Source organism: Mesorhizobium sp. ES1-3 (assembly GCF_020164795.1).
Classification (GTDB): domain Bacteria; phylum Pseudomonadota; class Alphaproteobacteria; order Rhizobiales; family Rhizobiaceae; genus Mesorhizobium.
In genome coordinates this window covers 1-56,871 of the sequence record NZ_JAIUGW010000031.1, presented here as the reverse complement: position 1 = coordinate 56,871, position 56,871 = coordinate 1, and the positions used below count along the sequence as shown (strand labels likewise).

General features: G+C 63.1%; 52 protein-coding genes, 3 pseudogenes and 1 riboswitch (1 of these 56 only partly in view). Of the genes and pseudogenes, 33 read left to right on the top strand and 22 right to left on the bottom strand.

The window, feature by feature from the left end:
- Positions 1–1,079: the 5' portion of an MFS transporter gene (locus LB536_RS28215; protein WP_224598313.1), read on the bottom strand. The gene continues 142 nt to the left of window position 1, outside the view; 1,079 of the gene's 1,221 nt are visible here — the first part of the coding sequence; its start codon is at positions 1,077–1,079; its stop codon lies beyond the left edge, outside the window.
- A gap of 119 nt (positions 1,080–1,198) precedes the next feature.
- Here LB536_RS28215 and LB536_RS28210 point away from each other — a divergent pair, with 119 nt between their 5' ends.
- Together LB536_RS28210 and LB536_RS28205 are read left to right on the top strand one after the other, a co-directional pair.
- Positions 1,199–1,807: a TetR/AcrR family transcriptional regulator gene (locus LB536_RS28210; RefSeq protein WP_224598310.1), complete on the top strand. Its 609-nt coding sequence runs from the start codon at positions 1,199–1,201 to the stop codon at positions 1,805–1,807.
- Positions 1,808–1,896: 89 nt separating this feature from the next.
- Positions 1,897–2,880, top strand: a complete 984-nt coding sequence (locus LB536_RS28205) for a hypothetical protein (RefSeq protein ID WP_224598307.1) — start codon at positions 1,897–1,899, stop codon at positions 2,878–2,880.
- Between the two features lie 167 nt (positions 2,881–3,047).
- Here LB536_RS28205 and bluB read toward each other — a convergent pair.
- A pseudogene (gene bluB / locus LB536_RS28200) lies at positions 3,048–3,554 on the bottom strand (5,6-dimethylbenzimidazole synthase); the annotation flags it as partial.
- A gap of 171 nt (positions 3,555–3,725) precedes the next feature.
- Positions 3,726–3,905, bottom strand: a riboswitch (cobalamin riboswitch).
- Positions 3,906–4,027: 122 nt separating this feature from the next.
- Here bluB and LB536_RS28195 point away from each other — a divergent pair.
- The 6 genes from LB536_RS28195 (at position 4,028) to LB536_RS28170 (ending at position 8,979) form a co-directional block, all read left to right on the top strand.
- On the top strand, positions 4,028–4,954 hold the full coding sequence (locus tag LB536_RS28195; protein ID WP_224598305.1) for a histone deacetylase family protein: 927 nt from the start codon (positions 4,028–4,030) through the stop codon (positions 4,952–4,954).
- 3 nt (positions 4,955–4,957) lie between these two features.
- A complete protein-coding gene (locus tag LB536_RS28190; RefSeq protein WP_140760076.1) occupies positions 4,958–5,209 on the top strand; it encodes an exodeoxyribonuclease VII small subunit in 252 nt (83 codons plus the stop codon).
- A 92-nt stretch (positions 5,210–5,301) separates the two neighbouring features.
- Entirely contained in the window at positions 5,302–5,568 is a 267-nt protein-coding gene (locus LB536_RS28185; RefSeq protein WP_140760044.1) for a DUF2277 domain-containing protein, read from the top strand.
- Between the two features lie 40 nt (positions 5,569–5,608).
- A complete protein-coding gene (locus LB536_RS28180) occupies positions 5,609–6,529 on the top strand; it encodes a pirin family protein (protein ID WP_224598303.1) in 921 nt (306 codons plus the stop codon).
- Positions 6,530–6,599: 70 nt separating this feature from the next.
- Positions 6,600–8,537, top strand: a complete 1,938-nt coding sequence (gene dxs, locus LB536_RS28175) for a 1-deoxy-D-xylulose-5-phosphate synthase (RefSeq protein ID WP_224598301.1) — start codon at positions 6,600–6,602, stop codon at positions 8,535–8,537.
- Positions 8,538–8,685: 148 nt separating this feature from the next.
- Positions 8,686–8,979 carry a hypothetical protein gene (locus tag LB536_RS28170; protein ID WP_224598299.1) on the top strand — a complete coding sequence of 98 codons (294 nt, stop codon included), beginning with the start codon at positions 8,686–8,688 and terminating at the stop codon, positions 8,977–8,979.
- An 84-nt stretch (positions 8,980–9,063) separates the two neighbouring features.
- Here the strand turns inward: LB536_RS28170 and LB536_RS28165 are convergent, their stop codons facing one another.
- Complete coding sequence (locus LB536_RS28165) at positions 9,064–9,465, bottom strand: GFA family protein (protein WP_224598297.1); 402 nt, start codon at positions 9,463–9,465, stop codon at positions 9,064–9,066.
- A gap of 173 nt (positions 9,466–9,638) precedes the next feature.
- Between LB536_RS28165 and LB536_RS28160 the strand changes: the two genes are divergently transcribed.
- The 3 genes from LB536_RS28160 (at position 9,639) to LB536_RS28150 (ending at position 14,310) form a co-directional block, all read left to right on the top strand.
- Positions 9,639–10,403 (top strand): TlyA family RNA methyltransferase, encoded by a 765-nt coding sequence (locus tag LB536_RS28160; protein ID WP_224598295.1) that lies wholly within the window; start codon positions 9,639–9,641, stop codon positions 10,401–10,403.
- On the top strand, positions 10,400–11,641 hold the full coding sequence (locus tag LB536_RS28155) for a class I SAM-dependent RNA methyltransferase (RefSeq protein ID WP_224598293.1): 1,242 nt from the start codon (positions 10,400–10,402) through the stop codon (positions 11,639–11,641). Before LB536_RS28160 ends, LB536_RS28155 begins: the two co-directional genes overlap by 4 nt.
- Positions 11,642–11,799: 158 nt before the next feature.
- Positions 11,800–14,310, top strand: coding sequence for a caspase family protein (locus tag LB536_RS28150; protein ID WP_224598291.1), 2,511 nt, complete (start codon positions 11,800–11,802; stop codon positions 14,308–14,310).
- Positions 14,311–14,552: 242 nt separating this feature from the next.
- On the opposite strand, the gene LB536_RS28145 is transcribed toward LB536_RS28150, so the two are convergent.
- The 3 genes from LB536_RS28145 to LB536_RS28135 form a co-directional block, all read right to left on the bottom strand.
- Complete coding sequence (locus LB536_RS28145) at positions 14,553–15,098, bottom strand: transglutaminase-like cysteine peptidase (RefSeq protein ID WP_411966601.1); 546 nt, start codon at positions 15,096–15,098, stop codon at positions 14,553–14,555.
- 461 nt (positions 15,099–15,559) lie between these two features.
- Complete coding sequence (gene tldD / locus LB536_RS28140) at positions 15,560–16,972, bottom strand: metalloprotease TldD (RefSeq protein ID WP_224598287.1); 1,413 nt, start codon at positions 16,970–16,972, stop codon at positions 15,560–15,562.
- A 175-nt stretch (positions 16,973–17,147) separates the two neighbouring features.
- Complete coding sequence (locus LB536_RS28135) at positions 17,148–17,708, bottom strand: invasion associated locus B family protein (RefSeq protein ID WP_140761112.1); 561 nt, start codon at positions 17,706–17,708, stop codon at positions 17,148–17,150.
- A 365-nt stretch (positions 17,709–18,073) separates the two neighbouring features.
- Between LB536_RS28135 and coxB the strand changes: the two genes are divergently transcribed.
- The 15 genes and pseudogenes from coxB (at position 18,074) to LB536_RS28060 (ending at position 28,730) form a co-directional block, all read left to right on the top strand.
- Positions 18,074–18,973, top strand: coding sequence for a cytochrome c oxidase subunit II (gene coxB, locus LB536_RS28130; RefSeq protein ID WP_140761110.1), 900 nt, complete (start codon positions 18,074–18,076; stop codon positions 18,971–18,973).
- Between the two features lie 38 nt (positions 18,974–19,011).
- Complete coding sequence (ctaD, locus tag LB536_RS28125; RefSeq protein WP_140761108.1) at positions 19,012–20,664, top strand: cytochrome c oxidase subunit I; 1,653 nt, start codon at positions 19,012–19,014, stop codon at positions 20,662–20,664.
- Positions 20,665–20,739: 75 nt separating this feature from the next.
- Positions 20,740–21,684 (top strand): heme o synthase, encoded by a 945-nt coding sequence (locus LB536_RS28120; RefSeq protein ID WP_140811667.1) that lies wholly within the window; start codon positions 20,740–20,742, stop codon positions 21,682–21,684.
- Complete coding sequence (locus LB536_RS28115; protein ID WP_181178701.1) at positions 21,681–21,848, top strand: hypothetical protein; 168 nt, start codon at positions 21,681–21,683, stop codon at positions 21,846–21,848. Before LB536_RS28120 ends, LB536_RS28115 begins: the two co-directional genes overlap by 4 nt.
- Complete coding sequence (locus LB536_RS28110) at positions 21,848–22,480, top strand: cytochrome c oxidase assembly protein (protein ID WP_224598284.1); 633 nt, start codon at positions 21,848–21,850, stop codon at positions 22,478–22,480. The genes LB536_RS28115 and LB536_RS28110 overlap by 1 nt, the downstream gene beginning before the upstream one ends.
- A gap of 1 nt (position 22,481) precedes the next feature.
- A complete protein-coding gene (locus LB536_RS28105; RefSeq protein ID WP_140761102.1) occupies positions 22,482–23,363 on the top strand; it encodes a cytochrome c oxidase subunit 3 in 882 nt (293 codons plus the stop codon).
- 168 nt (positions 23,364–23,531) lie between these two features.
- Positions 23,532–23,681, top strand: a pseudogene (locus tag LB536_RS28100) (hypothetical protein); the annotation flags it as partial.
- An 18-nt stretch (positions 23,682–23,699) separates the two neighbouring features.
- Positions 23,700–24,086, top strand: coding sequence for a DUF983 domain-containing protein (locus LB536_RS28095; RefSeq protein ID WP_140761098.1), 387 nt, complete (start codon positions 23,700–23,702; stop codon positions 24,084–24,086).
- Positions 24,083–24,838, top strand: coding sequence for an SURF1 family protein (locus LB536_RS28090; protein WP_224598281.1), 756 nt, complete (start codon positions 24,083–24,085; stop codon positions 24,836–24,838). Before LB536_RS28095 ends, LB536_RS28090 begins: the two co-directional genes overlap by 4 nt.
- Before the next feature lie 70 nt (positions 24,839–24,908).
- Positions 24,909–25,919 (top strand): 4-hydroxy-3-methylbut-2-enyl diphosphate reductase, encoded by a 1,011-nt coding sequence (ispH, locus tag LB536_RS28085; protein ID WP_140761096.1) that lies wholly within the window; start codon positions 24,909–24,911, stop codon positions 25,917–25,919.
- Positions 25,920–25,925: 6 nt separating this feature from the next.
- Complete coding sequence (locus LB536_RS28080; RefSeq protein ID WP_224598278.1) at positions 25,926–26,903, top strand: homoserine kinase; 978 nt, start codon at positions 25,926–25,928, stop codon at positions 26,901–26,903.
- Positions 26,900–27,433, top strand: a complete 534-nt coding sequence (rnhA, locus tag LB536_RS28075; protein ID WP_140811665.1) for a ribonuclease HI — start codon at positions 26,900–26,902, stop codon at positions 27,431–27,433. Before LB536_RS28080 ends, rnhA begins: the two co-directional genes overlap by 4 nt.
- A 38-nt stretch (positions 27,434–27,471) precedes the next feature.
- Entirely contained in the window at positions 27,472–28,050 is a 579-nt protein-coding gene (locus LB536_RS28070; protein ID WP_140761090.1) for a histidine phosphatase family protein, read from the top strand.
- 54 nt (positions 28,051–28,104) lie between these two features.
- A complete protein-coding gene (locus LB536_RS28065) occupies positions 28,105–28,449 on the top strand; it encodes a type II toxin-antitoxin system ParD family antitoxin (protein WP_411966599.1) in 345 nt (114 codons plus the stop codon).
- A gap of 29 nt (positions 28,450–28,478) precedes the next feature.
- Complete coding sequence (locus tag LB536_RS28060; RefSeq protein WP_263489394.1) at positions 28,479–28,730, top strand: type II toxin-antitoxin system RelE/ParE family toxin; 252 nt, start codon at positions 28,479–28,481, stop codon at positions 28,728–28,730.
- A 107-nt stretch (positions 28,731–28,837) separates the two neighbouring features.
- Here LB536_RS28060 and LB536_RS28055 read toward each other — a convergent pair whose 3' ends face one another.
- The 3 genes from LB536_RS28055 to LB536_RS28045 form a co-directional block, all read right to left on the bottom strand.
- A complete protein-coding gene (locus LB536_RS28055) occupies positions 28,838–29,314 on the bottom strand; it encodes a DUF2938 domain-containing protein (protein WP_224598275.1) in 477 nt (158 codons plus the stop codon).
- A gap of 92 nt (positions 29,315–29,406) precedes the next feature.
- A complete protein-coding gene (locus tag LB536_RS28050; protein ID WP_224598272.1) occupies positions 29,407–29,889 on the bottom strand; it encodes a peroxiredoxin in 483 nt (160 codons plus the stop codon).
- Positions 29,890–29,987: 98 nt separating this feature from the next.
- Positions 29,988–30,794 (bottom strand): protein-disulfide reductase DsbD domain-containing protein, encoded by an 807-nt coding sequence (locus LB536_RS28045; RefSeq protein WP_224598269.1) that lies wholly within the window; start codon positions 30,792–30,794, stop codon positions 29,988–29,990.
- Positions 30,795–30,966: 172 nt separating this feature from the next.
- On the opposite strand from LB536_RS28045, the gene LB536_RS28040 reads away from it, so the two are divergent.
- Complete coding sequence (locus LB536_RS28040) at positions 30,967–31,575, top strand: YqgE/AlgH family protein (RefSeq protein ID WP_140761079.1); 609 nt, start codon at positions 30,967–30,969, stop codon at positions 31,573–31,575.
- Positions 31,576–31,583: 8 nt separating this feature from the next.
- Here the strand turns inward: LB536_RS28040 and LB536_RS28035 are convergent, their stop codons facing one another.
- Genes LB536_RS28035 through thrC form a run of 4 tightly spaced genes read right to left on the bottom strand, consistent with a single transcriptional unit; the run spans position 31,584 to position 37,785 of the window.
- Positions 31,584–34,472 (bottom strand): EAL domain-containing protein, encoded by a 2,889-nt coding sequence (locus LB536_RS28035; RefSeq protein ID WP_224598265.1) that lies wholly within the window; start codon positions 34,470–34,472, stop codon positions 31,584–31,586.
- 2 nt (positions 34,473–34,474) lie between these two features.
- Entirely contained in the window at positions 34,475–35,071 is a 597-nt protein-coding gene (locus tag LB536_RS28030) for a GNAT family N-acetyltransferase (protein WP_224598262.1), read from the bottom strand.
- 12 nt (positions 35,072–35,083) lie between these two features.
- Entirely contained in the window at positions 35,084–36,376 is a 1,293-nt protein-coding gene (locus LB536_RS28025) for a M16 family metallopeptidase (protein WP_224598260.1), read from the bottom strand.
- Between the two features lie 14 nt (positions 36,377–36,390).
- Positions 36,391–37,785, bottom strand: a complete 1,395-nt coding sequence (gene thrC, locus LB536_RS28020) for a threonine synthase (protein ID WP_224598259.1) — start codon at positions 37,783–37,785, stop codon at positions 36,391–36,393.
- Between the two features lie 130 nt (positions 37,786–37,915).
- Between thrC and LB536_RS28015 the strand changes: the two genes are divergently transcribed.
- Positions 37,916–38,641 (top strand): hypothetical protein, encoded by a 726-nt coding sequence (locus LB536_RS28015; RefSeq protein WP_224598258.1) that lies wholly within the window; start codon positions 37,916–37,918, stop codon positions 38,639–38,641.
- Between the two features lie 104 nt (positions 38,642–38,745).
- Here LB536_RS28015 and LB536_RS28010 read toward each other — a convergent pair whose 3' ends face one another.
- Entirely contained in the window at positions 38,746–40,308 is a 1,563-nt protein-coding gene (locus LB536_RS28010) for a winged helix-turn-helix domain-containing tetratricopeptide repeat protein (RefSeq protein WP_224598257.1), read from the bottom strand.
- A gap of 109 nt (positions 40,309–40,417) precedes the next feature.
- Between LB536_RS28010 and LB536_RS28005 the strand changes: the two genes are divergently transcribed.
- Positions 40,418–40,879, top strand: coding sequence for a cupin domain-containing protein (locus tag LB536_RS28005; protein ID WP_027142377.1), 462 nt, complete (start codon positions 40,418–40,420; stop codon positions 40,877–40,879).
- A 263-nt stretch (positions 40,880–41,142) separates the two neighbouring features.
- On the opposite strand, the gene LB536_RS28000 is transcribed toward LB536_RS28005, so the two are convergent.
- Complete coding sequence (locus LB536_RS28000) at positions 41,143–41,832, bottom strand: HAD family hydrolase (protein WP_140761118.1); 690 nt, start codon at positions 41,830–41,832, stop codon at positions 41,143–41,145.
- Positions 41,833–42,008: 176 nt separating this feature from the next.
- Here LB536_RS28000 and LB536_RS27995 point away from each other — a divergent pair, with 176 nt between their 5' ends.
- On the top strand, positions 42,009–43,142 hold the full coding sequence (locus tag LB536_RS27995; protein WP_224598256.1) for a site-specific DNA-methyltransferase: 1,134 nt from the start codon (positions 42,009–42,011) through the stop codon (positions 43,140–43,142).
- A 65-nt stretch (positions 43,143–43,207) separates the two neighbouring features.
- Here the strand turns inward: LB536_RS27995 and LB536_RS27990 are convergent, their stop codons facing one another.
- Both LB536_RS27990 and mutY read right to left on the bottom strand, forming a co-directional pair.
- On the bottom strand, positions 43,208–43,819 hold the full coding sequence (locus LB536_RS27990) for an HAD family hydrolase (RefSeq protein ID WP_224598255.1): 612 nt from the start codon (positions 43,817–43,819) through the stop codon (positions 43,208–43,210).
- Entirely contained in the window at positions 43,812–44,951 is a 1,140-nt protein-coding gene (gene mutY, locus LB536_RS27985; protein ID WP_224598254.1) for an A/G-specific adenine glycosylase, read from the bottom strand. The genes LB536_RS27990 and mutY overlap by 8 nt, the downstream gene beginning before the upstream one ends.
- Before the next feature lie 53 nt (positions 44,952–45,004).
- Here mutY and LB536_RS27980 point away from each other — a divergent pair, with 53 nt between their 5' ends.
- The 3 genes from LB536_RS27980 to smc all read left to right on the top strand — a co-directional run bounded on the left by LB536_RS27980 (position 45,005) and on the right by smc (position 49,994).
- Positions 45,005–45,505, top strand: coding sequence for a DUF721 domain-containing protein (locus tag LB536_RS27980; protein ID WP_140811657.1), 501 nt, complete (start codon positions 45,005–45,007; stop codon positions 45,503–45,505).
- 163 nt (positions 45,506–45,668) lie between these two features.
- Positions 45,669–46,412 carry a DsbA family protein gene (locus LB536_RS27975; protein ID WP_140811656.1) on the top strand — a complete coding sequence of 248 codons (744 nt, stop codon included), beginning with the start codon at positions 45,669–45,671 and terminating at the stop codon, positions 46,410–46,412.
- Positions 46,413–46,535: 123 nt separating this feature from the next.
- Positions 46,536–49,994 (top strand): chromosome segregation protein SMC, encoded by a 3,459-nt coding sequence (gene smc, locus LB536_RS27970; RefSeq protein WP_224598253.1) that lies wholly within the window; start codon positions 46,536–46,538, stop codon positions 49,992–49,994.
- A gap of 151 nt (positions 49,995–50,145) precedes the next feature.
- Here smc and LB536_RS27965 read toward each other — a convergent pair whose 3' ends face one another.
- The 5 genes and pseudogenes from LB536_RS27965 to LB536_RS27945 form a co-directional block, all read right to left on the bottom strand.
- Positions 50,146–50,997, bottom strand: a complete 852-nt coding sequence (locus LB536_RS27965) for a GGDEF domain-containing protein (RefSeq protein WP_224598252.1) — start codon at positions 50,995–50,997, stop codon at positions 50,146–50,148.
- 52 nt (positions 50,998–51,049) lie between these two features.
- Complete coding sequence (locus LB536_RS27960) at positions 51,050–51,712, bottom strand: thermonuclease family protein (RefSeq protein ID WP_224598250.1); 663 nt, start codon at positions 51,710–51,712, stop codon at positions 51,050–51,052.
- Positions 51,713–52,813: 1,101 nt separating this feature from the next.
- Positions 52,814–52,957, bottom strand: a pseudogene (locus LB536_RS31385) (ABC transporter substrate-binding protein); the annotation flags it as partial.
- 29 nt (positions 52,958–52,986) lie between these two features.
- Positions 52,987–53,355: a hypothetical protein gene (locus LB536_RS27950; RefSeq protein ID WP_224598247.1), complete on the bottom strand. Its 369-nt coding sequence runs from the start codon at positions 53,353–53,355 to the stop codon at positions 52,987–52,989.
- 73 nt (positions 53,356–53,428) lie between these two features.
- On the bottom strand, positions 53,429–56,871 hold a 3,443-nt coding region (locus LB536_RS27945), incomplete at its 5' end, for a beta strand repeat-containing protein (protein WP_224598244.1).

The following is a 56,871-nucleotide window of genomic DNA, read 5'->3' as shown; positions in this document are numbered from 1 at the left end:
TCCACCACCGCGCCGGCGGCGAAAGAGCCCATCGCCATGCCGATGCCGATGCCGGTCATCACCCAGGTTATGCCTTCGGTCAGCATCGTTTCAGGGACATGCCGTTCGATCAGGCCGAAGGCTGTGATGAAGGTCGGCGAGATCGCCACGCCGCTGATGAAGACAGTAAGCGCGAGCACGGGCACGGTGCCGGCGGTAAGCGGCAGCAGCGTGCCGAGCGTGACCAACGCGACCGCGATGGCGAGCTGGCGCTGCAGCGGTGCTTTCAGGTTCAGCGCGCCGACGATGATGCCGAGCACGAAGGACCCCAGCGCATAGACGCCGATGACGAGACTTGCGGCGCCCGGCTGGCCGAATTCCTTGGTGATCGCCACCGTGCTCACCTCCGTCGTCGCGAAAGTCGCGCCGATGAAGATCATGGCGAAGGTGATGATTTGAACCGGCCCCAGGCGGATTGCCGAGCCCGTTGAGCCATGGTCCACCGGCCGCACTTGCGGTTCGGTCGAACGCTGCAGGATGAAAGCTGTCGAGCCCACGGCAAGGAGCAGAGTGCTGACGAGCACGCCCGCTTCCGGGAACAGCGCGGCACTGAGGCCCACCGACAGCGATGCGCCGGCGATATAGACCAGTTCATCCGCCGCCGACTCGAAGGCGAAGGCGGTATTCATCTCGGGCCGGCCCCGGAAAATCTCGGTCCAGCGCGCCCGCACCATGGCCGGCATGCTTGGCATTGCCGCGGCCAGCAGTGCCGACACGAACAGCGTCCATACCGGCCAGTCCTGATTGGCCGATGCGATCAGGGCCGCGAATGCGAGCACGGAGATGATGGTGGTGGGTACGACAACCCGCGTCTGGCCGAGGCGGTCGACCAACCTCGATATTTGCGGCGCCAGGAAAGCATTGGCCAAGGCGAATGTCGCGGAAACCGCACCCGCCAGCCAGTATTCGCCACGCGTCTGCGACAACATCGCGACGATGCCGATCGGCGCCATGGCGATCGGCAGGCGCGCCATGAAGCCGGCGGCGGCAAAGCCCTTGGCTCCGGGAGCGCGAAAAATTTCCGAATAGGGGTTTTGCATGATCCTGTTCCTCGACAAGGGGCGATTCGACGATTACATACGACACGTATGAGTGTTAAATAGACCATACGCCCCGTATGTCAATTGGCATACGGGACGTATGTAGATAAGGCCAGGACATGCATCGACCACGCAAGGAGATGATCGCGGAGACACGCGCCAAGCTGATCGCCGCGGCACGCCAAGCCTTTGGCACCATCGGGTACGCCGAAGCGTCGATGGACGATTTCACCGCGTCGGCCGGACTGACGCGCGGCGCCCTCTATCATCACTTCGGCGACAAGAAGGGACTGCTCGAGGCGGTTATCGCGCAAATCGATGCTGAGATGGCGGCGCGGGTGAACGAGGTCGCGTCGAGGGCGCCGACCCGCTGGCAGCATTTCGTCGACGAATGCACCACCTATATCGAGATGGCGCTCGAGCCGGAAATCCAGCGCATCATGTTCCGGGACGGTCCGGCGGTGCTGGGCGATCCGGCACAATGGTCGAATGCCAATGCCTGCGTCGGTTCAATGACCGATCATCTGACCGCGCTGCAAGAGGAGGGGGTGGTCGTGCCGGGCCTCGATCCGGAGACCGCGGCGCGGCTGATCAATGGGGCGAGCAGTCAGGCCGCGCAGCGGATCGCCAATTCGAACGATCCCGAAGCGACATCGAGGAAGGTGGTGGCCGCGTTCAAGCAATTGCTTGAAGGCCTGCTCGAGAAGCCGGAAGCGCGGCCAAACTGAGCCACCGTGGCCCTCCCGCCGCCGCCTGCAATTGACAATAGCCGGTTTGAGCGCATCCTCCACAGCCATCTCTGAGGGGAGATTCGGGCATGTGGGATTTCGATATCGGCAGGTCGGTGTCCATCATGATGCGGACCTGGCCCTTCATTGTCTTTCGCATGATCGTCTATTTCGGCATCACGCTGGCCTACATCATGGCCACCGGCACGGGCGCCTCCGTCGGCTATGGCGTCGGCCATATCTCCACCGATCCTGATGGACCGTTGTCCTTCGCCATGTGGGGTGGCGTGGTCGGTTTCGGCCTCGTCTCGATCGCCGTCTATTGGATCCGCGAATATATCCTTTACGTCGTCAAGGCGGGTCACATCGCCGTCATGGTTCATCTGATCGACGGCCATGACGTTCCCGACGGCCAGAACCAGATCGCCTACGCAAAAGAGATTGTGACCGAGCGTTTTGCCGAGGCGAACATCCTTTTCGTCGTCGACCAATTAGTCAAGGGCGCCATCCGCGCCATCACCGGCCTGCTCGGCGGCATCGCGGCTTTCCTGCCCATTCCGGGCCTGAGCGGCCTGGTCTCGTTCCTCAACACGGTGATCCGCCTGTCGCTGACCTATGTCGATGAGATCATTCTCGGCTACAACATCCGCATCAATTCGTCCTCGCCCTTCGAGACCGCGCGGCAAGGCGTCGTGCTCTACGCCCAGAATGGCAAGACCATGGTCAAGAACGCGGTCTGGCTGGCGGTCATCATGTGGGGCGTCTCCTTTGTCATCTTCCTGCTGATGCTGGCGCCGGCGGCCGCCATTCTTTACGTCATGCCCGGTCAGCTCGCCGGTTGGGCCTTCGTTCTGGCCATCGTCTTTGCCTGGGCCTTCAAGGCGGCGTTCATCGAGCCGTTCGCCATCGCCTGCCTGATGCAGGTCTATTTCAAGACCATCGAGGGCCAGGTGCCCGATGCCGCCTGGGACGCCCGGCTCGCCGAAGCCTCGTCGAAGTTCCGGGAACTCAAGGACAAGGCGCTCTCCACCTTCGACGGTTCGCACTGGGGTACGGCCGGCGCGACGCGCTGATCGGCGGGGTTTGCCGGCGCAGCGGCGACGGTGTCGAGGCGGGCCACCGTGGATTTGAGCGAGGCCTCACCCTGGCCGCAAAACGTCTCGCTCATGATCAGGTCTGGCAGCGGCAGCCGTCGGCCCCAGCCATGCGTTTCGAGGTCGGGTTTGGGCGCGAACTCGGAAACACGGCCAACGCAGAGATAGGCGATCGGCGTCACGTGGTCGGGGATGGATAGCAGGCTTTTCAGCGCTTGCGTCTCGATGATGCTGACCCAGCCGACGCCAACGCCCTCGGCACGCGCGGCCAGCCAGAAATTCTGCACCGCGCAGACCGTGCTGTAGAGATCCATTTCCGGATTGTGCCAGCGTCCCAGCGGCGAGCCTTTCGAACGCTCGCGGTCGCAGGTGATGCAGATGTTGAGCGCGCTTTCGCAAATGCCTTCGAGCTTGAGCTTGCGGTAGAGCGCCCGCCGGTCCGCCTCGATTGCCGGCAGTTCCTGTTCGCGGGCGGCCAAGAACAGGTCGCGCACCTCCCCCCGTCGCGCGGCATCGCGAATGACGATGAAATTCCAGGGCTGCATGAAGCCGACCGACGGCGCGTGATGGGCGGCAAGCAGCAGCCGCGCCAGCACCTCGTCGTCGATCGTCTCCGATGTAAAATGGCTACGCACGTCGCGCCGCGTGAACATGGCGCGGTAAACCGCGTCGCGCGCAATCTGGTCGAATCCATCGCCCATTGCAGCGGTCATATCTTCCGGCATCGCTTGTCCCCTTGCGATTGCAGCAGTTCAAATTTTCAGAGCGTACTTTGTGCGTCCAAGAGAACGCACGCCGCTCTGATATCATCCGCCTGACCATGCGGATGACGATGCCTGCCAGGCCGGTCTTCTGGCTCGGGATCAACCCACGTCCGGTGCCTTCCCGTCATCGACAGTGGCACTTACCGGCGCAGTCCCCCTCACAGCGTTGGGCACGCCACGGTATCAAACCGTGTTCCCGATTCTCCCGCTTTCGCGGGCACCAGGCAGTAGCGGCAGTCTTACGCCGAATGGCCGGCGACGCCAATGCCCGCAGCGACATGAATGGACGCAGGTTCGATTTTCCCCAGCGATCAGGCCGCAACGCATGGCCATCGCCGCGCCGGGGCACTAGATAGGGGGACATGGCCACTCGTCTCTACACGCACCCGATCTTTTTCGAACACATCACCCCGCCCGGTCACCCCGAGCGGCCCGACCGCCTGCGCGCCATCGAACGCGTGCTCGACGACGAAGCTTTCGCCGCGCTCGACCGCGTCGAGGCACCGCAAGGCGACGAGGCGACCATCCTTTACGCGCATCCCGCCGATTTCGTCGCGCGTGTCCGCGCCGCCATCCCCGACGAAGGCATTGCCCGCATCGATGCCGACACCACCGCCAGCCCGAAGAGCTGGCAGGCCGCGACCACGGCGATCGGCGCCGCCAACGCCGCCGTCGACGACGTCTTTGCGGGCCGCGCCGACAATGTCTTCGTCGCCGCCCGGCCGCCTGGGCACCATGCGGAAAAGACCACGGCCATGGGCTTCTGCTTCTTCAATACGGCGGCAATCGCTGCGCGCTATGCACAGAAGAAGCATGGCGCCGAGCGTGTCGCCGTCGTCGACTGGGACGTGCATCACGGCAACGGCACGCAGGATATTTTCTGGGACGATCCCTCGGTGCTCTATTGCTCGACACACCAGATGCCGCTCTATCCCGGCACCGGCGCGAAGAACGAGACCGGCGCTGGCAATATCGTCAACGCGCCGCTGGCGCCGCGGACCGGCAGCGAGGTGTTTCGCGATGCTTTCCTGTCGCGCGTGCTGCCGGCACTCGACAATTTCGCGCCCGACCTGATCATCATTTCGGCTGGCTTCGACGCGCACCATCGCGACCCGCTGGCGGAAATCAATCTGACCGAGGACGATTTCGACTGGGCGACCGGCCAGCTGATGCAGCGCGCCGCACGCCATGGCGGCAACCGGCTCGTCAGCCTGCTCGAGGGCGGCTACGATCTGCAGGGATTGGCATTTTCGGTCGCCGCCCATGTCGGGCGACTGATGAAAGGATGAATGATGACTGGTGAGATCAACGAAGACGTCAAGGCGATGAGCTTCGAACAGGCACTCGACGCTCTGGAGAAGATCGTCGATGATCTGGAGCGTGGCGACGTGCCGCTCGACCAGTCGATCCGGATCTACGAGCGCGGCGAGGCGCTGAAGATGCATTGCGACCGGTTGCTGAAGGCCGCTGAGGACAAGGTCGAGAAGATCAGGCTGTCGCGCGACGGCAAGCCGGTTGGAACCGAGCCGCTCGACGCGGACTAGGGAGCCGAGCAGCTTTACCGATTTTTGGACACGATCATGATCGAGGATACAGTTCGTCCCGATTGAAACGGACAAGAGGAGATACGGAAGCGATGTGCAGAAACATCAAGACCCTGTTCAATTTTGATCCGCCGGCAACCAATGACGAAGTCCGCGACGCGGCACTCCAGTTTGTCCGCAAGCTGAGCGGTACGACGCGGCCTTCCGCCAAGAACCAGCATGCATTTGATCACGCGGTCGACGCCATCGCGGCATCGGCACGCGAGCTTCTCGATTCGCTCGAAACCCACCAGCATCCGCGCAATCGCGAAGAGGTGGCGGCTAAACTAAGAGCAAAGGCGGCGATCCGGTTCGCCTGATATGCCCAAAGCGCCCACTGACCGCTGACCAGGAGAGTTCATGAGCTTCTTCCCGGGGAAAGACCCTGAGGCCGGCGATGCCTTCGCCAGCGACCAGATCGAGCTGATGGTCATCCCGAACGCCAAGGATATTGGCGGCTTCGAGGTGCGCCGCGCCTTGCCGACCGCCAAGCGGCGCCTGGTCGGGCCGTTCATCTTCTTCGATCGAATGGGTCCCGCCATCATGCGCGCCGGCCAGGCGCTCGACGTTCGTCCGCACCCGCATATCGGCCTGTCGACCGTAACCTATCTGTTCGACGGCAAGATCAGGCACCGCGATTCGCTCGGCACCGAAATGGTGATCGAGCCCGGCGACGTGAACCTGATGACCGCAGGCCGCGGCATCGTCCACTCCGAGCGCACGCCGCAGGAATTGCGCGGCGCGCCGATGTCGATCTCCGGCCTGCAGACGTGGCTGGCGCTGCCCGACGGCAAGGAAGAGGTGGCGCCGGTGTTCGAGAACACAGCTGCGCTGCGACTTCCAGAGATCGATGCCGAGGGCGTCAGCGGCCGTGTCGTCATCGGCGATTTCCAAGGATTGCGGTCTCCGGTGCGGGCGGATTCCGAAACGCTCTACGCTGATTTGCGGCTTGCGCCCGGTGCCAGCGTCAAGATCCCGGCCGATGCGGAAGAGCGCGCCATCTACACGCTGGAGGGCGAGGTCTCGATTTCAGGCGACGTCTTTCCGGCGGAACGGCTGCTGGTGTTCCGTCCCGGCGACGAGATCGTAATATCGTCGCCGACGGGTGCGCATTTCATGCTGTTCGGCGGTGCCTCGCTCGGTTCGAAGCGCTACATCTGGTGGAATTTCGTCTCTTCGTCCAAGGAGCGCATCGAACAGGCCAAGCAGGAATGGAAGACCGGCCGCTTCGATATCGTCCCCGGCGATGAGCAAGAATTCATTCCGCTGCCGGAAGGCTGAGCGGTGAGGGACTGACTATCCGTGTTACCGACACGCATTTACTTTCGGCGGCCGGCGGCCTATCCCGCCGATGAAAAGAAAGTCTGGACCCAACGTGAACGCAACGCTGCATACGCCGCTTCTCGACAAGGTTCGCGTCCCGGCCGACCTGCGCACGCTGGCCGAGAGCGAATTGCCGCAGCTGGCATCCGAGCTTCGGGCCGAACTGGTCGACGCCGTTTCCCGCACCGGGGGCCATCTCGGTGCCGGCCTTGGCGTGGTCGAACTGACGGTGGCGCTGCATTATGTCTTCAACACACCCGATGACCGGCTGATCTGGGATGTCGGCCACCAGGCCTATCCGCACAAGATCCTGACCGGACGCCGGGACCGCATCCGCACCTTGCGCCAGGAAGGCGGCTTGTCGGGCTTCACCCGCCGGGCCGAGAGCGAATACGACCCGTTCGGCGCCGCCCACTCCTCGACATCGATATCGGCGGGTCTCGGCATGGCCGCCGCCCGCGACCTTTCGGGTGGTCGCAACAATGTCATTTCAGTCATCGGCGACGGCGCCATGTCGGCCGGCATGGCCTATGAGGCGATGAACAATGCCGGCGCGCTCGATGCGCGCCTCATCGTCATCCTCAACGACAATGACATGTCGATCGCGCCGCCGACCGGCGCGATGAGCGCCTATCTGGCGCGCCTGGCTTCCGGAAAGGCCTATATCGGCTTGCGCGACTTCGGCAAGAAACTGACCTCCTATCTCGGCAAGCGGGCCGATCGGGCCATCACCCGGGCGGTCGAGCACGCGCGCGGCTATGTCACCGGCGGCACTTTGTTCGAGGAACTCGGCTTCTATCACATCGGCCCGATCGACGGCCACAATCTGGAGCATCTGATTCCGGTCCTGAAAAATGTCCGCGACAACGGCAAGGGTCCGGTGCTGATCCATGTCGTCACCCAGAAGGGCAAGGGCTATGCGCCGGCGGAAGCAGCCGCAGACAAATACCATGGCGTCAACAAATTCGACGTCATCACCGGCGCGCAGGCCAAGGCGCCGGCCAACGCGCCGGCCTACACCAAGGTGTTCGCCGAAAGCCTGATCCAGGAGGGCCGCGAGGACGATCGCATCGTCGCCGTCACCGCCGCCATGCCGAGCGGCACCGGCCTCGATCTGTTCGGCGAGGTGTTCCCGTCGAGGACCTTCGATGTCGGCATCGCCGAGCAGCATGCGGTGACCTTCGCCGCCGGCCTCGCGACGGAAGGCTACAAGCCGTTCGCGGCGATCTATTCGACTTTCCTGCAGCGCGCCTACGATCAGGTCGTCCATGACGTCGCGATCCAGAAACTGCCGGTGCGTTTCCCCATCGATCGCGCCGGCTTCGTCGGCGCCGACGGCGCCACCCACTGCGGCGCCTTCGACACCACCTTCCTGGCAAGCCTGCCGGGCTTTGTCGTGATGGCGGCGGCCGACGAAGCGGAACTGCGCCACATGGTGCGCACCGCCGCCAGCTATGACGATGGCCCGATCGCCTTCCGCTATCCGCGTGGCAACGGGGTCGGCGTCGACATGCCCGAGCGCGGCTCGGTTCTCGAGATCGGCAAAGGCCGCATCGTCCGGGAAGGCAGCAAGGTTGCCCTGCTGTCCTTCGGCACGAGGCTGCAGGATTGCCTTGCCGCCGCCGAGGAACTCGGCGCGGCCGGGCTTTCCACCACGGTCGCCGATGCCCGCTTCGCCAAGCCGCTCGACCAGGATCTGATCCGGCGGCTGGCCCGCTCGCACGAGGTCCTGGTGACGGTGGAGGAGGGCGCTATCGGCGGCTTCGCCAGCCATGTGCTGCAGTTCCTTGCCCATGAAGGATTGCTGGAGAACGGCCTGAAGGTACGCCCGCTGGTTCTGCCCGACGCCTTCACCGACCACGCCAAGCCGGAGAAGATGTATGCCGATGCCGGTCTCGACGCCGCCGGGATCGTGCGCACCGTTTTCACGGCCCTCGGCCAAACAGTCCGCGCCCAGCGCGCCTGAATCAAAACCTCAACAGCTTGAATCAGTTTGCCGGCTTGATGCCGTAACGCACTGTTAACGCAGCCGTTTGGCGTTTCGCTTACCGTGTCCCTTGGCGGTTTTTCAACTGCGCCCTGCTAGATCACTGCCAGGCAGGGAGACAACAACAATGAAGACGCTTCTGTGCGGCGCGGCCCTTTTGACCGTGATGGTCGTGCCGGCTGCCGCCGAAACGCGCTACGACCGCAATCTCGAAAAGGCGGTGGTCCGCATTGTCGCCGGCAAGATCGGCGATATCCGCGGCGGCTTTTCCTACAGGCAGGTGCCGCAGCTCGTGATGCTGCCGGACCCTTCACCTCAGCCCGCTGTTGCGACCGAGCATCCGCGTCAGCAAGCGTCAGAGGATGGGGACGACGGTTTGTCTCCAGCCGTCGAGCGCCAAGTGTCCCGCACGATCTTCTAGAGAAATTCCAGGAAAAGTGCGTAGCGGTTTTCCCGGGAAAAGCGCGCAGCGCTTTCCCTAGGGAATTGCGTGAAAACAAAGAGTCTAAAACCACATATCGCGCACGCAGCGGCCATCGCGTGGCAGATCGTCGTAAGAGTCGAGACCGTCGAAACGGTCGATCGGCAAGTCGGCAACGGCTTCGGGCGGCGCCAGCCGCACATTGACGGCGATGCGTATTCGGCCAGAATCGCTGGCGCGCATGCCGCGCCATGCCAGCACGCAGGCGCAGATCGGGCAAAACAGGATTTCAAGCGACGGCTTGTCCTTTGCGGCGCGCGTATAGCTGGCCGTCGGCCCCGAAACGCGAATGCGCTCGTCGGCATAATCATAAGCCCAGAGCGCGCCATAGCGACGGCAAAGGGTGCAGTTGCAAGCCGTCACCGGGCCGGGATCGCCTTCCAGGGTCCAGTGGGCAGCGCCACAGTGGCAGGTTCCCGTCAGCATGCGTTCTCCCCGGTTCCGACGATGGAGGCTCTACTCGACGACCATTTTGCCGGACCCGATGCGATGCGCGCAAGCCGCGGCTTGGCTCGCTACACCAGCCGCTCACGCACGACGTCACCTTAGTTCCGTGTAATGTCCTTGCCTTCACCGCGGGCTTTCGCCAGAGAAGGCCGATGAATTCGCCTCCGCCAGCCAGCACACGCCAGCGGCTCGACGACCTGCTCGTCCAGCGCGGGCTGTTTGCCAGCCGTTCGCGCGCCCGCGACGCGGTCGAGCGCGGCACGGTGATGGTTGACGGCGCCATTGCCCGCAAGCCCGGCCAGAACGTTTCGCCGCAATGCCTTGTTGTCATCGACGATCCGGCGCGAGGCTATGTTTCGCGCGCGGCGCTCAAACTGATCGGCGGACTGGACCATTTCGGCCTCGATCCCGCCGGCCGCGAAGCCCTCGACATCGGCGCCTCGACAGGCGGGTTCACCCAGGTGTTGCTCGAACGCGGCGCGTCCCATGTCACGGCCATCGATGTCGGCCACGGCCAGATGCATCCCGATGTCGGCGGCGATCCGCGCGTAACCGTGATCGAAGGCTTGAATGCGCGCGATCTCACGACCGCCGATCTTGCCGGCCGCAGTCCGGATTTCATCGTTTCCGACGTCAGTTTCATCTCGCTTAAACTGGCGCTGCCGCCGGCGCTTGCTCTTGCCAAGCCCGGTGCCGGCGCGGTCTTTCTGGTCAAACCGCAATTCGAGGCCGGTCGCGAGGCGATCGGCAAGGGCGGTCTGTTGAAGGATCCCTTCGATGCCGCCCGTGTCGCGGGCCTGCTGCAGGATTGGCTGGATGCTGTTCCCGGCTGGCGCTCGCTCGGCCTGCATCTGTCGCCGATCGAAGGTGGCGACGGCAATCGCGAATTCCTGCTCGGTGGGATCAAGGACCGATGAGCGCACGCTTCACGATACGAAAGCTCGGATCGCAGGGTGACGGCATCGCCGAAACCGAAAGCGGCGATCTGTTCATTCCCTTCACGCTGCCGGGCGAGACCGTCACTGCCGCGCGCGAACGGGATCGCGCCACGCTGATGGCGGTGCTGGAGGCCTCGCCGCTGCGCATCGAACCCGCCTGCCGCCATTTCACCGAATGCGGCGGCTGCGCCCTCCAGCATTTCGAGGCCGAAGCCTATCGCCAGTGGAAACGCGAAAAGGTGGTGCACGCCCTGAAGGGCAAGGGGATCGAGTGCGAAATCGGAGAGTTGGTCGCGTGCGCGCCGCAGTCGCGCCGCCGTGTCGTGCTTGCCGCCCGGCGCACCGAAACAGGGATGTTGCTCGGCTTCAATCGCCATCTGTCGCCGGAAATCATCTCAATATCCGAATGCCCGATCTCGCTGCCCGAGATCGTCGCGGCACTCGGCCAGCTGAAGGCGCTGGCCGAACTGATATGCGCCACCACCAAATCGTTCCGGATGGCGGTCACCGTTACGGGTTCCGGTCTCGACATCGCGGTGCATGACTCCGGCAAGCTCGGCGAACACCAGCGCCGTATCGCCTCCAATTTTGTCATTGCGCAGGGCTTTGCCAGACTGTCCATCGATGACGAGATCGTCATCGAGCCAAGGAAGCCCGTGGTCATGTTCGGCAGCGTCGCGGTGGCGCTGCCGCCGGGCGCCTTCCTGCAGGCGACCGAGGCAGCCGAACGGTCCATGGCCGAGATTGTCGGCGGACATCTGAAGCGAGCCAAGAAGGTCGCCGACCTTTTTGCCGGTTGCGGCAGCTTCGCCTTGCGGTTGGCCGCGAAGTCGGAAGTGCACGCGGTCGAAGGCGATGCGGCCGCACTTTCGGCGCTCGACCGGGGATCCCGCTTCGCGACAGGCATCAAGCGGGTGACGGGCGAGCGGCGCGACCTGTTTCGACGGCCACTGACATTCAAGGAGTTGAACACCTTCGACGGCCTGGTCTTCGATCCGCCGCGCGCCGGCGCAGAGGATCAGTCGAAGCAGATCGCCCGCTCGGATGTTCCATTCGTTGCCGCAGTGTCCTGCAACCCGGTGACGCTGGCTCGCGACCTGCGCATCCTCATCGACGGCGGATATGCGTTGAAAAGCGTGACGCCGATCGACCAGTTCCTGTGGTCATCCCATGTCGAGGCCGTCGCGCTGCTGGAGAAGCCGAAGCGGCGGCGGTAGTTCACGACCGCCGGTTCGCAGGAAATTTCTGAAGCCTCTGTTCTTTCGACGAAATTGCGCCCCAAAAGCCGCCTTTGCGCGGGCTCCTAATTTCGCATCTTTGGGAAACATTTCGACCCATTCGTCGTTACTAATATGAACCGATGGCGATAACGGACATGCAGACGCTTCAGAAATTCACCGGCCTCATCGTCGTTCTTATCTTTTTCGCGGTCAGCTCGGCGACCGGGGCTCTCGCGCAAGGTGAAAGGCGCTTGGCGTTCGTCATCGGCAATGGCGCGTATCAGTCCGGCGAGCTCGCGACCGCCGCCAATGATGCGGGCCTGATCGCGCAGACCTTGCAGGCGGCCGGGTTCGATGTGGTCGGGGCGCGCGATGTCGATCAGGAATCGCTGCGCGGCGCATTGCGCGATTTCCTCGGCAAGGTCTCCGCCGCCGGTCCCGACGCGACCGTTTTCGTGTACCTTGCCGGCCGCGGCGTGCAGTTCGAAGGTGAGAACTATTTCTTGCCGGTCGACGCCCAGATCGCCAATCCGGCTGACGTGCCGCTGCAGGCCATGCGCCTCTCCGATGTCACCAAGTCCCTGGCCGGACTGCCGGCGAAGGTCAATATCGTCGTCCTCGATGCGGCCCGGCCGAATGCCTTCCCAAAAATGAGCCAGCCGCTGGCCGGCGGTCTCGCGCTGGTCGATCCCGACCCGAACATGCTGATTGCCTTCAATGCGGCTCCGGGAACAGTCGCGCCGGAAGGCAAAGGTCCCTACGGCGCCTATGCTCAGGCGCTCGCCGAGATGATACGCGATGGAGGCCTGTCGCTTGACGACGTGTTCGATCGCACACGGCTGCGTGTCAACGAGGTGACGCAAGGCGCGGAAGTGCCGTGGAGCGCCTCGAAAATCATTGCGCCGTTCGTCTTCTTCGACCGTGCCGCGGACGCGCCCGCGCCCAAGGTTTCGGAGGCCGAATCCCGGGCCGACCGGACCAGGGCGATCCGCGATTTCAACGCTCATGACGCCTATGTCGCGGCTCTCGACCGCGACACGATGCGCGGCTACGAAGATTTCCTCGTCACTTATCCACACGATCCGATGGCCAAGCGCGTGCGCGCCATGATAGCCGCGCGGCGCGAGGCGATCACGTGGCGCGAGACCTGGCTGCAGGACACGCCGGAAGCTTACTGGTCTTATCTGCGGCGCTATCCGCATGGTCCGCATGCTTGGGACGGGCGCCGGCGGCTCGAACATTTCAATGCTGCCCTGGAGCCGCCGGCGGAATTCACCGTCTATGAGTATGATTTGCCGCCGCCGCCCGAGGAGGAAATCGTCTACGTCGACAGGCCGGTGCTCTATTTCGACGACCCCGAGTTCGGCTTCGAGCCGCCGCCGCCCGTGGCCGTGATATTCCTGCCGCCGCCGCCGCCGGATTTCGTCGTGCTGGAGGCGCCGCCGCCGCCGGTCGACGTCTTCGTCCTGCCGACGCCGGTGTTCGTGCCGATACCTGCGTTCATCAACCCGCCGCGTCACATCGTGCCGCCGCCGAACGACATCATCTTCAACAACATCCACAACACGACCGTCATCAACAACATCAACAATACGACGATCAACGAGACCGCCAATCAGGCCCGGCAGCCAAGCGGCGGTCTCACCACCGGGCAGAAGATGGCCGTTGGTGCGGGCGCGGCCGCGCTCGCGGCCAAGGTGGCGCTGCCGCCTCTGCTGCAGAAAAAGGCCGTGCTGTCCAAGCAGAGTCAGGGCGGCCAGCCTCTGAAGCCCGGCCAGGCTGCCACGCAGGGCCAGCAGCCGGGTGCGACGCCACAGTCGAAGACGGGCAAGCTCTCGACCGACCACGCGTTGCCGGGGGCCAACGGCAAGACGCTGCCGCTCGTCAACGGCAAGCCGGTGCTCAACGGCCAGAACGCACCAAACCGGAAAGTGCTTGGCAAGCAAGGCACGGTGAGCGGCAACCAGCAGCCTACCGGAAATGCCGGTGCCGCCGTGACCGGCAATGGCCAGCAGAACGGAGCTGTCAACGGTCAGGGCAAGAATGGCAAGTTCCGCAAGCTGCCGACCGTCAATGGCGCGCAGGGCGAGAACGGGCAGAACGCTCGGCAGAGGCCCGGGAAGAACAACCCGAATGCGTTGTCCGGCCGAGGCAAACCGAAGAAGCTGACCCGCAAGGATCTGTCGGCAGGCCAGACGGCTGTCGGACCGAGCGATCAAGGCTCGGCCAACGGAAGCGAAAGGGGCAAGAAGCTCCGCAAGCTGCCGACCGTCAATGGCGCGCCGGCCGACAACCGGCCGAGTGTGCAGGAGCGGCTCAGGAAGAACAATCCGAGCGCGTTCTCCGACCAGAATCAGGGTTCGGCCAATGGGAACAGGAGGTTCCGCAGGTTGCCGAACGGTCAAGATGGTTCCGCCGGTGCGAGCACCAACGTCCAGCGCAACTTCAAGCGGCAAAGGCCGAACGTGCAGGTGCTGAGGCCGCAAAGACCGGAGTTCCAGGCGCAGCCGAAGCCTCAGGTGCAAGAGAGACGCCTGCAGCAACAGCCGAGGCCTCAGCCTCAGGTGCAGCAACGACGCCTGCCGCAGCAACCCAGGGAGCAGCCGCCACAGGGAAACAAAAAGCCGACCTGCGGGCATCCTGGGGAGCCGCCCTGCAAGCAATAGCCCGGCAGGCTTGCTCGGCCGCGGGCGGCAACGCCCCGTTCATGAGCCGGATTTTCCGGACTGTGAACTTGCGATGTAGAGGCATCAGGTTGATGAAGCGTCAGGCGGTCGAAGAAGACCGCTCCGGTCCCAGCGAGAGCAATTCCGGGAAAAGCGGCGACTTCGCCCTGGCCTCCGTTCGCAATTTAAGCAAGGAATAGAGCGGTTCGCCGTCTCCATAAAACGGTGAAACGCTCCAGCCTTTACGAGTCGGGCAATATTCGCTTCGCGGTGCCGCCTCGCTGGTTGATCGATAACCAGACGTTCGGATTCTGCTGCGACTGACGTTTCAGGAAATAATAGCCGGTCGCGTTCCAGGGCCTGATTTCGTCGACCATATTGTCGAGGATGAGATCGCCTTTGTCGGTTTTCACTGTCAAGACGGTGTGGCCTTCATTGTTGAGGTCGCGCACCACCGTCATCAACAGCGCCTGCCGGGGAAATCCAGCCTCCTGAAGGAGCTTGCGCTTGTAGAGTGCGTAGATCTTGCAGTCGCCCTTGCCGTCCACCGGATAGTCCCAGTGGTCCATCATCGTGCCCCAGTGCTCGTAATTGCTCACGGGTTTGATGGAACTGTTCGCCTTCTGATTTATCCGTTTGAGGATGCGGAGGGTCCGCGCCGTCAGCTTGACATTCGCGGCCGGCAGAGCGGGCACCTTGCACTCTTTTGGTCGGCGATGACAGAAATCGATCCAACCGTAGGGGACGCTGGTGCTTCCACCCACGGAGGCCGAGCGCAACCCGTCCATGGAATATTGGGTCGATCGCGACTTGAACAATGTCGACTGCGCCGACGCCGGACTGGCTAGCAGCGATGTCGCGCCAATCAACGAAACAAGGCCAAGCCGGAGAGCCATGACGGGGGAATGCCGCATTGCCAAAACCACCACCGCAACGAGGAACTGGTGCTGCGTTCGTGCGCCAAAGGCAGCCCAGGCAGTCAAAGACCTAATAATTTGTTAATGTGGATTGTGTTCACTTCAAGGTCCGGCCGGGTTCAGGCTGGAAACGCCGGCATCAGGCCGTCGCTGAAAAAATACGCTCGACGAAGGCAGGCGCCATCCGGGTCGCTGGCCCCTTCACCTGTTCGTCGAAGCGGGAGGCTCAGCCGGCGCATTTCAGGTTGAGTTCGATCGTCGAGGAGCCGGCGGCGCGCCTGTATCCGGAAAACATCACTCGGCGGGTGATGATACCGGAGCGGCACCGAGCCTCAAACCCGCGTGCCGCCGACCGTCATCTGGTTCATCCTCAGATGCGGCTGGCCGACGCCGACAGGTACGCCCTGGCCGGCCTTGCCGCACATGCCGATGCCATTGTCGAGCTTCATGTCGTTGCCGACCATCGTGACGCGGTGCATGGCGTCAGGCCCGTTGCCGATCAGCATGGCGCCCTTGATCGGCTGCGTCACCTTGCCGTTCTCGATCATGTAGGCCTCGGTGCAGCCGAAGACGAATTTGCCCGACGTGATGTCGACCTGGCCGCCGCCGAAGGAGACGGCGTAGATGCCGTTCTTGACGGAAGCGATGATCTCGTCCGGCTCCATGTCGCCCGAGGTCATGTAGGTGTTGGTCATGCGCGGCATCGGCTGGTGCGCATAGCCTTCGCGCCGGCCGTTGCCGGTGGCTTTCATGCCCATCAGCCGGGCATTCTGCCGGTCCTGCATGTAGCCGACCAGCTTGCCGTCCTCGATCAGCACGTTGCGGGCCGAAGGCGTGCCTTCATCGTCGACGGTCAGCGACCCTCGCCGTTCGGGGATGGTGCCGTCGTCAACGACCGTAACGCCCTTGGCGGCCACCTGCTGCCCCATCAGGCCGGCGAAGGCCGATGTCTTCTTGCGGTTGAAATCGCCTTCCAGTCCGTGCCCGACGGCTTCGTGCAGCATGACGCCCGGCCAGCCGCTGGACAGCACGATGTCGAAAGTACCGGCCGGGGCCGGGATCGCCTCCAAATTGACCAGCGCCTGCCTGAGTGCCTCCCTGGCGGCGTGCTTCCAGCTATCCTCGATAAGGAAGTCGCCGAACGCCTTGCGTCCGCCCATGCCATAGGAGCCGCTCTCCTGACGGTCGCCGTCGCCGACGACGACCGAGACGTTGACGCGGACCAGCGGCCTGACATCGCGCACCACCTGGCCGTCGGCGCGAACGATCTCGACATGCTGCCAGGACGCGGCGATCGAGGCCGTCACCTGGCGCACGCGCTGATCCTCGGCGCGCAGCCAGGCGTCGATTTCCTGCAGCAGCTTCGCCTTGGCCTCGAAGGAAGGCGAGGGGATCGGGTTCTCGTCGCCGTAGAGGTGGCGGTTGGTTCGGGCGGGGGCTGCGGCAAGCGTACCGGAATAGCCACCCTTGACTGTCGACACGGCTTCGGCCGCGCGCAGCAGCGATGCCTCGGACAGGTCGCTGGAATGGGCGTAGCCGCTGGCTTCGCCCGCGACCGCACGCAGGCCAAAGCCCTGGTCGGTGTTGAAATTGGCGGTCTTGAGCCGGCCGTTGTCGAACATTAGCGCTTCGCTCTCGCTGTATTCGAGGAAAAGCTCGCCGTCGTCGGCGCCCTTGATGGTGTCGGAGACGATCTGCTTGATGCGGTCGTCTGAAATGTCGAATTGGCCGATCAGGCTGTTCATGGCGCGTCCGTCCGTCCGTGGGATGATTGCTTTCCCCCGATGTAGGCGTGAAGCCGCGCCCGCACAATCGGCAATGAAGATCGGCGCCGACGAATGACACCGTCCGCCGGATGCAAGGCATGCGTCTGGCGTCGGCAAGAGCCGCGTCCAGGTCTGGTTCAGCGCGAAGCCGCGATCAGGGCAGGGCGGCGAAACCCTCGGCGAAACCCTTGAGGTCGACCGGGATGCCGATGCCTTCTTCAGGCGTCTGGAAGACGATGAACGTTGCCGACGTGCCGGTCTTCAGCGTGTCGAGCAGCGGCTTTTCGAGAATGACCTCGGCATAACAGCCGTCCTGGAAGCAGCGCACGAAATAGGCGCGGCCAATGTCCTTGCCGTCGACGTTGAGGCCGAGGCCGTTTGGCAACAGCACGCCGAGCGGCGCCAGCACGCGCAGGATCTCGGCCTTGTTGTCGGCGGTGCGCAGCACGACGACCGAAAGCCCCATCTCCGGACGGTCCTCGGCGACGACGTTCTGCATCATCACGCATTGTTCCGAGGTGGCTCCGGCCGGCGTGTCGCAGATGATCGACCAGGCGCCATGCGTCGACTTGACCGTGCCGCTCGGCTGGGCCGCATCGGCTTGACCAGCGACGAACAGACCGGCCGCGGACAGGACGGCGAGAAACACGGCGTTCGCCAGGGTTCTCGAGAGGCCCGGTCGCGTATGCCTCAGTCTCGAAAGCCAAGAGTTCATGACGGCTCCATTGCGAATCACGGCACTTTAAGCCGCGCCAATGCCAAGTAAAGGACGAGACCGCGGCCGGACTGTCCCGAACAGCGCTTTTCCCTGCCAAATTCGCCTGAATTACGACGCTTTGCCCGGTCGCCGGCATAGGACGGACAGCCCGCCGAATAGACCCGATTCGCCACCATGGCCATTGCCCCGGACGAGCCACGCCAGCTCGCGCGCAAAAATGCCGCACGGTTTCGACCGCTCCTTTCTTGCGGAGGGAAAAAGAGTATGGTTTGAACCACCTTGAGACTGTCGGGATTCCCGTCCCGGCATTGTTCGTTATTCTCGTTGGCAAAGCCGCGAGGAACTGGGAGACGAAGAGGGCGATGAGAAATTTCCTAGCTGGCGCCAGGTTTCTAGCAAGTGCCAAGTTTCTGAGTGCTTGTGCCGCCGCCACGATTTTTGCCGGCACATCCGCCCATGCCGATCAGCCCGTGGAGTGGGAGACCACCTTCCAGGCGCCGGCGACCGACATGATGCGGCAGATCGAGTGGTTCGGAAACTACACGATGTGGTTCATCGTTCCGATCACCATCCTGGTGCTCCTTCTCCTCGCCTACTGCATCGTGAGGTTTCGCGCGAGCGCGAACCCGGTTCCCTCCAAGACCAGCCACAACACGCTGATCGAGGTGATCTGGACCGTCGGCCCGGTCGTCGTGCTGCTCTGCCTTGCCATTCCGTCGTTCCAGCTCCTGACCGCGCAATACACCCCGCCGGAAGAGGCCAAGCTGACGGTCAAGGCGACCGGCAACCAATGGAACTGGGACTACGAGTACCAGACCGACAACACGCTCGCCTTCAACTCCGCGATCCTCCAGGACGGTGACCGCGCCGCCGCCGGTAAGGAAGACCGCAAGGTCTATCCGCGCCTGCTCGCGGTCGACAATGAGCTGGTGGTGCCGGTCAACACCATGACCCGCGTGCTCGTCACCGCGACCGACGTGATCCATTCTTTCGCCATGCCGTCGTTCGGCATCAAGATCGACGCCATTCCGGGCCGTACCAACGAGACCTGGTTCAAGGCGGAGAAGGAAGGCCTATACTATGGTCAGTGCTCGCAGCTCTGCGGCAAGGACCACGCCTTCATGCCGATCGCCATCCGTGTCGTCTCGGATGCGCAGTTCAAGACCTGGCTGGCGGCAGCCAAGACCAATCTGCCGGGCGCCAACAAGACGCTCATGGCCGAGGTCGATGGCCAGAACAAGGTAGCGGCCGCCGGCAATTGATGCCGCGGGTTAGCAAGATTTAGGGAACGGAGCGGAACATGGCAGACGCTGCAGCTCACGATGGGCACGACCACAAGCCGTATCATGGCTGGGTGCGGTGGGTTTATTCGACCAACCACAAGGACATCGGTACGCTCTACCTGATCTTCGCGATCATGGCCGGTATCATCGGCGGCGCGCTGTCGGTCGCCATCCGCATGGAGCTGCAGGAGCCTGGGATCCAGATCTTCAGCGGCCTGGCGCAGATGGTCTACGGCATGAACGGTGACGCCGCGGTCGATGGCGGCAAGAGCATGTACAATGCCTTCGCCACAGCGCACGCCCTGATCATGATCTTCTTCATGGTCATGCCGGCGCTGATCGGCGGTTTTGCCAACTGGATGGTGCCGATCATGATCGGCGCTCCGGACATGGCGTTCCCGCGCATGAACAACATCTCGTTCTGGCTGCTGCCGCCGGCCTTCATCCTGCTGCTCACCTCGATGTTCATGCCAAGTGCACCAGGTGCTTACGGTGTTGGTGGTGGCTGGACGCTCTACCCACCACTGTCGACTTCGGGCCAGCCCGGACCGGCGATGGATCTGGCGATCCTGTCGATCCACATCGCCGGTGCGTCCTCGATCCTCGGCGCCATCAACTTCATCACCACCATCTTCAACATGCGCGCCCCGGGCATGACGCTGCACAAGATGCCGCTGTTTGCCTGGTCGGTGCTGGTCACCGCGTTCCTGCTCTTGCTGTCCCTGCCGGTTCTGGCCGGCGGCATCACCATGCTGCTCACCGACCGTAATTTCGGCACCACCTTCTTCGCTCCCGATGGCGGCGGCGATCCGCTGCTGTTCCAGCACCTGTTCTGGTTCTTCGGCCATCCGGAAGTGTACATCCTGATCCTGCCGGGGTTCGGCATCATCAGCCACGTCATCTCGACCTTCTCGCGCAAGCCGGTGTTCGGTTATCTCGGCATGGCCTACGCCATGGTCGCGATCGGCGCCGTCGGTTTCATCGTCTGGGCGCACCATATGTACACGACCGGCCTGTCGCTCGACACGCAGCGCTATTTCGTCTTCGCCACCATGGTCATCGCGGTGCCGACGGGCGTAAAGATCTTCTCCTGGATCGCTACGATGTGGGGCGGGTCGATCTCGTTCAAGACGCCGATGCTGTGGGCGCTGGGCTTCATCTTCCTGTTCACCATCGGCGGCGTCACGGGCGTCCAACTGGCCAATGCCGGCCTCGACCGTTCGCTGCATGATACCTATTTCGTCATCGCGCACTTCCACTACGTGCTGTCGCTGGGCGCGGTGTTCGCCATCTTCGCCGGCTGGTATTACTGGTTCCCGAAGATGACCGGGTACATGTACTCCCCTGTCATCGCCAACACCCACTTCTGGGTCACCTTCGTCGGCGTCAACCTGATCTTCTTCCCGCAGCACTTCCTCGGCCTCGCCGGCATGCCGCGCCGCACCATCGACTATCCCGACGCGTTTGCGGGCTGGAACTATGTGTCGTCCATCGGCTCTTATATCTCGGCCGTCGGCGTCCTGATCTTCCTCTACTGCGTGTTCGAAGCCTTCCAGAAGAAGCGGGTGGCCGGCGCCAACCCATGGGGCGAGGGCGCAACGACTCTCGAATGGCAGCTGCCTTCGCCGCCGCCCTTCCACCAGTGGGAGCAGCTGCCGAAGATCAAGTAAGGCGGCTCCCACTCGAATGCGAAACCGCCGGTCCGCCGGCGGTTTTGGCCAACGGAATAATGGACTTGAGTACGCATGGCCCTAGTCGACAAAACCAGCATTGACGAAGCGGGCTTCCGCATGTCGGAAGCGACGGCGGGCGATTTCTTCGCCCTCCTGAAGCCGCGCGTCATGTCGCTGGTGGTGTTCACCGCCTTTGTCGGGCTGGTCGCGGCACCGGTGACCATCAATCCGCTGCTGGCGGTGATAGCCATCCTGGCTATTGCGATCGGGGCTGGCGCCTCGGGTGCCCTCAACATGTGGTACGACGCCGACATCGACGCGGTGATGACCAGGACAGCCAGCCGCCCGGTTCCGTCCGGTCGTATACAGCCGCACGAGGCGCTTAGCTTCGGCCTGGTGCTTTCGGTCCTGTCGGTGATGACCCTCGGCGTGCTGGTCAACTGGCTGGCCGCTACGCTGCTGGCCTTCACCATCTTCTTCTATGCCGTCGTGTACACGATGTGGCTGAAACGCTCGACGCCGCAGAACATCGTCATCGGCGGTGCCGCGGGCGCCATCCCGCCGGTTATCGGCTGGGCCGCGGCGACCGGGTCGGTCAGCCTCGAAAGCATCATCCTGTTCCTGATCATCTTCCTGTGGACGCCGCCGCATTTCTGGGCGCTAGCGCTGTTCAAGTCCGAGGACTATGGCCGCGCCGGCATCCCGATGATGCCGAACGTCGCCGGCCATGCATCGACCCGCCGTCAGATTTTTGCCTACGCACTGGTGCTGGCCCCGGTCGGCGTGCTGCCCTGGCTGCTCGGCTACACGACGCCATTCTATGGCGTGGCCGCTCTGCTGCTGGGCGTTGGTTTCGTCTGGTATGCCTGGAAAGTGCTTGGCATGGCCGATGACGACCGCGCCATGAAGCCGGCCAAGGCCCTGTTCGCCTATTCGCTGCTCTATCTCTTCGCCATCTTCGCTGCCTATCTGGCCGACTGTGTCGTCGAACGCGCGCTTGCCATGGGTGGGGCATGACCATGGTCGAGAAAGAACTCGAGACGGTCACCTTGACCGATCGCCAGAAGAAGGCCCAGCGCAGCCGTTCCATTGCGATGGGCGTAGCGCTGGCTCTGCTGGTCGTGATTTTCTACATCGCGACGATCGTGAAGTTCGGCCACAATTTGTCGGGCAAGATGTGATGAGCGTCGAGACGCCCAGAAAGACGGCCGGCAAGACCGGCAACCTCGTCGTCGCGGCTGTTTGCCTCGCCTTCTTCACCGGCATGATCGGCATGGCCTACGCAGCCGTGCCGCTCTACAAGATGTTCTGCCAGGCGACCGGTTATGGCGGCACGACGCAACGTGTCGAGAAGCAGTATGCCGGCCACGTGCTTGACCGCGAGATTACCGTCCGCTTCGACGCCAACATTGCTGGTGTGCCTTGGGATTTCCAGCCGGTCCAGCGCTCGATGACCATGAAGATAGGCCAGACCGTGCAGGCGCATTACCAGGCGACCAACAAGTTCGATCGCGTCGTCACCGGCCGCGCCACCTTCAACGTGCAGCCGGAACTGGCGGGCCCGTACTTCAACAAGGTCGAATGCTTCTGTTTCACCGATACGACGCTGAAGCCCGGCGAGACGCTGGACATGCCGGTCCTGTTCTATGTGGACCCCGATATCGTGAATGTGCCGGAACTGAAGGACATCAAGACGATCACGCTGTCCTATACGATGTTCCCGGTCGAGAAGAACAAGCCGGTCGCCTCCTCGGAGCCGGCCAAGGGCAATAGCAAGACAGTTTCAGATACCGAAGGAAATCTCGGGGGTTGATATGGCAGACGCGCACGCAAAACCACACCATGACTACCATCTCGTCGACCCGAGCCCGTGGCCTTTCCTGGGATCGGTCGGGGCGCTTGTCACCGCTTTTGGCGGTGTCTGCCTCATGGAATATTTGAAGGGCGGTTCCTTCCCGATCTTCGGCTTCAACATCGCCAATCCCTGGCTGTTCTTCATCGGCATCGTGATCGTGTTGTACACCATGTTCGCCTGGTGGTCGGACACGATCAAGGAAGCGCATGAGGGTCATCACACACGCGTCGTGTCGCTGCACCTGCGCTATGGCATGATCATGTTCATCGCCTCGGAGGTGATGTTCTTCGTCGCCTGGTTCTGGGCCTATTTCGATGCCAGCCTTTTTGCCGGTGAGGTGCAGAACTACGCACGCCACACGTTCACCGGTGGTGTCTGGCCGCCGAAGGGCATGGAGGTTCTCGATCCCTTCCACCTGCCGCTCTACAACACCGTCATCCTGCTGCTGTCGGGCACCACGGTCACCTGGGCGCATCACTCGCTCATCCATGGCGACCGCAAGGGTCTGATCAACGGCCTGGTGCTGACCGTCGGCCTCGGCATGCTGTTCACCATGGTGCAGGCCTACGAGTACATACACGCGCCGTTCGGCTTCAAGGATTCCATCTATGGCGCCACCTTCTTCATGGCGACCGGCTTCCATGGCTTCCATGTCATCATCGGCACCATCTTCCTGCTGGTCTGCCTGATCCGCGCGATGAAAGGCGACTTCACTCCCAAGCAGCATTTCGGCTTCGAGGCGGCCGCCTGGTACTGGCATTTCGTCGACGTGGTCTGGCTGTTCCTGTTCGCCTCGATCTACGTCTGGGGGTCGGCCGGCGCGGTGATCGAAGGTCACTGATCCCACCTTTGGGATTTCGATTTTAGAGAAGGCGGCCGCGGCGACGTGGCCGCCTTCTTCTTTTCGGCGCAATGATCGTCGATCGATGACGATGCGGCTGACTTCGGCAGTTTGCGCATTTGTCGTCTTGGCATTCCGGCTCTTGCCGCTGAGAAGATGATCTGGTGCGTGTCCGCAAGGCCGAACGGCTTCGGCTGGTGGGGTTGGCTGCTTCAATTGGTCGACTGGACCGATGGCCGCATTGCGGTTACGGACTCCGACAAGGACGAAATCTGGGCAATGGTGGCCGATGGGACACCGATCGACATCGAGCAATGACCATGAATGAAGACAACCATGAGTGAAGATAGGGCGATCTGGCCTCCGATCGATCCGATTTCGGCCGGCCTGCACGGCCGTTGTCCGCGTTGCGGCGAGGGGCGGCTGTTTTCCGGCTTTCTCACAGTCGGCAAGCGTTGCGTCAATTGCGGCCTCGACTATTCCTACGCCGATGCCGGTGACGGGCCGGCGGTCTTCGTCATCCTGATCATCGGCTTCATCATCGTCGGCCTGGCGCTGTGGGTCGAGGTGACGCTGAGCCCGCCGCTCTGGCTGCATCTGATGATATGGATTCCGCTGGCCCTGGTGCTGTGCCTGACGGCGCTCCGGTTGATCAAGGGCGTGCTGCTCACCCTGCAATACCGCAACAAAGCGGCCGAGGGCCGGCTGGACCGCGGCGAATGATCGAGGCTTCCGTCAGGGCCGGCGGCCGTTCGCGGCCGAGATCGGCGCTGTTGCTCGCCCTTGGCCTTGTGCTGTTCTTGGTCCTGCTGGCGCTCGGCACCTGGCAGGTCCAGCGCCTGCATTGGAAGGAAGGCCTGCTGCAGACCATCGACCAGCGCACGCATTCGGCGCCGCTGCCGCTGGCCGAGGTCGAGAAGGAATTCGACTCGACCGGTGACGTCGACTACACGCCGGTCACGGTTACCGGCACTTTCCTGCATTCCGGCGAACGGCATTTCTACGCGACCTGGGAAGGGGATGCCGGCTTCAATGTCTACACGCCGCTGGCCCTCGACGATGGCCGGTTCGTCCTGGTCAACCGTGGCTTTGTGCCCTACGACCTCAAGGACGCCGCCAAGCGCGCCAAGGGACAGGTAACGGGCAAGGTCACGGTCACCGGGCTTGCCCGCAACCCGCTGCCGGCAAAACCCTCGATGATGCTTCCCGACAATGATGTGGGGAAGAACATCTTCTACTGGAAGGATCGCGACGTCATGGCCGCGAGCGCCGGCCTACCGGCCGGGTTCACGCTGGTGCCGATCTTCGTCGATGCCGACAAGACGCCAAATCTTGGCGGCCTGCCGGTCGGTGGCGTCACCATCATCGACCTGCCGAACAGCCATCTGCAATACGCTGTCACCTGGTATGGGCTTGCCGCGGCGCTTGCCGCCGTACTCATCCTACGGCTTCGCCGGCCGGCGAAAGAGGACTGAACGCGAGCGATACCCTTGACAGGGCAGGGGTGGGCACCTCATTTCGGCGCTGACGAACCGGCAGGATTTAATGCTTCACACAATCGCCAAGCCTCCTCTGACGATCCGGCTCTGCCAGCCGCGCGGTTTTTGCGCGGGCGTCGACCGTGCCATCCAGATTGTAGTGCTGGCACTGAAGAAATATGGCGCGCCGGTCTATGTCCGCCACGAGATCGTGCACAACCGCTATGTCGTCGAGGGGCTGCAAAGCCTCGGCGCCGTCTTCATCGAGGAACTTTCCGAAATCCCGGCCGAACATCGGCAGTCGCCGGTCGTCTTCTCGGCACATGGCGTGCCCAAGTCGGTGCCGGCGGACGCGCAGGCCCGCAACCTTTTCTATCTCGACGCAACCTGTCCGCTGGTCTCCAAGGTCCACAAACAGGCGATGCGTCACCAGCGGCTTGGCCGCCACGTTCTGCTGATCGGCCACGCAGGGCACCCCGAGGTGATCGGCACCATGGGACAGTTGCCGGAAGGCGCGGTAACGCTGATCGAGACCGAAGCCGATGCCGCCCGGCTTGCGCCAGCCGATCCCAAGGCACTCGGTTTCGTCACCCAGACCACGCTCTCGGTCGAGGATACCGCCGGCATTATCCGCGCGCTGCAGGAGCGCTTTCCGGACCTGCAGGCGCCGGCGGCGGAATCGATCTGCTACGCCACCACAAACCGTCAGGAAGCGGTCAAGGACACAGCCCCGGGTGCCGACCTCTATCTGATCGTCGGCGCCCCCAATTCCTCGAATTCGCGCCGCCTCGTCGAAGTTGCGGAACGCGCCGGCGCCGCCATGTCGCTTCTCGTGCAGCGAGCCGCCGAAATTCCGTGGAATGACATCGGCGGCATTTCGACCCTCGGCCTGTCGGCGGGGGCATCGGCGCCGGAGATCATCGTCGACGAGATCATCGACGCGTTCCGCCAGCGTTTCGATGTGACCATCGACCTGGCCATCACGGCCACCGAAACAGAGGATTTTCCGGTCATGCGGGTATTGCGCGATGTCGAACTGACACCGGCCGACATGGCCTTCGTCAACGGGGCCGCGTGAACGGCCATGGCGGTCTATACAGACGTCGCGGAGGGCGAACTCGGCGCTTTCCTGAAGCACTATCCGGTCGGCAATCTCCTGTCCTACAAGGGCATCGCCGAAGGCACCGAGAATTCGAATTTCCTGCTGCACACCTCCAGCGGCTCCTACATCCTGACGCTCTATGAAAAGCGGGTCGAGAAGGCGGATCTGCCGTTTTTTCTCGGATTGATGGGTCATCTCGCAAACAAGGGGGTGTCCTGCCCGCTGCCGGTGACCGCGCATGACGGCAGCCTCATCGGCACGCTGGCCGGCCGGCCAGCGGTCGTCATCACCTTCCTTGAAGGGCTTTCGCTGCGGCGACCGGCCGCAACGCATTGCGCCGAGGTTGGCAAGGCGCTGGCGGCGCTGCACCTGGCCGGCGCCGATTTTTCGATGAGGCGCCCGAACGCGCTCGCACTCGACGGCTGGCGCAAGCTTTGGGATGCGTCTCGCGGCCGCGCCGACGAGGTCGAGCCGGGCCTTGCGGCCGAGGTCGACGCCGACTTCGCCGATTTCGAGCAGAACTGGCCCAAGGGCCTCCCCGAGGGCATCATCCATGCCGATCTTTTCCCGGACAATGTCTTTTTCCTCGGCGAGAAGCTTTCGGGTCTGATCGATTTCTATTTCGCCTGTGATGATCTCTACGCCTACGATGTCGCGACCTGTCTCAACGCCTGGTGCTTCGAGAAGGATTTTTCCTTCAACCTTACCAAGGGCAAGGCATTGCTTGCCGGTTACCAGAGCGTGCGCCCCCTGAGCACCGAGGAGAAGGCGGCGCTGCCGATGCTGGCGCGCGGCTCGGCGCTGCGCTTCATGCTGACCCGGCTCTACGACTGGCTGACCGTGCCCGATGGCGGCCTGGTGATGAAACGCGACCCGACCGAATACATCAGAAGGATGCGGTTCCATCGGGCGATCAGGTCTCCTTCGGAATATGGATTGGCCGAAAATGGGGCATCATGAGCAAGCAGGTTGAAATCTTTACCGATGGCGCCTGTTCAGGCAATCCCGGCCCCGGCGGCTGGGGCGCCATCCTGCGCTTCAACGGCACCATCAAGGAGCTTTCCGGCGGTGAGGCCGAAACCACCAACAACCGCATGGAATTGCTGGCGGCCATTTCGGCGCTGAACGCGTTGAAGGAGCCTTGCACGGTCGAGCTTCATACCGACAGCAAATACGTCATGGACGGCATTTCCAAATGGATCCACGGCTGGAAGAAGAATGGCTGGAAGACCGCCGACAAGAAGCCGGTCAAGAACGGTGAGCTTTGGCAGGCGCTGGACGAGGCCAACCGGCGCCACAAGGTCACCTGGAACTGGGTGAAGGGCCATGCAGGCCATACCGAGAACGAGCGTGCCGACGAACTGGCAAGGGAAGGCATGGCGCCGTTCAAGAAAGGGCCTTTCAGGCCGGCGGCGGCAGCGCCAAAACCTGATGCCCAGGCAAAACAACCGCTGGCCTCGAAGGCTCGTCGTTCGACCCAGAGCTATTGAGCTCCCGTTTCGCGGCGGCCGGCTGGAGAGTTTCTGTCATGCCGATCGCCTACTACATCACCCATCCCCAGGTTCAGATCGACGCCACCATTCCGGTACCGGATTGGGGCCTGTCCGACGTCGGCCGGGCCAGGGCACACGCAATGCTGGACCAGCCGTGGATCGCATCGATCGGGCGTGTGGTGTCGTCGGGCGAGCGCAAGGCCATCGAAACCGCCGAGGTGCTCGGGCGGCATCTAAATCTTGCCGTGCAGGTCAGGCAGCGGATGCATGAGAACGACCGGTCGGCGACGGGTTTCCTGCCGCCTCCGGAGTTCGAGGCGGTCGCCGATCAGTTCTTCGCCAATCCACACGAAAGCGTTCGCGGCTGGGAGCGGGCCATCGATGCGCAACAGCGCATCGTGAGCGAGGTCGAAGCCGTGCTCGACGTCAACGACGCCGGCAACATTGCTTTCGTCGGACATGGAGGCGTGGGAACGCTCCTGCTGCTATCGCTGAGCGACAGGCAGATCAGCCGCGAAGCGGATCAACCGGCGGGCGGCGGCAACTATTTCGCTTACGATCTCGGCGCGCGCCGCCTCATCCATGGATGGCGGCCGATCGACAGGCTGTCTTGACCGGGCGCTCGGCAGCGTAGGCATGGCGCACAGGCTCTTCTGGTGGCGTAGCAGTTGCTCAAGGATATGGATGGGAGTAATATTTCCTACTATGGAGCAATGCAGGAAGGACGCAGCGTGGCAAACGTTGAAAAAATGAGCGTGGCTGTGACCCCGCAACAGGCAGCCCTGATGCGCGAGGCTGTGGAAGCAGGCGAGTATGCCACCGCAAGCGAGATTGTGCGTGAAGCGGTGCGGGATTGGCTGGCCAAGCGCGAACTGCGGCATGACGATACCCGCCGGCTGAGACAGCTGTGGGATGAAGGCAAGGCAAGCGGGAGATCTGAGCCTGTGGATTTCGATATGTTGCGAAAGGAAGCTCGGCGAAAGCTGACGGAAGCCTCGCCGAATGGCCGTTAGCCACGGCTGACCTCATCGATATCTACATCATGATAGGCAGCGAAAACATACGGGCGGCCGATCGTTATTATGATCAGTTGGAAGCGCGGGCTCGGCAACTGGCGGACCAGCCGCGCATGGGTGTCAGGCGACCGGATATCAGGCCTTCCGCACGAATGCTGGTGGAGGCGCCGTTTGTACTGCTCTACGAAACCATTCCGAACACGGACGATGGCCCAGTCGACTGGGTTGAAATCGTCCGTGTGGTGGACGGGCGTCGGGATCTGAACCGTCTATTCTAATGCATGTCGCCCGGAAGTGTCCCCGGTTCCGGGATAACGACATGCATAAAATCAGAAGCTTACAGCAGGTCGGGCGAATCCTATTCGCCGCGACATGCTGTAGCTGTCTAGCGGATCAGCAGCGCCGTGCCCCAAAGCCCGAGCGCGAACACCGTGTGCGACACGAGGTTGAGGGCGCGGATCCGCATCGGGTTCGGCCGCTTTGAAACCGCCCAGCCGGCGCCCATGCCTGGCGCCAGCAGAAACCAGCCGGCCCCGACGGTGACGATGCCGAGGATGAAGGCGGGCAAGAATGTCGGCGCGGCCAGCCAGCCTGCGCCAGCCAGCACTACGAGGATGATGCCGTAGACGATGCCGACGAAGTAATGGAAAGCCCAGCCCAGCGCCTTCTCGTGGGCATAGGGCGCCGCATCGCCGATGTCGTCGTGAAACACCTTGTCGCCGAGATGCCAGACCCAGCGCCCGACCGGCCCCCAGTTCGGCCGTGGCTGGCCGAACGCCTTGTGCAGAAAGAAGGCCCAGATATCCATCAGGACGGTGGCGCCGACGCCGATCGCGATAGCGCGCCAGAAGATGTCAGACATCATTGATCCCCCGGGGAGCGGGCAGTTCTGGAGCGCAGCCGCTGCCAGGCAAGGCTGGCCGTTGCGGCCTCGCCCTGACCGGACGTCGAACTTCAGAGCTGGCCGAGAATATGAGCCGCGCCGGACTCGTCGACGCCGGGTTTGGTCTCGACGTTGAGCGCGGTGACCTTGCCGTCGTCGACAATCATCGAAAACCGCTTCGAGCGCAGGCCCATGCCGCCACCGGACAAGTCCGCGTCAAGACCGACCGCCTTGGCGAAATCGCCGTTGCCGTCGGCGAGGAACAGGATCTTGCCTTCGCCGCCGGTGAAGCGCGCCCAGGCGCCCATGACGTGGACATCGTTGACCGAAACGACGGCGATGGTGTCGACGCCGCGCGCCAGGATCGCGTCATGGTTCTCGAGATAGCCGGGCAGATGGTTGTTGCTGCAAGTCGGCGTGAAAGCGCCGGGAACGCCGAACAGCACCACCTTCTTGCCCGGGAAAATCTCGGCCGACGTGATCGGCTTGGCGCCATCGGCTGTCATGGTCTTGAAGGTCGTCTCGGGCAGCTTGTCGCCAACGGAGAGGGTCATGAGTTCCTCGCTTGGGGATTGGGGAAGGACGCGTTTTGCGATAGCGAAACGTGCCTGTTTCCGCAACTGGCCAGCAGCCGGTATCGAGACGGCCAAGCTCAAGGAAAAGGCAGCAGCCCTTCGACCGCGCCCGCCGAACTCGTCAGCGTGTAGTGGAGCCCGCCGTCCGTCGGCGTCGTCGAGGGGCGATCGAGGATCGGCACGGTGAAGATCAACTTGCCGTCCTTTTCCGCGCGGGAAGGACTACCGAACATATAATCGCGCTCGCCGGCGACGAAGAAATCCGTTGCCTGCGGATCGCCAGGAAAACTCGCCTCGACCACCAGCGTCTCGTGATCGCCCGGGAGCACCTTGACGCCGAAGTCAGGTTTTGCAGCCGCCGGCAATGCAGTGACACTCGCCTTTACCAATGCCGCGTCGTCGGCATTGTCGGGATCGGAAGCGGGATCGACGCTCAGCCGTGTCTGCACCGGGATGCAGATGGTTTCACAAATGCCGAGAAAGATGTCGGCATCGATAACAGCCGGCTGGTTTGGCGTCGCCAGCGTGAACGTCACCGGCAGCGAAACCGGGTGGTTGTAGCCGGCCCATTTGCCATAGCCATCGTCGTGGCGCTGCGGCGCGGGAAAGGACAGTGTGGCATCGGCAATATTGGTGCTGGCCGATATGTCGAGCTGCGGCGGCACACCTGCGTCCCCCGGGTCGCGCCAGTAGGTCTTCCAGCCGGGTTTGAGCGCGATATCGAGAACACCCTGGATACGGCCGGCATCGTCCGGCTTGCCTGATGTCACCAGCCGCACCTTGCCGCCCTCGCTATTGTACCAGGCGGATGACGAGGCGGTGGCGGGAAGGGAGGTTGCCAAACCGATGGCGGCGCCGAGCAACAGGGGTTTCAAGCTTTGCATGGCGATGATTTGATCGTCCGTTCGTGGCCGCGCAATGATTTCATGGCCTTGCTGATATCATATTTGCGTGACCTTCGCGGGCAAGCCAAGACCGGCCTGGCAATATGGGCTTTGGTCGAATCCGGTACGGCGCATCTTTTCGACGCCCGGGAAACACGGTACCCTGCCTGGCATGGATTTGTTGCGCCACAAGAAGACAGCCGCCGGCGGCGGCTTTCTCGACGATCAGTTCCTGATTGCCATGCCTGGCATGAAGGATGATCGTTTCACGCGCTCGGTCATCTATATCTGCGCCCACAGCGATGAAGGCGCGATGGGCCTGATCATCAACCAGACACAGCAGATGCTGTTTCCGGACCTTCTGGTGCAGCTCGGCATCATGAACGAGCTGGAGGCGATCCGCCTTCCGGCGCAGGCGCGCGATTTCGTCGTGCGCAATGGCGGGCCTGTCGACCGCAGCCGGGGCTTCGTCCTCCATTCGGGCGACTACCGCGTGGACTCCTCGCTCACCGTTTCCGACGACATCTGCCTGACCGCGACCGTCGACATATTGCGGGCGATATCGTCAGGGCGCGGGCCGCGCCGCGCGCTGATGGCGCTCGGCTATTCCGGTTGGGGCGCCGGCCAACTGGAAACCGAGATCGCCGAGAATGGCTGGCTGACCTGCCCGGCGACGCCGGAACTGCTGTTCGACGCCGACATCGAGCGCAAATACGACCGGATTCTCGCCTCGATCGGCATCGATCTCGCCCATCTCAGCATGGCCGCCGGACACGCCTGAGATTCTTCTCAAGCCTGGGTTAGCGGATACTGCTCCTTCAGCGTCTTCAGCACCTGGTCGCCCGGCATCGGCGCGCCGAACATGAAGCTCTGCACATATTCGCAGCCCATCTGGCGCAGCTCCAGCGCATCGCGCTCGTCCGAAATGCCCTCGGCGACCACCGACAGGCCGAGCTCATGCGCCATGTTGACCATGGATTTGAGTAGCACCGCGCGTTTTGGCGTGCTGTCGTCGACGAAGCTCTTGTCGATCTTGATGGTGTCGAAGGGGAACCGCGTCAGATAGGCGAGCGACGAATAGCCGGTGCCGAAATCGTCCAACGACAGGCCGATGCCGAGCTGCTTCAGCTTGGTCAGCACATGGGCCGTCTGCTCGGGGTTGTCCATGACCAGGGATTCGGTGAGTTCGAGCCGGAAGCAGCGCGGCTTCAAATTGGCGCGTGCGATCACGGAACGCACATCGCTGACCAGGTCGCGGCGGATGAGCTGGCGGCTGGACAGGTTGACCGAGACCGACAGCGGCGCATCGCCGATCTGCTTTTGCCATCCTGCGAGATCCTCGGCTGCCTGCTGCATGGCAAACAGCCCAAGCTGCACGATCAGTCCGCAGCTTTCGGCAACCGGGATGAAATCGGCCGGCGGAATCATGCCGCGGCGTGGATGGTCCCAGCGCAGCAACGCTTCGAAGCCGGCGACGCTGCCGTCTTCCAGGCGCACGATCGGCTGGTAGGCCAGCGTGAACTCGCGCCGCTCGATGGCGCGCCGCAGGTCGGATTCGAACTGCAGACGGTCGGTGCCGACGGTGCGGAACGCAGGGCGGAACGGCTCGATCCTGTCGCCGCCGAAGCGCTTGGCCTGATGCATGGCGAGTTCGGCGTCCTTGACCATGTCCTCGGCCGAGGTCTGCGCCGAGGTCCAGGTGATCAGGCCGATCGAGGCGGTCAGCACGATCTCTCGCTTGGCAAAGGTGATCGGGTTGTTGATCGCATGCTTGATCGCATCGGCCACGCCGGCGATGCGGGCCGGATCCTGCTCGGACAGCAGCATCAGCGCGAACTGGTCGCCGGCGAAGCGCGACAACGAATCCTTCGGCTTCAACAGCCGATGCAGGCGGCGCGCGATGGTGAGCAGGATGGTGTCGCCGGCCGAGATGCCGAGCCCGTCATTGACCTGCTTGAAGCGATCGATGTCGATGACGAAGACGGTCGGACGCACCTTCTCCTCGGTGCGGGCTATCGAAATGATCGCCTCCAGCCGGTTCATGAACAATTCGCGGTTCGGCAGGCCGGTCAGATTGTCGTGCACGGCGTCGTGCAGCAGTCGCTCCTCGGATTTCTTCTGTTCGGTGACGTCGACCATGGTGCCGACGCAGCGAATGACCTCGCCGTCCGAGCCGATGACCGGGCGTGCGCGCAGGGCAAACCAGTGATAGTGCCCGTCGGCTCCGCGCAGGCGGAAATTCTGCGCCACCTTGCCACGGCGATGCTCCAGAACGACGTCGAGCGTCGTGCGGAACGTGTCGCGGTCATCGGCATGCAGCACCGGCAGCCAGTTGCGCGCGGCCCCGCCCAGGCTGTTGGGGGCCAGGCCGAGCTGGATGCTGACATCGGGTTTGGTCACCACGCGGTCGCGCAGCACGTCCCAGTCCCACACCGTATCGCCCGACCCCGCAACGGCCAGCGCCTGTCGCTCGAGATCGGAGAACAGCCCCTGATGCAGCGCACCGCCTGCAAAGGCGTGCTGCATGACGGTGAAGCCGATCAACAGGATGATCAGGATCAACCCGCCGCCAAGTGCCGGTTGGGCGATGTCGTTGTCGAGCATGCCGGTGATCGCCATCCACGACCCGCACAGCCACAACAGCACCATGACCCAACTGGGCACCAGCATGATGGCTCGGTCATAACCACGAATACCGAGGAAGATGATCAGGCCGAGCCCGGTCAGCGCCGTGGCTGCAAACGAGATGCGGGCGATGCCGGCGGCGACGGCCGGATCGACGATGGCGACGCCGGCGATCAGCAGCAGGCCCAGAATCCAGACAAGGGCGCCATAGCTGAAATGGCCGTGCCATCGGTTGAGGTTGAGATAAGCGAACAGGAAGACCACGAAGGTCGCCGCCAGCGCCACCTCCGTTCCGGCCCGCCACATCTGTTCGTTGCCGGGCGAGATCTCGATGACTTTGTTGAGGAAGCCGAAATCGACGCAGATATAGGCAAGCACCGCCCAGGCAAGGGCCGCCGTCGCCGGGAACATCGACGTCCCCTTGACGACGAACAGGATGGTCAGGAACAGCGCCAGAAGGCCGGCGATGCCGATGACGATGCCGCGAAACAGCGTGTAGGAATTGACCGAGTCCTTGTAGGATTCCGGATCCCAGAGGTAGACCTGCGGCAGCTTCGGTGAAGCGAGTTCGGCGATGAAGGTGATCACCGTGCCGGGATTCAGCGTCACCCGGAACACGTCGGCATCGGGGCTGGTCTGGCGGTCGAGCGCGAAGCCTTCGCTGGGTGTGATGGCGGCGATGCGCGTCGAGCCCAGATCCGGCCAGAAGATGCCGGAATTGACCAGCCGGAAATGCGGCGCCACGATCAGCCTGTCGAGCTGCTGGTCGGTGGTGTTGGCGAGCGCGAAGACCGCCCAGTCGCCGGTCGAGCGGGCATCGTTGGCCTCGACCTCGATGCGCCGCACGATGCCGTCCGGCCCGGGCGCGGTCGACACCTGGAAGTTCTCACCCTGGTTGCGGTAGATCTCGACGGCGCGCGAAAGGTCGAGCGCGACATCGTCGCGCGCGATCTTGATGGGTTCGACGGCAAAGGCCGACGAAGCCGTGCACAGCGTCAGCATCGTCGCCAGAAGAAAGGCGAACAGCGGCCCGTTTCGCAGGAAATTCGTCAAAATCAGTCCTTCGTTCCAGCGCCCGGCGGATCGTCGGCGATCCGGGCGTAGAGGTAGTGGTCCTGCCAGATGCCGTTGATCCTGAGATAGGATCGCAGAAGTCCTTCGCGCCGGAATCCGGCTTTTTCAAGCACGCGGATCGACCGGATATTGTCGGGAATACAGGCGGCTTCGATCCGGTGCAACCTCAGCGTATCGAAGGCGAAGCGGGTCACCACCTTGACCGCGTCGGTCATCAGGCCACGGCCGCCGAAGCGCTCGCCGATCCAGTAGCCGACATGGCCGCTTTGCGAGACGCCGTGGCGTATGTTGCCGAGCGTAATGCCGCCCGCGAGCTTGCCGCTCGACTGCTCGAAGATGAAGAAGGCGATCGCGGTTCCCTGCGCATAGTCCTCGCGGTAGCGGCTGATGCGCAGGCGCCATGCCGTGCGGTCGAGTTCGTCGGGGGTCCAGCGCGGCTCCCACGGCTCCAGGAACGCCCGGCTTTCGCCGCGCACCGCCGACCACTCGCGGTAGTCGTTGGTGAACGGCACGCGCAGCGTGACGAGGTTGCCCTTCAGTGCCGGCAGGTCACGGCGAAAGAAAGGGAGCGCGAACACGGCGCTTGGGACTTAGACGGCGAGCCTGCGGGCCGTGGTCTGCGTGCCCGGAAGCGAATCGAGGATCGCCTCGTATGGTGCCAGCGTACCCACGGGCCCGACAGCGGTAAGCGTCGGCTTGGTCGAGAACATCCGCGACGACAGATCGGTCAGGCGCTCGACCGTCAGTGCCGCCAGCCGCTCCATCAGCTCTTCCTTTGCGATCGGGCGGCCGAACAGGAGCAGTTGCCGCGCGATCTGCGAGGCGCGGCTGGCCGGGCTTTCGGCGGACATGATCAGCCCGGCGCGATACTGGGCGCGCGCGCGGTCGAGTTCTTCCTGCAGAATGCTCTCGCCGGCCTTCTGCAACTCGTCGACGATGACGGGCACCAGTTTGGCGATGTCGCTCTGTCCCGTCGCGGCATGAACGCCGAATATGCCCGTGTCGGAAAAGCCCCAGTGGAAGGCATAGACCGAGTAGCACAGGCCGCGTTTTTCGCGGACTTCCTGGAACAGACGCGATGACATGCCGCCGCCGAGTATCATCGACAGCACCTGCGAGGCGTAGAAATCGCGCACGTGGTAGGCGCGGCCCTCGAAGCCCAGCACGATCTGCGCGTCCATCAGGTCGCGGTCCTCGCGGAAATCGCCGCCGACATATTGCGCGTATTGCGGAATGGTGCTGTCGGCCTTGCTGCGGAAACCGCCGAGCCGGTTTTCGACCTCGCGCACGAACTTGTCGTGCTTGATGTCGCCTGCGGCCACGATCACCATCCGCTCGGCGCCATATTGGCGTTCGATGAAATCGTGCAACTGCTTGGAGGTGAAGGATTTTACCGTTTCGGGCGTGCCCAGGATCGAGCGGCCGATGGTCTGGTGGCGGAAGGCCGTCTCGGTGAAACGGTCGAAAACGATGTCGTCGGGCGTGTCGTGCGCGGCGCCGATCTCCTGCAGGATGACGTGCTGCTCGCGCTCGAGTTCCTGCGGGTCGAATTCGGACTCCTGCAGAATGTCGGACAGGATGTCGACGGCCAGCGGCACATCGTCCGAGAGCACCCTGGCGTAGTAGGATGTGGTCTCGACGCTGGTGGCGGCATTGATCTCGCCGCCGACGTCCTCGATTTCCGAGGCGATCTCGAAGGCGCTTCGCCGCTTCGTCCCCTTGAACGCCATGTGCTCGAGCAGATGGGCCATGCCATGCTCTTCTTCGCGTTCATTGCGGGCACCGGACTTGACCCAGGCACCCAAGGCAACCGATTCGATACTTGGAAGGGTTTCGGTGGCGACTGTCAGGCCGTTCGACAGACGGCTTACCTCAACACCCATATGGCTCGTACTCCTTAACGCGCCGCCCGCGCGCGGCGGCTGACGTAATCTTCCACCATTTTGAGGTCGGATGGAAGTACCGTGTATTTTTCCTCAAATGTCATCAATCCCCCTAGCCATGCGGGCAGGGCGGGCGAGACCCCGCTGGCGGCCTCGACGGCGGCCGGGAATTTCGCCGGGTGGGCGGTGCCCAGCACCACCATCGGCACCGCGCCAGCCTTGCCCGCCGCCACGTGCATGGCCGCCGCCGTGTGCGGATCGAGCAGGTAGTTGCTGTTTGCCAGCGTCGAGCGGATGGTGGCGGCAACCTCGTCCATATCGGCGCGGCCGGCGTCGAATTCGGACCGCATCCCGGCGATTTCCGCGGCTTCGATGGTGAAAGCGCCCGATTGTTTCAGGCCGGCCATGTAGCGCCGCACCGTTGCCGCATCGCGATTTGAGGCCTCGAACAGCAGGCGTTCGAAGTTCGACGAAACCTGGATGTCCATCGACGGCGAGGTGGTCGCAAAGACCCCCTTGGTCCGGTATTCGCCGGTCGCAAAGGTGCGTGCCAATATGTCGTTGTCATTGGTGGCGATGACCAGCCGTTCGATCGGCAGGCCCATCTTCTTGGCGGCATAGCCGGCAAAGATATCGCCGAAATTGCCGGTCGGCACCGTGAACGACAGCGGCCTGTCCGGTGCGCCGAGCGACAGTGCCGAGGAGAAATAATAGACGATCTGGGCCATGATCCGCGCCCAGTTGATCGAATTGACCCCCGACAGCGACACCTGGTCGCGGAAGCCGTGATCGTTGAACATGTCCTTCAGCAGGCCCTGACAGTCGTCGAAATTGCCCTCTATCGCCAGCGCATGGACATTTTCAGCCGTCGACGTGGTCATCTGCCGCTGCTGCACCGGCGAGACGCGGCCATGCGGAAAAAGGATGAAGATGTCGGTGCGGCTGCGCCCGGCAAAGGCATCGATGGCCGCGCCGCCGGTATCGCCCGACGTGGCGCCGACGATGGTCGCATGCTGGCCGCGTTCGGCAAGCACATGGTCCATCAACCGGGCAAGCAACTGCATCGCCACGTCCTTGAACGCCAGCGTCGGCCCATGAAAGAGTTCGAGGACAAAAGTGTTGGCGCCGGTCTGCACCAACGGGCAGACGGCCTCATGGCGGAAGGTGGCATAGGCTTCGCGGACGAGGCGCTCGAAGACCGGCGCGGCGATCTCGCCGCCGAGAAACGGCGTCAACACGCGTATGGCGAGGTCGGGATAGGCAAGGCCGCGCATGGCGCGGATGTCGGCCGCTGAGAAGTGCGGCCATTCGCGCGGCACATAGAGCCCGCCATCGCGCGCCAGCCCAGTCAGGATAGCGTCGGAAAATCCAAGCGCGGGCGCTTCCCCGCGGGTACTCACATAATGCATGTCACAGATCCGTTTGCCGCCTGATTTTTCCGTTCACCACAAGGTGGTTAATTTCTGCACCGGCTCTAGTCGCATTTTTGCCGCGCGGTTGATATACGTCACCAGCTTTGCGAGAGGGAAGTGCAGTTTCATGGCGTTTCGTATATCAAGTGGTCGCTTTTTGGCGGGTCTTGCGCTCACGGGCTTTATGCTTGCCGCCGCTGGCTGCCAATCAGGCGACAATGGCATCCTGAACCTCGGTTTCGGCAAGAAGGACCCGACCGCGCCTTCGCCGCCACAGGATCCCAAGGTGCTGGCCAGCCAGCTGAACGCCTATTGCCCTGGGGTGACGGTGCGCGATGGCACCGCCTTCTTCAACACCTATGTCAACGAGGTCCAGAAGCCAAAACCGAAGCTCAAGAAGACCGGCGACGCGGCCGCGGATGCCGCGGCCCAGGCCGCGGCTGACGCCGCTGCTGCTACGCCGCCCGACGATTCGGCGAGAATCATTTATCAGGCGTCGATCAGCGATGTGACCCGCGATTGCAGCCGTGCCGACGGACAACTGACGATGAAGATCGCGGTTGCCGGCAAGATCGTACCGGGCCCGAAGTTCACGCCGGGCACCATCACCATGCCGATCCGCACCGCCGTCATGCATGGCACCGACGTACTTTATTCGCAGATCCACCAGTACCAGGTTCAGGTGACCGATCCCTCGGTCGCCACCCAGTTTGTCTTCACCGATTCCAATGTCGTCGTACCGGCGCCAACGGCCGCGGACTATCAGGCCTATGCCGGTTATGATGAAACCGCGCCCAAGGCGACGACCGACAAGCCGAAGCGCAAGAGGAAGAAAGCCACGGCAATGAACTGAACGAGCCCAGGCGACCGGCGGCAAGTTTGCCGAGGCGCATCGTCACATGCAGGGGACAACGGCGGCATCGCTGGCCGACCAAGACCCCCACGCAGTCAACCGAGCTACTCGGGCAGTCCCGCGCGTCGTAGTGCGCTTCCAAGAGCCTCCGCGAGCGCGGGCGCGCAATTCACGCCTGCGAACTGGCGGCTGTAGCGAAAGCCAGGCTGAAGCTCGAGCACGCGAGCGGCGGCCACCTTCGCTTCATCCAATCGGCCAAGGTTGGCCAGCGCGGCGGCCAATTGCACATAAGTGATACTATGCGCCGGGTTGGCTTGAACGGACTTGTAGGCCGCACGGCAAGCTTCTTCGTAACGACCGCGCAGCAAATGGCTCATTGCTTGAGCGTCAAATGCCGCCCAAGTCCACGAATCGAACGGGCTTAGCCGCATACCCTGCTCGCTCCATTCTATCGCGCGCTCGGCTTCGCCGCTCCATCCGAGGATGACGCTGCCAAGAATGTAGGTCAGCGCCGATGACGGGCTGATGGCGAGCGCGGCCTCCAATGCAGTAAATGCAGCGGCGCGATCGTGAGCATCCATTCCGATGGAAAAGCCGGCCCAGGTCAGAGCGAGCGCATCATCCTGTCCATGGACAATGGCAGACCGGGCGTGACGGATCGAAGATGCACGGTTGATTTCCTGCAAGCCGGCGCGAAGAAACAGGCAATGGTGGCACATCGCGGCATTGCCATGTGCCAGCGCATAAGTCGGCTCGAGTGCGATAGCGCGGTCAAGAAGCAGCAGCGCTCTGGTCACTTGCCTCGGCATGCCTGAATCGACGTCAGGCTGGGCTTGCAGCACGAGATCGTAGGCATCGAGGCTGTCAGGCCGCTTCCGCTTGACACGTTCGATTTCGGCTTTCCGCACGCTCGGCGCAATTGCGCCGACTGCTGACAGCGCAATCTCGTCTTGAAGCGCAAAGATGTCTTCGGAGCTGCGGTCGTAGCGCTCGGCCCATACATGCGCATCGGTCGATGCATCGATCATCTGCCCGGTAACACGCACATTACCGCCGGCCTTGCGCACACTGCCTTCGAGGACATAGCGAACGCCGAGCTCGCGACCGACCTGCTTCACGTCCACGACGCGACCCTTGTAGGTGAAGGTCGAGTTTCGTGCGATGACGAACAGCCACTTGATGCGTGCCAGGCCTGTGATGATGTCGTCCACCATTCCATCGGCGAAGTACTCCTGCTGCGGATCGCCGCTCAAGTTGGAGAACGGCAGGACCGCGATGGAAGGCTTCTCAGGCAAGGTCGGCGCCGACGCGGCGCGGACGGCTGCCGAGGCTTCAGGAACATCCCTGGTGACAGCCGGTCCGACATAGCGATAACCGCGGCGCGGCAATGTTTCGATCCAGCTGTCGACATTCGCCGTGTCGGCCAGGACGCGGCGCAAGGCTGCGATCTGAACCGTCAAATTGTTATCGGCAACCGCCAATCCGCCCCATCCGGCCTCGATCAGCGCGTCCTTGGATACGGGAACGCCCGCATTCTGGATCAGCAGGCGCAGCAGCGCGACGGCGCGTTGCCCAAGTATGGTCGGCTCACCCCAGCAAAAGAGAATGCCCACCTCCGGATCAAGGCGGAACGGGCCGAACTGGTAGAGGTCGCCCCTTACGGTCATCAGAGTCTTTTAGCAAATTTTTGGGAACGGATTCACGACTTTCCGCCACGAACGGCCGATGTTGCACAAATGCTTGTTAAAAGCATGCGCCCAGCCAAAGGAGGGTTATATGAGCGCCAATGCCTTCATCCGCAGGCCCGATGAGAAGAAGGGCGTCATGCTGCGTGGTCATCCCATGGCTTTCCTCGTAACCGGCGAGAATACCAGGCACACCAGCATGTTCGATTGGACGATCCCGCCGCAGTTCGCCACCGGGCGGCATGTGCACCGGGTGCAGGAGGAGACCTTCTACCTGCTCGACGGCGAGTGTGAGTGGCATTTCGGCGACGAGACGATCCGCGCGACGCCTGGAACCTTTCTGTTCATCCCGCCGGGGGTGCCACACAACATCACCAATGTCAGCGAGAAACCGGCTCGCGTGCTGATGACCGTTTCTCCGCCTGGCCATGAGCATTATTTCGAAGAGCTGGCCAGCCTCGCGGCGCAGGGGGCGCCGGATCCAAAAGCCCTCGCCGATCTGCGAAATCGCTACGACACCGACCAGCTCTCGACTTTGACGACACGCGCGTAGGCTCGTCACCAGACTTCGATGGCCGCTCCGGGCTTTTCTGAGTTCGGACCTTTCTTCCGCGAGCCGCCGGAGCGCTTCGGGAACGACACTGGCTAAGCAAGGGTCGGACGCGCTGGAAATCTTCGCGAGCAGAGTTTCCAGCGAGCCGCCCTAGAGCCGGATGATTTCAGGTCGAGTCGACCTGAAATCCGAACCGTCTCTAAATCAAAGAGATAGAGCATGATGTCGTCCGAAAACCGCTTCACACTTTTCGGCATCATGCTCTAGGCGTCTTCCGACCATTCCGACAGCGCCGCGATCACGCTTTTCAGCTCCGCCCAGCGGCGGATCACCGTTTCGGCGCCGGCCTCCGTCAGGGCATCGGCGTGGCCGGGATAGCTGTGGCTGGCGCCCGTAAAACCGATCACGCGCATGCCGGCGGCCTTGGCGCCGGTGACGCCATGCACGGAATCCTCGATGACGAAGGTGTTCGCCGGGTTGGCGGCGAGCTTTTCGGCGGCATGCAGGAACACGTCCGGAGCCGGCTTGGTCTTGCCGGTCGGCGTCTCCATCGCCGAGAAGATGCGCCCGGCGAAGAACGGCAGCAGATGCACCTTCTCCAGCATGAACTCGATCCGCTCCGAACGTGAATTGGAGCAGATGCAGCGCTGCGCCGTGACCGAGGCGACCGCTTCGCGCACACCCTCGATGGCACGCACGTCGCTGCGCAGTTTGCGGTCGACCAGTTCCTCGGCGCGATCGATCAGCGACACCTGGAACGGGATCTTGGACTTCTCCTCGATCCGCATCAGTATGTCCTTGAAGGTCAGGCCGGCGTAGGTCTCGGCAATTTCCTCCGCCGAGATTTCATATCCGGCCAGGGTGATCAATTCGGCCTCGACCCGCGCGGCGATGATTTCGGAATCGACGAGCACGCCGTCGCAATCGAAGATGACAAGGTCTGGCTGGGGCATGGTGATCCGGACGATGGAGGATGGAGGGATGGCCACTCAGGGTCCAAGCGGCGCGGCATACACCAATGACCGGGCCTTCGCAAATCTGGTGGCCATCCGCGCGCCTTCACCGAATATTTACGCTGATCGGTAACCATAACGGGGAGTAAACAGTAACGCGTGCATTGGGTGTAAAAATGTCAGCCGTGCGTCTTCTCGACGAGCTCTCCCACGCTCCTCAGCAATCCGAATGGCTGGACACCATCCTGAAAGGCGATTGCGTCGCGGCTCTTGACCGCCTGCCCGAAAAATCGATCGACGTTATTTTTGCCGATCCGCCCTACAATCTGCAGCTCGACGGCGATCTGCACCGTCCCGACCAGTCCAAGGTCGATGCGGTCGACGACGACTGGGACCAGTTCGAGAGTTTTGAAGCCTATGACGCCTTCACCCGCGCCTGGCTGCTGGCGGCGCGCCGCGTGCTGAAGCCCAATGGCACGATCTGGGTCATCGGCTCCTACCACAACATCTTCCGGGTCGGCGCCAAGATGCAGGATCTCGGCTTCTGGATTCTCAATGACGTGGTCTGGCGCAAGACCAACCCGATGCCGAATTTCCGCGGCCGCCGCTTCCAGAACGCGCATGAGACGATGATCTGGGCCTCGCGCGACCAGAAGGGCAAGGGCTATACCTTCAACTATGAAGCGCTGAAGGCATCGAACGACGATATCCAGATGCGCTCCGACTGGCTGTTTCCGATCTGCACCGGCGGCGAGCGCCTGAAGAACGACAATGGCGACAAGCTGCATCCGACGCAGAAGCCCGAGGCATTGCTCGCCCGCATCATGATGGCCTCGACCAAGCCGGGTGACGTCGTGCTCGACCCGTTCTTCGGCTCCGGCACGACGGGTGCCGTGGCCAAACGCCTCGGCCGCCACTTCGTCGGCATCGAGCGCGAGCAGGCTTATATCGACGCCGCCAATGCGCGCATCGATGCCGTGCGGCCGCTCGACGAAGCGGATCTCACCGTGCTTACCGGCAAACGCGCCGAGCCGCGCGTCGCCTTCATCAGCCTGATCGACACCGGGCTGGTGACGCCCGGCGCCACGCTCTATGACGCCAAGAAGCGCTGGGCCGCCAAGGTTCGCGCCGATGGCACGGTAGCGATCGGCGACAGCGCCGGCTCGATCCACAAGATCGGCGCCGAGGTGCAGGGGCTGGACGCCTGCAACGGCTGGACCTTCTGGCATTATGAGCGCAGCGGCGGGCTGACCCCGATCGACGAGTTGCGCCGCATTGCCCGTCTCGGCATGGAGCGGGCAGGGGGCTGACTCCCTGCCGCTTGCCTCATATTCGTTGATTCAAAATCTCAACGGATCGCTGCAAGCGATAGAGATCACGCATTGATTCCAAAGCGTTGAAAATCTGCTTGCAGCGTCCTGGCATCGGTGAACAGCACCGCTTGCCAGCCGGCGGCCTTGGCGCCGTCGACATTCTTCTGGCTGTCGTCGATGAACAGCGTCGCGGACGGCTCGAGGCCAAACGCTGCCACATGATGGTCGTAAATGCCGCGGTCCGGCTTGATCTTGCCGATCTCGCCGGAGATGGTGACGCCGCGCGGGCGATCCAGAAAATCGAAGCGTTCGCGCGCTTCGGCAAGCGTGTCGGAGGCAAAGTTGGTCAGCATGGTGACATCATGGCCGCTTTCGATCAGGCCGAGCATGATGGCGACGCTGTCGTCATAGGCGTGCGGAACCATCTCGTGCCAGTGGCGGCGGAAATTGCGGATGTTTTCGGCGTGCTCGGGGTGCTCCGCAACCAGTAGCGCCTCGGCCTCTTCCCATGTCCGGCCGCGATCCTGTTCGATGTTCCAGTCATGCGTGCAGACATTGTCGAAGAACCATTTTCGCTCTTCGGCATCGGGAATGAGGCGGCTGAACGGGATGTTCGGATCGTAGTGGATCAGCACGCGGCCGATGTCGAAAACGATGTGGCGGATTTCAGTCATGGGGCCTCTTTGTACTCAATGGCGACGGCTTTTTCGTCGCGCCGGGTATCGCAGCCTCGATTGCCTTTTTCATGACAGTGGGCAGCGCCTCGCCCGAAATCTCATGGGCGGGCGACCAGAAATACCCTGCCAGTGCATCACCTTTGATGTGGGCGCGAAAGACTTCGAGTTCGAGAGCAAAATGGGTGAAGACATGCGTGATGGTTCCAGCGTGCCGCCAGTCGCCGGGAAAAGGCGCCGCGGCTTGCGTCGTGGCTCCGTCGACCCGCGCTGTCCAGGCGGTGGTCGGCACTTCCGTCATGCCGCCGAGCAGCCCCTTTTCCGGTCGCTTGCGCAAAAGAATGGCGCCGTCCTCACGCGTGGCCACGAAAGCCGCGCCGCGCCGCAGCGGTTTGTCGGCTTTCGGCAGCCGCACCGGGAAATTCTCGGGGTTGCCTGTAATGACGGCGCTGCAGTCCTCGCGCAGCGGGCACAGCATGCAGCGCGGCCGGCGTGGCGTGCAGATCGTGGCGCCGAGATCCATCACCGCCTGGGCGAAGTCGCCGGGCCTTGTCGCCGGCACCATGCGCTCGACATGGGCCCGTATCTCGGCCTTGGCTTCGCTCAGCGGCGTCGTGATCGAAAACAGTCGTGAGATGACGCGTTCGACATTGCCGTCGACAACGGCGGAGGGACGGTCGAAGGCGATTGCCGTGATGGCCGCCGACGTATAGGCGCCGATCCCCGGCAATTCCCGGAGTCCGGTCTCGGTGTCGGGAAACCGGCCGCCGCGCGCCGCCACCAGATCGGCACAGGCCTTGAGATTGCGGGCGCGGGAGTAATAGCCGAGCCCCGCCCAGGCTTTCATCACATCCTCTGTCGGCGCCGCGGCCAGCGCTTCGACGTCGGGCCATTTCTCGACAAAGGCACGGAAATAGGATTTCACCGCTTCGACGGTGGTCTGCTGCAGCATCACCTCGGACAGCCAGATACGGTACGGGTCGGGCCGCACACCGCGTGCATGCTCGCGCGGGGTGATGCGCCACGGCAATTCGCGATGATGCGTGTCGTACCAGGCGAGCAGGTGTGACGCCGTATCGTCTGAGATGGCTTTGCTTGTCGGGGCCTTGTGGGTCTGGTCTGCTGGTGCCATTGATCTTGCGTTGGCCTGGCCGGTATCTGCTGGGTCGTGGCTGGAGAACGCACATGGCAGGGAAAAGGCCCTTCGGCAATCCCGTTCCGGTGAGCGATCTCGCCACCGAGATCCTCGACCCGGTGCTGCGCAGGCGGGCAGGCATATCGATCGGTCTCGTCCAGTCCTGGGAAGAGATTGCCGGACCGCGCCTGGCCATCCACTCGCGGCCCGAAAAGATCCAGTGGCCGCGCCGCCTTCACGAGGATGATCCGTTCGAGCCGGCCGTGCTGGTCATCGCCTGCGAAGGCATGGCCGCGCTTCATCTGCAGCACGAGACCGGCGAGATCATCAACCGGGTCAACGCCTTCCTCGGCTTTACCGCGATAGGCCGCATCAGGATCGTGCAGAAGCCGGTAAGCTCCGGAAAGGCCCGGCCCAGACCTGCCCTCAGGCCACTGAGCGCGGCGGAAAAGGCGAAATTGGCCGATACTGTCGGGCTGATCGAGGATGACGGGCTGCGCGCCTCGCTGGAAAGGCTGGGTGCGACCATTTTGGGCGGAAGGAAAGCCTAGTTCCGACTGGAAACAGTCATAGGTTTGTCGTTAATCTCGCGCTTTCGTGATCACCCTTGTCAGGTTTCGCGATTGGATTGGGGACAGGGATGCCTTAATTCGCGCCAACTCTCGCTTTTTCGTGCCATTGCATTGCAAAATTAACCCTTATCAGGTGATTCGTATGAGCCGTTCCCCGTTTGGTCAAAGCTTCTCTCGCAGAAACGTCCTGACTTCGCTGGCCGCCGTCCCGGCGGTGGCTCTGCTCGCCGCCTGCAGCGATTCCGGCGAACAGGCCAAGGCTGCGGATGTCAAGCCCGCGGACCCGGCAACGGCCGCAAAGCCGGCCAGCCCCGCCGCGGTCCAGGTGCCGGAGGCGCAAGGCACGGTGGATATGGCCGAATTGCTGAAGCCGGGTGCGCTGCCCGACAAGCAGCTCGGCAAGGATGACGCCAAGGTCACCATCGTCGAATACGCCTCGATGACCTGCCCGCACTGCGCGCATTTCGCCGAGACCACCTTCCCGGAATTGAAGAAGAAGTACATCGATACCGGCAAGGCCCGCTACATCCTGCGCGAATTCCCGTTCGATCCGAGCGCAGAAGCCGGTTTCATGCTGGCGCGCTGTGCCAAGGACAACTATTTCCCGATGGTCGATGTCCTGTTCAGGCAGCAGGCGAACTGGGTTGGCGTCTCCAACACCAAGGAGGCGCTGCTGCAAATCTCCAAGCTGGCCGGTTTTACACAGGAGTCCTTCGAGGCCTGCTTGACGGACCAGAAACTTCTGGACGATGTGAGATCGGTCCAGAAGCGTGGCGCCAATGAATTCAAGGTCGACTCGACACCGACCTTCTTCATCAACGGTAAGACCTACAAAGGGGCGATGTCGATTGAGGAAATGTCGGCCATCATCGACCCTCTGCTCTGACATCGGCTCAGCGGCGAAGCGGCAGCGCTCCGGCGCTGCTTGCCTCTCTATCTGTTCACGCGCCATGCGCCCTGCCGCAAAACCCCGGTACAGTTTTGCGGAACCGGTGTATGAGGCGCGTGAATGAAGTTTTCGCGCCTCCGCCTTCTTGGTTTCAAGTCCTTCGTCGAACCCGGCGAGTTCGTCATCGAACGCGGCCTGACCGGCATTGTCGGGCCGAACGGGTGCGGCAAGTCGAACCTCGTCGAGGCGCTGCGCTGGGTGATGGGCGAAAGCTCCTACAAGAACATGCGCGCGTCCGGCATGGACGACGTGATCTTTTCCGGTTCGGGCACGCGTCCCGCCCGCAACACCGCCGAAGTCACGCTGTTCCTCGACAACAGCGACCGCTCGGCTCCATCAGCCTTCAACGATGCCGACGAACTGCAGGTGTCGCGCCGCATCGAACGCGAGGCCGGCTCGCTCTATCGCATCAACGGCAAGGAAGCGCGCGCCAAGGACGTGCAGCTTCTGTTCGCCGACCAGTCGACCGGCGCGCGCTCGCCCTCGATGGTCGGGCAGGGCCGTATCGGCGAACTGATCCAGGCCAAGCCGCAGGCGCGCCGCGCGCTTCTCGAAGAGGCCGCCGGCATTTCCGGCCTGCACACCCGCCGCCACGAGGCGGAACTGCGGCTCAAGGCGGCCGAGCAGAACCTCGAACGCCTGGACGATGTCGTCGGAGAGCTGGAAAGCCAGATCGAAAGCCTGAAGCGCCAGGCGCGACAGGCTTCCCGCTTCAAGAACCTGTCCGCCGACATCCGCAAGGCCGAAGCCACGCTCTTGCATCTGCGCTGGACGCTGGCCAAGACGCAGGAAGGCGAGGCGCGTTCGGCGCTGGCTACGGCCACGGCGCTCGTCGGCGACCGCGCCGCCACGCAGATGAACGCGGCCAAGGAGCAGGGCATCTCCGCCCACCGCTTGCCCGACCTGCGCGACGCGGAAGCCGCGGCTGCCGCGGCCTTCCAGCGGCTGTCGATCGCCAGGTCGCAGATCGAGGAAGAAGCCGGCCGCATCCGCACCCGTCAGGCCGAACTCGAGCGCCGGTTGCAGCAGCTCGACGGCGATATCGCCCGCGAAGAGCGGATGGTGCGCGACAACGCCGACGTTCTCGAGCGCCTGCGCGCAGAAGAGGCCGCGCTGAACTCTGAAAACGCAGGCGCCGCGGAGCGCGAGGCCACGACCCGCGCGGCATTCGAACAGGCCGCCTCGACGCTTGCGCAAAGCGAAGCCAGGCTCGCCGCGCTGACCGCCGAGCGCGCCGAGGCTGCCGCCTCGCGCCATCAGATCGAACGGACTTTGCGCGAGACCGCGGAGCGGCGCGATCGCTTCGCCCGCCAGCTCGCCGATGTCGACCGCGAATTGTCGGACATCCTCGCAAAGGTGGCCGGCCTGCCGGATCCGGCCGAGAAACGGATCCTGGTCGAACAGGCGCTGGCATTGCTGGAAGAGTCGGAGGCCGCGGTGGCGCAGGCCGAGCAGTCGGTCATCGACGCTCGTGGCGCCGAAAGCGCCGCTCGTCCCCCGCTTCAGGACGCCAGGGCGGAACTGGCCGGGATCGAGACCGAAGCGCGTACGCTGGCCAAGATCCTGAACGCGGCCAGCGGTGATCTTTTCCCTTCCGTGCTGGAGCAGATCAGCGTCGAGCGCGGCTTCGAGACGGCTCTGGGAGCGGCCCTGGGCGAAGATCTCGACGTGCCGCTCGACCGCAGCGCACCGGCGCATTGGGGCGAAAGCGAAATCCAGCCCGGCGACGCCGCGCTTCCGGAAGGGATCAAGAGCCTGGCCAGCGTGGTACGCGCGCCGGCACAACTTGCCCGCCGTCTGGCGCAGATCGGTATCGTCGAGGCCGTTGACGGCCGCCGGTTGCAGGGGCTTCTGGCTCCCGGCCAGCGCCTGGTCAGTCGCGAGGGCGCGCTGTGGCGCTGGGACGGCCTGACCGCCAGCGCCGATGCACCGACCGCGGCGGCACAAAGGCTGGCGCAGAAGAACCGCCTTGCCGAACTCGACGCCGAAGCGGTGCAGGCGACGCTCGTCCTGCGCCAGGCCGAGGAAGCGTTGGCGCAGGCCGAGCAGGCGCTGCGCCAGGCAAGCGAAGCGGAGCGAACCACGCGCCAGGCCGGACGCGACGCCCAGCACCGGCTGGACGCCGCCCGCAATGCGCTGGCCGAGGCCGAAAAGGCCGGGGGTGAACTGTCGAGCCGGCGTGCCGCGCTGGACGAGGCGCGCGCCCGCATCGTCGACAGTCACGAGGAGACGTCGGCGGCTTTCGTCGAAGCCGAGATGTTGTTGCAGGACGCGCCGGATCTCGGCGATCTGCAATTGCAGCTCGAACAATCCTCGGCCAATGTCTCTCGCGACCGCGCCGCACTGGCTGACGCGCGCGCCGTCCATGAAGGCTTGCGGCGCGAAGCCGAGGCCCGCACGCGACGGCTGGACGCGATCGGCGCCGAGCGCAGCAACTGGCTGGTGCGCGCCGAAAACGCCTCGACACAGATCGCCTCGCTCGGCGAACGCAAGGCCGAGGCCGAGGCCGAGCGCGAACGGCTGGCCGACGCGCCCGACGAGATCGACGCCAAGCGTCGTGCGCTGCTGTCGCAGCTCACCGAAGCCGAGACCTTGCGCAAGGCGGCCGCCGACCGGCTGCAGGAGGCGGAGACCAGGCAGGCCGAACTGGACAAGGCGGCCACATCAGCCATCCAGTCGCTGGCCGAGGCGCGCGAAACCCGCGCCCGCGCCGAGGAACGGCTGACGGCGGCGGACGAACGCCGGCTGGAGGTCGAGGCGCGCATCCAGGAAACGCTGAACACGCCGCCGCATCTGGTCATCCGCCACACCGGCCTGGAAGCCGACGATCCGATGCCCGAGATGCCCGAGATCGAACGCCAGTTGGATCGGCTGAAGATCGAGCGCGAACGGCTCGGCGCCGTCAATTTGCGCGCCGAGGAAGAGCAGAAGGAGCTTTCCGAGCGCCTGGAGACCATCGTTTCCGAGCGCGAGGACATCATCGAGGCGATCCGCAAGCTCAGACAAGCGATCCAGAGCCTCAACCGCGAAGGCCGCGAGCGGCTGCTGGCCGCTTTCGATGTGGTGAACAGCCATTTCCAGCGGCTGTTCTCGCATCTGTTCGGTGGCGGCACGGCGGAATTGCAGCTGATCGAATCCGAGGATCCGCTGGAGGCGGGGCTTGAAATCCTGGCCCGTCCGCCCGGCAAGAAGCCGCAGACCATGACGCTGCTGTCGGGCGGCGAGCAGGCGCTGACGGCGATGTCGCTGATCTTTGCCGTGTTCCTGACCAATCCGGCGCCGATTTGCGTGCTCGACGAAGTCGACGCGCCGCTCGACGATCACAATGTCGAGCGCTTCTGCAATCTCATGGACGAGATGGCCAAGACCACCGAGACACGTTTCGTCATCATCACCCATAATCCCATCACCATGGCGCGCATGGACCGGCTGTTCGGGGTGACCATGGCCGAGCAGGGCGTCAGCCAGTTGGTCTCCGTCGACTTGCAGGCCGCGGAAGCGATGCGCGAGGCGAGCTGACGCCGAAAGCGCCGCCGCCCGTAGGAGCTGCGCGTTAGGCGTTGCGAAGGATCGTAGCGAAAGGATCGCGGGCGATAAGCCACGGATTGTGGCATCGACTTTCCCGATTATCGCAAAAGTCGCGGCAAAACCGAACCAGTCTTGGAGGGCGTCAGGCTGAAGCGCGTTGAATACGCGACAGTTCGAAACCGCCTTTGCCCGACAAGCTCTCTTCCGCCGGCCGGAACATGTCCTCGAAGTCGAGGTCCTCCTCGAAAACCACGCCCCCGACGGTCACGGCCAGGATCTCCTCGGCGCCCTGAGGGGCAAAATAGACCTGCGAGACATTGGCGCGGATACGCTCGCCAACCGTCTTGGCTTCGGCCTCGCTCGTTCCGGGAAGGAAGACGCCGAACATGGACGCGCCTATGCGGCCGACGACGTCTTGCGAGCGCACGCCGGACCGGATGGTCGAGGCTATGAGGCGCAAGGCCTCGTCGCCCCAGCTCAGGCCGAAGCGCAAATTGATGGCGTTCAGATGTTCAGGATGAATGACCAGGAAGGCGCCCGATCGCTCGCCTGGAACGGAAGGCTTGATCGCCCGTCTCTCGATCAGCGACGTGAAGACCCTGCCATTCAGGCAACCGGTCAGCGTATCGAAGGTGGCGGCCCTGTTGAGTTCCCGCCGATAACGACGGATCTCGACCAGCTTCAGGCCTATGAACACAAAAAGCGGCAGGCAGATCACCAGAGGCAAAACCGTTGCGGTGATCATGCTTCGCCCGAAAGGCGTCAGCATCTCGCTGAACAACATCAGGTAGTTCAGGGTCAGGGAGACGCACAAGCTGCCTATGGTTCCAAGGAACGCCAACCAGGCGACGTTCTTCCATTCGTGATGGGGCGGGACATCAGCTGCTGCGTTGCTCATCGTCGATCTCCGTTCGATCGCCAAGCATAAGACCGGCAAGTTACGATTTCGGTTTCGAAGAACAATACAATTTGACGCTTCGGGATAGATCGCCAAGCTGTTCTGAACAGAGGATGCAGCCCTTTGTGGCGAATCCGGTTGCTGCCGTCTATGGGGGGCCGAAGATTCCCATCTCCGCCGTCCTGGCTGTTGCTTCGGCCTTGCCATAGATGCCGCTCGGCAAGGCCAGCGCCCAGCCATTCGATACGAGCCAGGCGCCGACATCCTGTTTGCCCAGCCTGCAGGTCGCCGCGACAGGGAAGCGGTCGACCGTCGGAGGCACGAAACAGTTCAGCGCCCGCCCGCGCATCCAGTTGTTGAAAGCCGCGCGCGCCCGCTGCCCGCAAGGCCAAGCACTATCGTGAAACAGGCAGACCCGGTCGGCCTCGACGCTCTGGGTTCCGCTGATGAACAATTTCCGCCCCATGGAGTCGAAACCAGCCGACGACGTGGCCACCGGACGGTACAGCGATGTTTCCGGCCAATCCCTGGGCATCGATGGCTTGGGCTGTGAGGCGAGGCCGAGGTCGCCAAGGGGCAGACGAGGTTCCGCCCGCTCCATGTCGGATCCGTCGATCTGCGGCGGTGCGATGAGATCCTCGGCAATCTTGCGGGCTGAATTGACGACCGATCGAACCGGGTGTTGCGCGGCTTCATCGCTGACGCCAGGGGGTAGGTCGGTGACGGTCCGTTCGACAGGAAACAGGGTCGCTGCCTTGACCAGCAGCAGGATGCCGGCGAGAAGCTCGAGGCTTGCGACCGCGACCATCATGCGAAGGCGCGCCGTTTGTCCCATCAGGCCGACGCGCTCAATTCGCTAGAAGCTGGACGTCGATTTGGCAACCAGTTTGAGCGCACCTTTTTCAATCCGGTAAAACGGCATCGAGCGTTCGCTGGATCCATCCGCGCGGAACCTGAACAAACCGGTCGATCCGCGAAATCCACTCCGGTTCTCGAAAACCTGCCTGTTGAAACCGTTGGGTCCGGCAGCGCTCGCGATCCCCGCGGTCAGGGCAACCATGTCGTAGGCATAAGCGACATTGGTGTCGGCCTCGTAGTTGAAGGTTGCCTTGAAACGATCCGAAATCGGACCTGTTTCGTGTTGGTCGAGCGTCGCGATATAGGCGCCTTCGAAAAGTGGGCTGGTCGGATGCTCCAGCCAACGGTTCGTGCCAACCACGGAGGTCGATTTTCCAGGAATGCCCTTTGCCTTCAGGGCGATCAGGATTGGCGACGGATTGCTGTCGCCGCTGGCAACGACCACGGCATCGGGGGCGTCCACCAGCGAACCCATGTCCGCCACCGCCTTTGCTGCGCTGTCGGCGCTCGTATAGGGTATGGTGATCGCCAGTGCGGCTCCATACACGCTGAGGCTGTTGGCGACCCGCTTCTCGACGACATCGGCACTCGCGCCCGCCGGCACCAGCAGGACGAACTTCTTGCCGCCCTTGGCCGCGATCGCGCCGGCTCCCGCGGCCGCGCTGTCCGCCTCGCTGAGGCATACCGCATAGACGCCCGGGCCACCGGCAAAATTGTCCGCAAGAGCCAGGACCACCGGCCGGTTCGAGCCCGACAATTTCGCGACATGCTGCGCCGCCGCCAGTTCGGTCGGACCGATGACCACTTTCGCTCCCGACGTTATGGCCTTTACCGCAAGTTGCTGGGAGTAGGTCGCGTCTCCCCTCGTGTCCTCGATGGTAAGCGTCAGCAGCGGGTTGCCGAGGTCCGTCATCGCGAGCTTGGCGGCGTCGAGCATCTTTCTGCCGTTTTCCCCCTCGGATCCGGAGGCGGACAGCGGCAGCAGCATGGCGACTTTTGTGGGGCCGGTGCCGAGAGACTGCGTTGCCATGCTTGCGTTGGCGACAGCAACCGCAGCGGGCTGATTGGGGGCCTGGATGGCCGCGGGATCGAGCGCGTCGGACACCGCGCCTTTCGACTGGCAGCCGAGCAACGACATAGCCAGCACGGAAGCGACCACGCACGTTCGCAAGCTGTGGACCTGCCGGTCAGATTCCATTTTCTGCCAGCGCGCTTTGGCTCTTGCGGTCAGTTCATGTACTCGACCATGCGGTCGTGAAAACACTCGCACTTGTTGAGCGTGTCTTCGTCCTTGTAGTTGGTCTTCAGGTAGCCGTAAGCCATGCCGCAGGCGACCTTGGCTTCCGAAGCCCAGACGAAGACCGGCCGGGATGAATGGATCCATTCCGGGCTGTTGGCGACGGCGACCGACTCGTCCATCAGCTTCACGACCTGTTTCGTGAGGTCGACCGTGTTGTCGGTCAGCACGAGGTTGGACGTTCCAACGGTACGGCAATAATCGGCCGTCGGACCTTCGATGATGTCGGCGGCAAAGCCGGTCGATCCAGCCAAGAGCAGCGCCGTGGCCGAAACCAGCAATCTTGAACGAATTTTCATGTAAGCCCCTCTCTCCAATCCCCAATTCATATCTTGCTAATGCATAGCATGGCAGCACAACCCTGCATAAGTGCTAAATCGTGACATGCTGCTGCGTGTGTGTCGCGTCGTCATAGAGGATGTTGATCGTACCGGCTGCGGGTGCGTTCTGCAGTACGGCCACATCCACGAAGTTTGCCGCGTTGCCCGAGCCGCTGGTATCGACGCTTACTGTGCTGGTTGCGCTGTTGTAATGCACATAGTCGGCGATGTTGCCAGCCGGCGCCTTATCGAAAAGCGCCGTCAGGTCGATCTTATCCCCTTCGTTGCCGTGGTAGTCGACGATCAGATCCTTGATGTTCAGATTGTCGATCTTGAACGTGTCGGCCCCCGAAGTGCCGTCGATGGCCACGGACGGCTGCGTCGGGGCAACCAGCGAAGTATTGAGTTCCACCTCGACATAGTTGCCACTCGTGCCGTCGGCCATTTGGAAAGTGCCGTTGCCGGTCACGGTCTGCCCGTCGATTTCGCCGACAGCCGGGTGCGCTACTGTGCTGATGGAGACAATACCGTTGTCTGCGAGGTGCGACAATTCCCCGGCGTCGCTGATGCCGTTGGCATTGGCGTCGTTCCAGATCAGCAGGCTGCTGAACGCCGCGTCGTTGTGGTCGATCACGCCGTCGTGGTTGCTGTCGAGCGATGCCAAAGCGGCCGCGCCGCTGGCGAAGTTGCCACCGCCGAAATTCGGCGTGAACAGTTCGGTGCCGTCATTGATCTTGCCATCATGGTTGAGGTCGACAGCCAGCATGCCATCATGGGATGTGTTCCAGGCGAGCTGTTCCTTGGTGCCATCGCCGTTCATGTCGAACTGAACACCGTGGCTGACATCGGAGAAGGCGAAACCATTGTGGTTCAGGTCGAGAATGATGGGGTCGACGGATCCTCCGATGAGGGCGTTCAGGTTCGCTATGGTGACGTTCTGCAGATCGACCAGCGCACCGACTCCGGCATTCGTGGTTGTCTGAGTATAGACATAGGTGTGGTTTACCCCTGAGATCGTTGCCGTGAATGCGAGCGTCGCCCCGGCGTTGCCGATGTCTGTGCCCATGAGATACTGGACAGCCGCGGCGACGCCTGACGTTGTGGTGATAGCCAAGGGCGAGGCGCCGGCATCGGTTCCGAAGAAACTGGCGATGCCATTCGTGACCGAATGAGACTCAACCGTGTCTCCGCCGATCGTCAAGACGGAGTCACCTGCGCCGTCGACGAGGCCGGCTGTGGCAGCCACCAGCGCACCCGGCAGGGTCAGCTTGTCGGTGCCGGCGACGAAGTCGGTGATGATGTCATAGCCGGAAATCGTCCCCGCATTGCCAGATCCGCCTATGACGGGCGTCGACTCCCCAACCCCAATCACGAACGTGTCGGCGCCTCCTCCACCTGTCATCGTGTCCGCGCCCGCTCCGCCGATCAGGGTATCCTTTCCATCGAGGCCCGCGAGTGTATCGTTACCCTGTCCTCCGGATAGGATCGTATCGTGTCCATTGATGCCGGTTAGATGATCGTCGCCATCCTGGCCAAGCAAAATGGTCTTCGCCGCGGTCGCTACGAGATTGTCGACGCCGTTGGTGCCTTCAAGCGTTGTGGCGGTTGGGTACAGATGCGCGGTCACGCTGCCGGCCGATGTATCGCTGTCGCCATCCGTTCCCGTCACCGGGATCTTGATGTCGAACGGGTCAACCGCGTTGGCGGTAGCGAAACTGGCCGAACCAAGCTTGAAGGTTCCTGACGATGCCCCCGAGATCTCGACCGCGCTAAACGGGTCAGAACTGGCCGTGACGGTGAAGGTGTCGCCTTGGTCCAAACCATGAAGCGTGAAAGTGCCGTCGCCATTGTTCGTCAGCGTGGGCGCGGCGCCGCCAGAACCGTTCACAAAAGTCACCGTGATTCCTGCAGCCGTGGTTTCCCCCGAGCCGTCACCGACGAAAACCTTATCGTCGTCAGCATTTACGGCTCTGATGGTGATATCCACCACGCCATTTGCTTTGGTGATCCCCTGGGTGAAACTCGATACCTCGTAGTGAGTGGTATAGTTGGTTCCGGCGATGGTCCCGTTGGTCGATGCGTTCGTCACGAAGTCGAAACGGATTGTCTCCCCGTTTGTAATGCTCTGGCCGTTACCGACCCCGAAGTTTCCGGTGCTGGTATTGACGTTGTTGGAGCCATTTGCCGTCACCAACAAGTCGTTCGGCGTATCCGGGCTGGTGAGAGCTGTGAAAGCATTCACCTGGTTGTTGCCGCCCGTGGCTGTGGCGCCTGCCGTCGTAAATTGAGATCCGTTGAAGATCGTGCCATTCAAGACAAACGACCAGGTGTCGGTTGCCGGATTGAGTGTGGCGGTGAATCCGAGATCGTTGCCATTCGCCACCGACGATCTTCCCTCGATCGTGTGACCATCCGCGGAGACTTGATAGAACAGCTGCTCCCCGTTGAGGTAGACGTTCGCGCCGCTGACGTCTTGAACGGCGGCACCCGTCGTCACGTTGAACACAACATTTCCGACACCGTCTGCCCCCGCGCCCGGTGCAAAGTTGAGGTGTTCAGTCAGCGCGGTGTGCAATGAGTCCGGCAGACTGATGCTGTCGCCGGCGAAAGGCTGCGGAGTGTCGTCCAGAACCGTCAGGTTGACTGCGCCGGAGACATGATCACCGCTGGTGTCGGTTGCCACCACCTGAAGACCATTGATGGTGATGTTGCCAGAGCCGGCGGTATGCTGGAGCTGATCGGTCAGTGTGGCGGTGACCACAGGAGTCAACGAGCTATTGGCGCCGGCGCTGGTGTTCGATAGCGCTAGATAGATTGATGGTCCGAGGTTGGTGGCACCTTGCATCAGTGTGCCGACAAGCTCGCCCCCGCTGAGTGCCCAGCTGATCGAATATCCAGCGGCCAGACCGGAGACCGTCGGCGCTACCCAGTTCGGATCACCTGTTGGGTTGGCAAAGGCGACGGTGATCGCCTCGCCCGTCGTGGTGAACGTAATCCCGCTGATCGCTTGTGCCGATTCGCCAGGGCTGGTGGGGTTGGTCCCGGTCACCACGCCCGCGTGGAGGTCCGTGGCATCTTGGGTGGTGTCGAGAGCGGCTTCGTTCAACGACAGAGATGCAGTGCCGCCACCCCCGGGAACGGTATTGGTCTGCACGTTCACCGTCACAGTAGCGGTCGATGTGTCGCCGTCACCGTCCTTGATAGTGTAGGTGAACGAGTCCGATCCGACATAGATGCCTGTCGGCGTATAGGTGAATGTTCCGTCGTTGTTGTAAGTGACGGTGCCGTGCGCGCCGTTGGTGGTTGTTATCACCCCGGGGGTGGTTGTTGCGACGCCGTCGGCGCCGAAGACATCGTTACCCAGGAGGCCGGTCAGCACTGTAGGCGCGGTGATGGCTGGTGCCCAACTGTCATTATGGGCGGTCGGCACGTCGTCGACGATGTTGATGGTGAGGTTGCCGGCCGGGGCGGTGTCGCCGTCGGCGTCGGTGACGA

Coding starts and splice junctions, on each gene's coding strand:
- LB536_RS28210 (WP_224598310.1), top strand. CDS start 1,199: ATGCATCGACCACGCAAGGAGATGATCGCGGAGACACGCGCCAAGCTG.
- LB536_RS28205 (WP_224598307.1), top strand. CDS start 1,897: ATGTGGGATTTCGATATCGGCAGGTCGGTGTCCATCATGATGCGGACC.
- LB536_RS28195 (WP_224598305.1), top strand. CDS start 4,028: ATGGCCACTCGTCTCTACACGCACCCGATCTTTTTCGAACACATCACC.
- LB536_RS28190 (WP_140760076.1), top strand. CDS start 4,958: ATGACTGGTGAGATCAACGAAGACGTCAAGGCGATGAGCTTCGAACAG.
- LB536_RS28185 (WP_140760044.1), top strand. CDS start 5,302: ATGTGCAGAAACATCAAGACCCTGTTCAATTTTGATCCGCCGGCAACC.
- LB536_RS28180 (WP_224598303.1), top strand. CDS start 5,609: ATGAGCTTCTTCCCGGGGAAAGACCCTGAGGCCGGCGATGCCTTCGCC.
- dxs (WP_224598301.1), top strand. CDS start 6,600: ATGAAAAGAAAGTCTGGACCCAACGTGAACGCAACGCTGCATACGCCG.
- LB536_RS28170 (WP_224598299.1), top strand. CDS start 8,686: ATGAAGACGCTTCTGTGCGGCGCGGCCCTTTTGACCGTGATGGTCGTG.
- LB536_RS28165 (WP_224598297.1), bottom strand. CDS start 9,465: ATGCTGACGGGAACCTGCCACTGTGGCGCTGCCCACTGGACCCTGGAA.
- LB536_RS28160 (WP_224598295.1), top strand. CDS start 9,639: ATGAATTCGCCTCCGCCAGCCAGCACACGCCAGCGGCTCGACGACCTG.
- LB536_RS28155 (WP_224598293.1), top strand. CDS start 10,400: ATGAGCGCACGCTTCACGATACGAAAGCTCGGATCGCAGGGTGACGGC.
- LB536_RS28150 (WP_224598291.1), top strand. CDS start 11,800: ATGCAGACGCTTCAGAAATTCACCGGCCTCATCGTCGTTCTTATCTTT.
- LB536_RS28145 (WP_411966601.1), bottom strand. CDS start 15,098: ATGGACGGGTTGCGCTCGGCCTCCGTGGGTGGAAGCACCAGCGTCCCC.
- tldD (WP_224598287.1), bottom strand. CDS start 16,972: ATGAACAGCCTGATCGGCCAATTCGACATTTCAGACGACCGCATCAAG.
- LB536_RS28135 (WP_140761112.1), bottom strand. CDS start 17,708: ATGAACTCTTGGCTTTCGAGACTGAGGCATACGCGACCGGGCCTCTCG.
- coxB (WP_140761110.1), top strand. CDS start 18,074: ATGAGAAATTTCCTAGCTGGCGCCAGGTTTCTAGCAAGTGCCAAGTTT.
- ctaD (WP_140761108.1), top strand. CDS start 19,012: ATGGCAGACGCTGCAGCTCACGATGGGCACGACCACAAGCCGTATCAT.
- LB536_RS28120 (WP_140811667.1), top strand. CDS start 20,740: ATGGCCCTAGTCGACAAAACCAGCATTGACGAAGCGGGCTTCCGCATG.
- LB536_RS28115 (WP_181178701.1), top strand. CDS start 21,681: ATGACCATGGTCGAGAAAGAACTCGAGACGGTCACCTTGACCGATCGC.
- LB536_RS28110 (WP_224598284.1), top strand. CDS start 21,848: ATGAGCGTCGAGACGCCCAGAAAGACGGCCGGCAAGACCGGCAACCTC.
- LB536_RS28105 (WP_140761102.1), top strand. CDS start 22,482: ATGGCAGACGCGCACGCAAAACCACACCATGACTACCATCTCGTCGAC.
- LB536_RS28095 (WP_140761098.1), top strand. CDS start 23,700: ATGAGTGAAGATAGGGCGATCTGGCCTCCGATCGATCCGATTTCGGCC.
- LB536_RS28090 (WP_224598281.1), top strand. CDS start 24,083: ATGATCGAGGCTTCCGTCAGGGCCGGCGGCCGTTCGCGGCCGAGATCG.
- ispH (WP_140761096.1), top strand. CDS start 24,909: ATGCTTCACACAATCGCCAAGCCTCCTCTGACGATCCGGCTCTGCCAG.
- LB536_RS28080 (WP_224598278.1), top strand. CDS start 25,926: ATGGCGGTCTATACAGACGTCGCGGAGGGCGAACTCGGCGCTTTCCTG.
- rnhA (WP_140811665.1), top strand. CDS start 26,900: ATGAGCAAGCAGGTTGAAATCTTTACCGATGGCGCCTGTTCAGGCAAT.
- LB536_RS28070 (WP_140761090.1), top strand. CDS start 27,472: ATGCCGATCGCCTACTACATCACCCATCCCCAGGTTCAGATCGACGCC.
- LB536_RS28060 (WP_263489394.1), top strand. CDS start 28,479: ATGATAGGCAGCGAAAACATACGGGCGGCCGATCGTTATTATGATCAG.
- LB536_RS28055 (WP_224598275.1), bottom strand. CDS start 29,314: ATGTCTGACATCTTCTGGCGCGCTATCGCGATCGGCGTCGGCGCCACC.
- LB536_RS28050 (WP_224598272.1), bottom strand. CDS start 29,889: ATGACCCTCTCCGTTGGCGACAAGCTGCCCGAGACGACCTTCAAGACC.
- LB536_RS28045 (WP_224598269.1), bottom strand. CDS start 30,794: ATGCAAAGCTTGAAACCCCTGTTGCTCGGCGCCGCCATCGGTTTGGCA.
- LB536_RS28040 (WP_140761079.1), top strand. CDS start 30,967: ATGGATTTGTTGCGCCACAAGAAGACAGCCGCCGGCGGCGGCTTTCTC.
- LB536_RS28025 (WP_224598260.1), bottom strand. CDS start 36,376: ATGGGTGTTGAGGTAAGCCGTCTGTCGAACGGCCTGACAGTCGCCACC.
- thrC (WP_224598259.1), bottom strand. CDS start 37,785: ATGCATTATGTGAGTACCCGCGGGGAAGCGCCCGCGCTTGGATTTTCC.
- LB536_RS28015 (WP_224598258.1), top strand. CDS start 37,916: ATGGCGTTTCGTATATCAAGTGGTCGCTTTTTGGCGGGTCTTGCGCTC.
- LB536_RS28010 (WP_224598257.1), bottom strand. CDS start 40,308: ATGACCGTAAGGGGCGACCTCTACCAGTTCGGCCCGTTCCGCCTTGAT.
- LB536_RS28005 (WP_027142377.1), top strand. CDS start 40,418: ATGAGCGCCAATGCCTTCATCCGCAGGCCCGATGAGAAGAAGGGCGTC.
- LB536_RS28000 (WP_140761118.1), bottom strand. CDS start 41,832: ATGCCCCAGCCAGACCTTGTCATCTTCGATTGCGACGGCGTGCTCGTC.
- LB536_RS27995 (WP_224598256.1), top strand. CDS start 42,009: ATGTCAGCCGTGCGTCTTCTCGACGAGCTCTCCCACGCTCCTCAGCAA.
- LB536_RS27990 (WP_224598255.1), bottom strand. CDS start 43,819: ATGACTGAAATCCGCCACATCGTTTTCGACATCGGCCGCGTGCTGATC.
- mutY (WP_224598254.1), bottom strand. CDS start 44,951: ATGGCACCAGCAGACCAGACCCACAAGGCCCCGACAAGCAAAGCCATC.
- LB536_RS27980 (WP_140811657.1), top strand. CDS start 45,005: ATGGCAGGGAAAAGGCCCTTCGGCAATCCCGTTCCGGTGAGCGATCTC.
- LB536_RS27975 (WP_140811656.1), top strand. CDS start 45,669: ATGAGCCGTTCCCCGTTTGGTCAAAGCTTCTCTCGCAGAAACGTCCTG.
- smc (WP_224598253.1), top strand. CDS start 46,536: ATGAAGTTTTCGCGCCTCCGCCTTCTTGGTTTCAAGTCCTTCGTCGAA.
- LB536_RS27960 (WP_224598250.1), bottom strand. CDS start 51,712: ATGATGGTCGCGGTCGCAAGCCTCGAGCTTCTCGCCGGCATCCTGCTG.
- LB536_RS27950 (WP_224598247.1), bottom strand. CDS start 53,355: ATGAAAATTCGTTCAAGATTGCTGGTTTCGGCCACGGCGCTGCTCTTG.